The organism is Pseudomonas germanica (genome assembly GCF_019614655.1).
Taxonomy (GTDB): domain Bacteria; phylum Pseudomonadota; class Gammaproteobacteria; order Pseudomonadales; family Pseudomonadaceae; genus Aquipseudomonas; species Aquipseudomonas neuropathica.
In genome coordinates this window covers 6092076-6149121 of record NZ_CP071586.1, presented here as the reverse complement: position 1 = coordinate 6149121, position 57046 = coordinate 6092076, and the positions used below count along the sequence as shown (strand labels likewise).

The window sequence follows — 57046 nt, the reverse complement described above, 5'->3', positions numbered from 1 at the left end:
ACACAATTCTCCGTGACGGCGCAGACCGAGCCTGCGCCGGGATTGTCGGCACTCAGTGCAAGGCTTGCTCAGCCTTCTGGATCGCCGCGAATTCTTCTTCCGGCGTGCCTGCTACCAAGTGATGTCGACTGTAGAACGCAAAGTAAGCAATTAACACTCCATAGATGACGGCGGCACCGATTACCACCCGTGGATCGACCAGGAAACCCGCGACCACGGCGATGCACGCCAGCACCAAGGCCACGCCGGAGGTGAAGATGCCGCCCGGTGTGCGGTACGGCCGATCCATTTTGGGGCGGCGAATCCGCAAGGTGATGTGCGCGGCCATCATCAGCACGTAGGAAATGGTTGCGCCGAACACCGCCACCAGAATCAGCAGATCGCCCTGGCCGGTCAGCGACAGGCCGAAACCGATGATGCCGGGAATCACCAGCGCCAGGACCGGTGCCTTGCTTTTATTGGTTTCGGAAAGTTTGCGTGGCAGGTAGCCGGCCCGGGACAGCGCGAAAATTTGCCGCGAGTACGCGTAGATGATCGAGAAGAAACTCGCGATCAGTCCGGCCAGCCCCACGAGGTTGACGAAACTGCCCATCCAGGTCGAGCCGCCATAGGCTTTGCTCAACGCTTCGACCAACGGGTTACCGGAGGTCAGCAGCGAGTTGGCGCCCGCACCGCCGGGGCCAACGATCAGAATCAACAGGGCAAACATGAGCAGCACCAACATGGCGCCGATCAAGCCGCGCGGCAGATCACGTTTGGGGTTCTTGGTTTCCTCGGCAGCCAGCGGCACGCCTTCAACGGCAAGGAAGAACCAGATCGCATAGGGAATCGCCGCCCAGACGCCGACATAGCCGAATGGCAGAAACGGACTGGCACCCGCGGCGGCAGTCACAGGAATGTCGAGCAGGTTGGCGACGTCGAAGTGCGGCACCATGGCCACCAGAAACACCCCCAGTGCCAACGCGGCGACGGCGGTGATGACAAACATCAGCTTGAGCGCTTCGCCGACCCCGAATATGTGGATGGCAATGAAAATGATGTAGAAGGCCAGATAGATCATCCAGCCGCCGATGCCGAACAGCGATTCGCAGTAGGCTCCGATGAACACCGCGATAGCCGCAGGGGCAATGGCGTATTCGATGAGAATTGCGGTGCCGGTGAGAAACCCGCCCCACGGCCCGAATGCACTGCGGGCAAAACCGTAGCCACCGCCGGCGGTGGGGATCATCGAAGACAACTCGGCCAGAGAAAAGCACATGCACAGGTACATGGTGGCCATCAGCAGCGTCGCCAGGAACATGCCGCCCCAGCCACCCTGAGCGAGGCCGAAGTTCCAGCCGGCATAGTCACCGGAAATCACGTAGGCAACGCCCAGACCCACTAGCAGTACCCAGCCGGCGGCACCTTTTTTCAGTTCGCGTTGTTGAAAGTAATCCGATCCGACTTTTTCATAGTCGACAGAGGTGCCGGTCGCCGGAGCGCCAGCCGGGGATTCGCTAGGCATAGGTTTCACCGTTCTTATTGTTTTATTGGCCCGGCTTTTTTTGCCGGTGGGTAGCATGATCGTCCCCACGCTCTGCGTGGGGATGCCTCAACGGACGCTCTGCGTTCGGCTTTGGTGGGACGCGGAGCGTCCCGGGCGGCATTCCCACGCAGAGCGTGGGAACGATCAGTGCTGCAGGTTTAGAAGAAGCCCAACGGATTGATGTCGTAGCTCACCAGCAGGTTTTTGGTCTGCTGATAGTGATCGAGCATCATCTTGTGGGTTTCACGGCCGACGCCGGACTTCTTGTACCCGCCGAACGCGGCATGCGCCGGGTACAGGTGGTAGCAGTTGGTCCATACGCGACCGGCCTTGATCGCGCGGCCCATACGGTAGGCGCGGTTGATGTCGCGGGTCCACAGCCCGGCGCCGAGGCCGAACTCGGTGTCGTTGGCGATGGCCAGGGCTTCGGCTTCGTCCTTGAAGGTGGTGATGCTCACCACCGGGCCGAAGATTTCTTCCTGGAACACGCGCATTTTGTTGGTGCCCTTGAGCAGGGTCGGTTGGATGTAATAGCCGGTCGCGAGACTGCCCTCGAGTTTTTCCACCTTGCCGCCGGTCAGCAGCTCGGCACCTTCGCCCTTGGCGATTTCCAGGTACGAGAGGATCTTGTCGAATTGCTGCTCGGACGCCTGCGCGCCGACCATGGTGTCGGTGTCCAGCGGATCGCCACGTTTGATCTGGCTGACTTTCTTCATCACCGCTTGCATGAATTCGTCGTAGATCGACTCTTGCACGAGTGCGCGCGACGGGCAGGTGCACACTTCGCCTTGGTTGAAGAACGCCAGCACCAGACCTTCAGCGGCTTTTTCGATGAAGCTCGGTTCGGCCTGCATGATGTCTTCGAAGAAGATGTTCGGCGATTTGCCGCCCAGTTCCACGGTGGACGGAATGATGTTCTCGGCAGCGCACTTCATGATGTGCGAACCGACCGGGGTCGAGCCGGTGAACGCGATCTTGGCGATGCGTTTGCTGGTGGCCAGGGCTTCGCCGGCCTCTTTGCCGAACCCTTGCACCACGTTGAGCACGCCCGGCGGTAACAGATCGCCGATCAACTCCATTAGTACACAGATGCCCAGCGGGGTTTGCTCGGCCGGTTTCAGGACGACGCAGTTACCAGCGGCCAGCGCCGGGGCGAGTTTCCACGCGGCCATCAGCAGCGGGAAGTTCCACGGGATGATCTGGCCGACCACGCCCAGCGGTTCATGAATGTGATAAGCCACAGTGTTGCCGTCAATTTCGGCAGCGCTGCCTTCCTGGGCCCGCAGGCAACCGGCGAAGTAGCGGAAATGATCGGCGGCCAGCGGGATGTCGGCGTTGAGGGTTTCGCGGATGGCTTTGCCGTTGTCCCAGGTTTCGGTGATCGCCAGCAGTTCGAGGTTCTGTTCGATGCGGTCGGCGATTTTCAGCAGGATCAGCGAGCGCGCCTGCACGGAGGTCGCGCCCCACGCGTCGGCAGCGGCGTGGGCGGCGTCCAGTGCCTTGTCGATGTCTTCGGCAGTGGAGCGCGGGAATTCGGCAATCGGTTGGCCATTCACTGGCGAAGTGTTGGTGAAGTACTGACCTTTGACAGGCGCGACGAACTCGCCGCCGATGTAGTTACCGTACTTGCTCTTGAACGAGACTTTGGCGCCTTCAGTACCGGGGTGAGCGTAACGCATGATGATGTTCTCCTTGGCTTTGTACTTATTAGAGAAACGCGCAAGTGCGCTTGCTATAAGCGTAGAGCAAAGGTCGGGCCACCGCCGTGCAGGGCCGGTAAATCAAGGGCTTGGCCGGTTTTTGTCGGACGGGTGGATGGCGCCTGTGACGGTTTCGGTACAGATGGGGTGACAGTTTGTATCGCTTTTGGCACAGCCAGTGACTGGGCAGTCTTGCCAGCATTGCAATACACATTTACCTGGAGGATCCTCAGCCAACAGCAACCCTGTAGGAGCTGCCGGAGGCTGCGATCTTTTGATCTTGATCTTCAAAAGGCAAGATCAAAAGATCGCAGCCTCCGGCAGCTCCTACACGACGTTTGCGTCGACCTTTCGGGGAGAACAATAAGAAATGCACGACAATCATTTGAGTCGCCATGCCCAACAGGTTCTCACCGTTACCCAGGGCAAACCGCACCTGCACGGGCCCGGTGCCGATCCGTCGATTGCCCGTTCATGGCTGCGCTGTCTTGAGGACTATCACCTCGACCCGGCGCTGAGCATGGCGCCGACCGTGCTTGAACACGGGCGCGTACTGGAAAGCCGCGAACGCCTGCAACAAGTGCTGCAGATCGCCGGCAATGAAATGAGCAGCCTGCATCAACAACTCTCCGGCGCTGGCCATGCGGTGCTGCTGACCGACGCGCGCGGGGTGATCCTCAACTGCGTCACCGCGCCGGCCGAACGTAAAATTTTCGAGCGTGCCGGCCTCTGGCTGGGCGCCGACTGGAGTGAAGCCTGCGAAGGCACCAACGGCATCGGCACCTGCCTGGTCGAGCGTCAGGCCCTGACCATCCATCAGGACGAACACTTTCGCGGCCGTCACACCGGCCTGACCTGTTCGGCGAGCCCGGTGTTCGACCCGCATGGAGAACTGCTCGCGGTGCTCGACGTGTCTTCGGCGCGCCACGATGTCTCGCGGCAAAGCCAGTTCCACACCATGGCGCTGGTCAATCTGTCGGCGAAGATGATCGAGAGTTGCTACTTCCTGCGCTGTTTCGATAACCAATGGTTGTTGCGTTTTCATTTGCAGGCCGAATCGGTCGGGCTGTTCAGCGAAGGCTTGTTGGCGTTTGACGGCGAAGGGCGGATCAGTGCAGTCAACCAGAGCGCGTTGAACTTGCTCGGGCATATTCGCGGCGGCTTGCTGGGTAAACCGGTCGAGGCGTTTTTCGATTGTTCACTGAATGAGTTGCTTGGCCGCGCGAGTGCCCATGCCAGCGCCAGTTGGCCTCTGCGCACTCGTGACGGCCGACATCTGTTTGCCGTACTGCGCGGCGAATCGCGCAAGCCCTTGCCGATCGTGCCGTCCACGGTTGTGGCCGAGGCCCCGCGTCTGTCGGGTATCTGTCTCGGTGATGAAGCGTTGCAGGCTGACTTCCGAAAAGCCTTGCGCGTCTTCGAGCGCGACGTACCTCTTTTGATCAACGGCGAAACCGGCTCCGGCAAAGAAGCCTTCGCCAAGGCCGTGCATCAGGCCAGTCAACGCTCGAGCAAAGCTTTCGTTGCCCTTAATTGTGCGGCCATCCCCGAGAGCCTGATCGAGAGCGAACTGTTCGGCTATCGCGGCGGCAGCTTCACCGGTGCGCGCAAGGACGGTATGCGTGGCAAGTTGCAGCAGGCCGATGGCGGCACGTTATTCCTCGATGAAATCGGCGATATGCCACTGGCCTTGCAGACTCGGTTGTTGCGGGTGCTGGAGGATCGGCAGGTGGTGCCGATTGGCGGCGAGCCGGAAGCGGTCAACGTGCGTATCATCAGCGCTACCCACCGCAATCTGCTGGATCGGGTTGCGGACGGCAGCTTCCGCGAGGATTTGTATTATCGACTCAACGGCCTGGAAGTGGCGTTGCCGGCTTTGCGCGAGCGCAGTGATAAATCGCAGTTGCTGGATTTTCTGCTGGCCGAGGAGGCGGGCGGTGAAACGATAGTCATCGAGGAACCGGCGCGTCAGGCTTTGCTTGCATTTAATTGGCCGGGCAATGTGCGGCAGTTGCGCAATGTGCTGCGCACGTTGGCGGCGTTGTGTGATGAAGGGCGGGTCGGGGTTGAGGATTTGCCGGTGATGATTCGGCAGGGGAGTCCGGCAGTATTAGCGGTTAAGGAGTCCGATCATCCGCTGGAAGACGCCGAACGGTTGGCTCTGCTCAATACGCTGGAGCAAACCCGCTGGCACATGACCCAAACGGCGCAGCAACTGGGTGTCAGCCGCAACACTCTTTACAGGAAGCTGCGTAAGCATGGGATTGAGCGGCGAGTCAGTTAGAAGGCCCTCACCCTAGCCCTCTCCCAGAGGGAGAGGGGACTGACCGAGTCGGTCTACTGATCTACGCCGACCTGAAATATCGAGCCGGACTCAGGATTTGAAAGCAACCGAGGTCGGCTCCCTGTCCCAGAGGGAGAGGGGACTGACTGAGTCGTTCTGGCGATTTAAGCCGACCTGAAATATGGAGTCGGACTCAGGATTTGAAAGCAACCGAGGTCGGCTCCCTGTCCCAGAGGGAGAGGGGACTGACTGAGTCGTTCTGGCGATTTAAGCCGACCTGAAATATCGAGCCGGACTCAGGATTTGAAAGCAACCGAGGTCGGCTCCCTGTCCCAGAGGGAGAGGGGACTGACTGAGTCGTTCTGGCGATTTACACCGACCTGAAATATTGAGCCGAACTCAGGATTTGCAGGCAACCAAGATCGGCTCCCTCTCCTTAGGGGAAAGGGGACTGATCGAGGTGTTCTGGCGATTTACACCGACCTGAAATATTGAGCCGAACTCAGGATTTGAAAGCGACCGAGATCGGCTCCCTCTCCCTCGGGAGAGGGCTGGGGTGAGGGGCGACAATTAGCAGCCGAACCGAGATGCTGAGGTCAACCAGTCCTGCCCCTCACCTAAAGAGTGCGATTTCCCCCTCCCTACGCTAACCTGCGGCCATGTTTTACGAGGTCGACTATGCACATTCATATTCTGGGTATCTGCGGGACTTTCATGGGCTCAATGGCAGTCTTGGCCAAAGAGCTGGGCCACCACGTGACCGGTTCCGACGCCAACGTCTATCCACCGATGAGCACACAGCTGGAAGCCCAGGGCATTCAACTGACGCAGGGCTACGACCCGGCGCAACTTGATCCGGCACCGGATCTGGTGGTGATCGGCAACGCCATGTCCCGCGGCAACCCGGCGGTGGAATATGTGCTGAATAAAGGCCTGCCTTACGTGTCCGGCCCGCAATGGCTGGCTGACCATGTGCTGCAAGGTCGCTGGGTATTGGCGGTTGCCGGTACGCATGGCAAGACCACCACCAGCAGCATGCTCGCCTGGGTCCTGGAACACGCCGGCATGAGCCCGGGCTTCCTGATCGGTGGCGTGCCGCAGAACTTCTCGGTGTCGGCGCGTTTAGGCGGTACGCCGTTTTTCGTGATCGAGGCCGACGAGTACGACAGCGCCTTCTTCGACAAGCGCTCGAAATTCGTCCACTACCGTCCGCGCACAGCGATCCTCAATAACCTTGAGTTCGATCACGCTGACATCTTCCCGGATCTGCCGGCGATCGAGCGGCAATTCCACCACTTGGTGCGGACCATCCCAAGCGAAGGTCTGGTCATCCATCCGACCACCGAGCCAGCCTTGCAACGTGTGATCGAAATGGGCTGCTGGACCCCGGTGCAGACCACCGGTGCCGGCGGCCAATGGCAGGTCAAACTGCTGAGCGAAGACGGCTCGACGTTCGAAGTGATGTTCGAAGGCGTGTCGCAAGGCACCGTCGAATGGGAGCTGACCGGTCAGCACAACGTCGCCAACGCCTTGGCTGCTTTGGCGGCTGCGCGTCATGTGGGCGTGGTGCCGTCGATGGGCATCGCTGGCCTGAGTGCGTTCAAGAACGTCAAACGCCGCATGGAGAAAGTCGCTGAAGTACGCGGCATTACCATCTATGACGACTTCGCCCACCACCCGACTGCCATTGCCACCACCCTCGATGGCTTGCGCAAGCGCATCGGCGACGCGCCTCTTATCGCGATCATCGAACCGCGCTCCAACTCGATGAAACTCGGCGCGCACCGTGACGGTTTGCCGGACAGCGTGGTCGATGCCGATCAGGTGATCTGGTACGCCCCGGCTAACCTCGGCTGGGACCTGGCCGGCACTGCCGCGTTGTGCACGGTGCCATCGATTGTCAGCGATTCGCTGGAAGGCATCATCGAGCGCGTGAAGAGCCAGGCGCAGCCGGGCACGCATGTGGTGATCATGAGTAACGGCGGCTTCGGCGGCCTGCACGGCAAACTCGCCGAGGCGCTGCAATGAACACTCGTTTTGAGAGCAATGGCCCCGAACGCATCACGCTGGCGATGACCGGCGCGTCTGGCGCGCAATACGGCTTGCGCCTGCTCGATTGCCTGGTGCGGGAAGATCGTGAGGTGCACTTCCTGATCTCCAAGGCTGCGCAACTGGTGATGGCCACCGAGACCGATGTGACGTTGCCGCCCAAGCCGCAGATGATGCAGGCCTTCCTGACCGAATACACCGGGGCTGCCGCCGGGCAGATCCGCGTGTACGGCAAGGAAGACTGGATGTCGCCGGTAGCTTCGGGCTCCGGCGCACCGGCAGCGATGGTTGTGGTGCCATGTTCCACCGGGACGTTGTCGGCGATTGCCACCGGCGCCTGCAACAACCTGATCGAACGCGCCGCCGACGTCACTTTGAAAGAGCGTCGCCAATTGATTCTGGTGCCGCGCGAAGCGCCCTATTCGAGTATTCATCTGGAGCACATGCTCAAGCTGTCGAACATGGGTGTGACAATTCTGCCGGCCTCACCGGGTTTCTATCATCAGCCGCAGACCATTGATGACCTGATCGATTTCGTTGTGGCGCGGATTCTCAATCTGCTCGGCATTCCCCAGGACATGCTGCCACGTTGGGGTGAGCATCATCTGAGCAGCGATGAATAAGCTGCTCGCGATCGGCCTGGTGTTGTTGCTGACCGGGTGTGCGACGGCGCGCACGCTGGATGCAGCGAAACCGGGGGCGCCGGTGGTGTACTCCGGGACGCGGCTGGATTTGTATGCGCTGAATGGCGGGTGCTGCGCGATGGACCGGTTCGGGGCTGAGGCGCCGAGTTATCCGGGGGTGGATCTGCCGGCGAGTGCGCTGCTTGATACGCTGTTGTTGCCGCTGTCACTGCTCACGGTGATAGGCGTGAGTTTTCAGGCAACGGGCGGATTGTAGTTAGACAGATCGTTCCCACGCAGAGCGTGGGAACGATCATGCGGCGGAAGATTATTTGCCCAGCTTGCGCAGCTCATCCGACTCGATCACCCGCACCCCATCTTGCTCTTCCAGCGCCAACCGCCACATCGCTCGCGCCAATTGGCACGCTTCGATGCCCCGGTATTTACCCGGAATCAGCTTTGACAACGGCGCGGCCAGTTGCTCGGCCAGACGTGGTTCGGTCCGTTCACCCAACAACAGTGAAGGCCGGCAAATGGTCAATTGCGGCCAGTCCTGTGCACGCAAGGCCTGCTCCATTTCGCCTTTGACCCGATTGTAGAAAACCGACGACTTCGGATCGGCGCCTATCGCACTGATCACGATCAGATGCCGCGCGCCCATCTCCCGCGCGCGTTTGGCGAACGCCACCACCATGTCCAGATCCACCGCGCGAAACGCCGCTTCAGAGCCGGCCTGTTTGATGGTGGTGCCGAGGCAGCAATAGGCGATGTCGACGCGGCCACTGAGTTGCGGCAGAAACGCCTGCGGATCGCCCACCGGGTTTTCAAGATGCGGATGTTCGGCCAAGGGGCGACGGGAAGGGGCGAGCACGCGAGAAATCGTCGGCTCGTTGAGCAAACGGTCGAGTAGATGTTCACCGGTCAAACCGGTGGCTCCGGCAAGCAATACGTGCTGAGGCGTCAAGTACATAGTGTCTCTCCCTTGATACTGTTCAGCTTAGTTGCTCTTTATCGCTCCGTCGTTCAATGCAGCACTTTGCAAAGCTTTTCTGGCTTGCTGTTTGCGCAACAGTTGCCAGTGCGACAACACGGTTTTCGGCGCCCAGATCTGCGGCTCCGAGGCTTCGAAATTGTCCGCCAGTTCCCGTTCGGCGACGGTGGCCTTGGCCAGTTTGAAGGCTTGCTCCAGATCATCGGTCTGGTTCAGCGCCTGGGCGAACAGGGCGTCGCCGAAATAGGTGAAGTTGGCTTCTTCCGAACAGCCGAAGGACACCCGATCGGCGCGCGAGGCGGTCATGATCAGCGTGCGTTCGTCTTTCAGCGCCGGGATAAAGCCGCCGGAGTAGCACGACGAAATCACGATGATTTTGTCGCGGTTTTTCAGCGGTGCCAGTACAGCGGCGAGTTCATCGGCGGGCAGGTCGGCCAGTTCCATACGCGGCTGGTCGAGCACCAGCTCATGTTCGGCGGTGCCGTGACTGGTCAGGTAGATGAACAGCAGGTCTTCCGGGCCGCTGCGTTCGGCCAGCGTTTGCGCGGCACGACGCAGGTTCTCGCGGGTGGCCATCGGCCGGTCGCCGAGGTGGTCACGGTGGTTGACCAGGCGGACCTGGCCATAAGCGCCAAAGCGCGTGTTGAGCATGTTAGCGACGTAGTCGGATTCGCGCAGGAACACGCTTTGTTTGCCGTCGCCGCCGAGGGTCAACGTGTATAACTCGACCGCCGGGGTCGACGCGGGAATGGCGGCCAACGCGTCATCAAGCAGGCGGCCCTGAGCGAGCAAGCCGAGTTCGAGCGTATCGGGCAATAACTTGCCGTCGGCGTCGCGCACGCGCTGCCCATTGACCCAGGTGCCGCTCATCACGCTGCCATCGGTGAGCACCAGGGTGCCGCGTCCGGAGTAGCTGTCGTTGTCGAAGCCGCCGATGTAAAAGCTGCCATCGGACAGGTTCAAACGGCCCTGACCGCTGAAGCGCCAGTCGCTGAACGTGCCGATGTAATGGCTACCGTCGGCGCCGATCAGTTCGCCCTTGCCGGTCAGCGCGCCTTCCTTGAACTGGCCGAGCCAGACATCGCCGTCGGCGTTTTCGTAGCGACCTTTGCCGTGCAGTTGATTGTTCTTGAAGCCGCCGACGTAGATATCGCCGTCCGCGCTGTTGAAGGTGCCTTTGCCTTCCAGCTGACCGTTGACGAAATGCCCGCTGAACGAGTTACCGCTGGCATCGCCGCGTTGGCCTTCGCCGTTGGGCTTGCCGTGGGCGAACTGGCCTTGATAGGAGCTGCCGTCGTCCATTTCCAGACGGCCGAGCCCGGAGTATTGGTCAGCCTTGAACTCGCCACGGTAGGTCATGGCGTTTTCTTTCAGGGTGCCTTCGCCTTCGCGGCGTCCCTGTTTGAAGCCGCCGGTGTAACTACTGGCGTTGGTGGTCAGGCTGCCTTGGCCGTCGAACAGGCCTTGCTGAAACTGTCCGCGATAGACCTCGCCGTTGCTGCCATGCCATTCGCCCTGACCATGCCACTGACCCTTATCGAACTGCCCGGCATACCAGCTGCCGTTGGGGTAGTCGACGCGGCCCTGACCTTGCAGCAAGCCATCGACCAGTTCACCACGATAGCGTCCACCGTCGGGCAGGCGCGCATCCGGGGGCAGCAGCGATTCGCCGTCGCCGCACGCGGTGAGCATCAGGGTCAAGGCAAGGGGTGCAAGACGAGCGAGTGAGCGCATAGCGGGATCCGGGCAATTAGGCGACCGAGTATGCCGCAGCTATGTGACCTAATGCAGCCGGTAAAAACAGTGTTGACGCGAAACAGCGTGCGCTGCTTCGCATCCAGAACCATCAGACGAAGCAGAGCGACAGTGGCTCGGCGATATAGGCCGGTTTGTCCGAGCCTTCTATCTCCAGTGTCGCGGTGGCTTTGAGCAGCCACTGGCCCGGTTTTTTCTCGGTCACTTCGCCCAGATCGACCTTGAGGCGGACCTTGGAATTGACCTTCACTGGCTGGATGAAACGCACGCTGTCCAGGCCGTAATTGACCACCATCTTCACGCCTTGCGGCAGGATCAGGATGTCTTCCATCAATTTCGGGATCAGCGACAACGACAGGAAACCGTGGGCAATGGTGCTGCCAAATGGCGTTTGCGCGGCTTTGACCGGGTCGACGTGAATGAACTGATAATCACCGGTGGCTTCGGCGAACAGGTTGATGCGTTCCTGATCGATGGTGAGCCATTCGGAACGTCCGAGTTCCTTGCCGACATAATCTTTGAGCTCTGCAACGGGAACATAGGGCATTGAGACTCTCCTTGGGTTCATCGGTTTTATAGTTTTTCAGGTGGGGGATTTGACCGCCCTGCGAACCACTGTAGATCATCATGGCGATTTGCTCCGGTCAACCGACCATGCTTTTGGCGAATGCCGATCCATAGCGCAGGCGTGCTTATAATGCCGAGCCCCTGCTGGGTGAAAAGTAAGACGGAGATGTCGGATGTTGCTACGTGGCCTGACCCTGCTGGTGCTGTTCCAATTGCTCGGCACGGCGCTCAATCATTTGCTCTTGCCAGTGCTGCCGGGGCCGATCATCGGTCTGCTGCTGTTGCTGGTCTTCCTGATCGTTCGCGGTGAAGTGGGTGAGCCGCTGAACCTCGCGGCTGGCAGCCTGCTGCGCTATCTGCCATTGCTGCTGGTGCCCCCGGCCGTGGGCGTGATGGTTTATGCGAGCGACATTGCTGCGGATTTCTGGGCGATTGTCGGTGCGTTGGTGCTGTCGTTGATCCTGTCGATGGCCTTCACCGGGGTGCTGATGCAACGCCTGGTCAAACGGCATGCCCGCACATCGGAGGAGTCCTGATGCTCTTTGACTGGCAGGGCGCCTGGGCCTCCGTTATCCATCATCCGCTGTTCGGCATCGGCATCACCCTCGGCGCCTATCAACTGGTGCTGGCGGCGTTCGAGAAAACCCGCTGGATCTTTCTGCAACCGGTGCTGGTCTCCATGCTGTTGGTGATCGGTGTGCTGGTCGGCTGTGGCCTGACCTATGCCGAATATCGCAAGAGCACCGAGATCCTCAGCATTCTGCTCGGCCCTGCGACCGTGGCACTGGCGGTGCCGCTGTATCTCAACCTGCGGCGTATTCGCCAATTGTTCTGGCCGATTTTTACTACGCTGGTGATAGGCGGCGTAGTCGCCACCGGCATGGGGGTGGCGCTGGGCTGGTGGTTCGGTGCCGAGCACATGATTCTGATGACCATGGCGCCGAAGTCGGTGACCTCGCCGATCGCAATGCTGGTGGCTGAGCAGATTGGTGGCGTTGCGGCGCTGGCGGCGGTATTCGTGTTGATCACCGGGGTGATCGGTGCGATCTTCGGCCCGGCGCTACTGACTCGCCTCGGCGTGCACAGTCCCGAGGCGCGTGGCATGGCGCTGGGCATGACCGCGCATGCGGTCGGCACGTCGGTGGCGTTGCAGGAAAGTGATGAGTGCGGCGCGTTTGCGGCGCTGGCGATGAGTCTGATGGGCGTGGCCACGGCAGTCTTCCTGCCGCTGGCGGTGTCGATGGTGGTGTAAGGAAATATCTATGAGTCTGCCGCTTTTCCCGCTGAACACCGTGTTGTTTCCCGGCTGCAACCTCGATTTGCAGATCTTCGAGGCGCGCTATCTCGACATGATCGGCCGCTGCATGAAGCAGGGTGGCGGTTTCGGTGTGGTGTGCATCCTTGATGGCCACGAAGTCGGCGTCGCGCCAGAAGGTTTTGCTCGGGTCGGCTGCGAAGCGCGCATCACCGACTTTCAGCAGCAGGACAACGGCTTGCTCGGCATTCGTGTGCAGGGCGGGCGGCGGTTCACGGTGTTGAGTACCGAGGTGCAGCGCGATCAGTTGATCCTCGCCGATGTCGACTGGCTGGATGACGAACCCGAGCAACCGTTACAGGATGAGGATGCTGATCTGGTGGCGCTGCTCAAGGCACTGGCCGAGCACCCGATGGTGGAAGCGCTGGACATGGGCACTGAAGCGCTGGGTCAGCAATCGCTGGCCAATCAGTTGGCCTATCTGCTGCCCTTCGCCGAAGAAGACAAGATCGATCTGTTACAACTCGATGATCCCCAGCAGCGGCTGGATGCAATCCAGGCGCTGCTCGACGAACTACAAGGTGAGTTGTTCGCCTAGTTGCACTTTGAATTAACTGATGGCGCCTGCCAGCATTGTTTTGCTTTTGTCTTTGTCTTAATTTCAAGTTGTCCGCAGGAAGCGGATAACTTGAATAAAAATAAGGATGAGAGCATGACTGTCTATGAAGATGAATGGGCGTTTTGGGATGATATTGCTGGCAAGTATATTTTGAAACATGCCGGGGCGGATCATAACGTTAGCCACGTAATTGAGGCGGCATCCACTTATGCGGACCGGATGGTAATAGCCCGGCGTAAACGAAAATCTGAAAAAGTCCCTGGCGGCGAAGTGCCACGGATGTCGGCGTCCGCCACCGCCGTAGTGACTGCGACTGCGGTTTGATTATTTACTTTTTCAGCATTGCCTGTCGTCGTGGCTAATTGACGGCGGGGTGTTTACAGGTGGGCAATCCCATGGCTTTAGCAAAAACAAACAACCAGACATTCACTGCGCATCTTTATCTTGATGGCCGGCCAGTGGTACTTAATCAACTACGTTTGCAACAGGCTTTGCGTGACCTTCGCATAACCAAGGCAGAAAAACTGGATGCCGAAGTGGGGTTGGCGGATTCGCGCGTGTCCAGCTTCATAACGCTGGCTGACCATGATGACGACACTCCACTGTTGTTGAAGTTCGTCCCAAAGGGTGACGAATATGCCATCAGCCTTGTGCTCGCGGGAACATTCGATGGTGCGCGGTTATTCATAGAGGACAAGACTCATAATCTGTTGGCCAGTATCCGTGCGCCAGAGCAATACTTTTCAATCAGCAAGTCTGGTGCTTCAAAGGCCTCCTTCAGTCATATCGAGTCCGGCCCTGCCTATCTAGAGTTGATCCACGAACCTGATGACAAGCCCTTGTATCGCCATATAAGCAGCGGAATGAGCACATTCCTCGACGTCGATCCTAACAGGACGGGGCATAACGCCTTCAATCACAAACCGGCAATATTTGTGATCAAGGTTATCAAATAGAGCCCAGCCGCTACTCCATAAAAAGGCGCCATTCATGTCTGGGTGAATGGCGCCTTTTTTCAGGTTCGGTAATGCTCGGGCACAGGCCAGACGATGTCGTCGGCGAACGTCTTGTCGCCTTTGGGCAGATCCAGTATCACGCCGCCAGAACCGGCGATTTCATCGATAAGGCTGTCATAGGCGTTGGCGCCAAAATACCCGGCAGCTCGACTGTCGGTTCCCGCCCAGGTGGCCTGCTCGATGGCCACGACCCGGTCACCCGCCTGTGTCAGCACATCCTTGACCCGGGCGGCTTGCGTCAGGTCGGAACGCACCAGCCAGATCCGCTCGGCACTGATGCCGCGTGTGGGCGTGGAGATATGCCCTTCCAGGTCGTCGAAGAGGAATGTGCCGTTAGCGGGGTTGAATGCCTTGTTTTCTGCCCCCGGCACCACTTCCAGGCCTCGGGTATCAATGGCGTAGACGAATGACGTGGTTTGCTGGCGGCGCGTGGATACATAATCTTTCGAATCATCGAAAACGAACGAGCTGTCAGAGTCGGTCTCGTCGCCGGTTCGTTTACCCTCCGACACCGAACTGCTGCCCGAGTCGGAGGATTCGCCGGTTCGTGTTTTCGAGCTTTGAGGATTCACCCCGGGAAAACGATTGGCCTGCGAGTTGTAATGCAACTCGTGATAGAAGCCGCCCTTGGTCGCCGCGTAAGCGGTGGCGTCATGCAGTCCGAACGTTGCACTCAATGCGCGCTTGTTCGTGGTGCCCTTGGGATTGCCTTTACGGTGCATCATTCGATCATCCCGCGCCAACTCGAAGGGTAATCGGGTTTCGCCGCGGAACATTGCCGGAATGTCGGTGCGATACAACATGCCGTGGCGGGTTCGCTGGTAGCCGAGGTGGGTCGCGTAATCGGCCAAAAAGGCGTCGCTGTAGCGGGTGGCGGGCCAATGGTGGGCGAGGGCCAGCCCTTGACTCCGTAATTCCTCAACGTAGTTTTCCAGCTCTTCGCCGATCAGCTTGAAGCGCTGCTCATTGGTCGCATCGAGCGTCAGGCGTTTGTGCTGTTCAGCCCATTGCGGTATCTGGCCGTCGCCCGACTCTGTGCGCAGCCGACACAGTTGCTCCTGGGTCAGGTTATAGCTGCGCTGCAATTGCAGGCGCTGGGCAAGGGTCATGTGTGGATGCAGCCACTTCAAAGAATCAGCGACAAACAGATGGTCTTCGGTGTTCTGCGCGCGAAGTGCCCAGCCCGGCGCCTTGCCGGTCGCTTGTGCTTCTGCGCGGAAGGCGGCAATCCCGGTGTCATCCAGAATGTACATGCGCTGGATGTCCTGATCCGACCATTGCGCAAGTGGCGCATCGGCCATCCTGTTGCGTTTTGCCTGCGCAGGATCGATGGCAATCCAGTGATGCTCCGGATCCTTGATGGCATAGCCGAGGATGGCGTCATCGCCGCTCGTACCGAGAGCGCGAAAGGTGTAGTAACCGTCAGCATTCGGTGTTGCGGAAAACGCGTAGTCATCAACGTTGAGGAGGGTGAGGTGCCGATCCAGGCTCCACAGATGGCCTTGCGTGGTCCGGTAAATGGGTGGGCCTGGTGCCAGGCGCCAGGAGGACATTGCCCGATAGGCCCTGAGGTCGGCATCGTATTGAACACAAACGTGGTGTCGGCCTTCTGAGCCTGGCAGTCGCACGTCCACCCAGTCCTTGGCGAGATAACGCCGGATGCCGGATTCATTCGGCCCTGGCAGATCGCCGAAATACGGATGGGCGAAATCTTCCAGCGACGTCATCGAAAAGTCTGGCCTGTCTGTGGCGGATCTCGATGTGACGCTCACTTGGATGGGGGAGGTTTTTGCTTGGGAGGTCCCGGGTTCCTCCAGACGAGGTCGTTTGGGTGAGGAGGGCGCCTCGACGGGTATAGGCCCCGGAATGTTTTCAGGGTTTGCAAATATCGCTCTGCTCGGCGAATGATCTGCGGAGGCCAGTGTAGAGGTGACGGGCGTTTCGACTAAAGGTGATTTAGGCAGTAGCCCGGGTTTTTGGCGCATGAATAAACTCCGTTTTTGGCGAGTCAGCCTGTCCGTAGGCTGAGGTGAACGGGTGCCCGTGTGGACGTCTGATCCAGACGGGCACGTGGTGAGGGTCAGGTCTTGTCGTTGGAAAAGACCAGGTCTTGCTGGTTGATTCGCACCTGTGGATCGCTGGCCAGCGCCCAGTGTTTCCTTACTGCGTTGTAAACCACCGTACCGATCGTTCCTGCGTCGATTCCGACGTGGGTTACATGAACCCTTGCTGCCAGTTCGTTTCGCTGTTGATGGGCATTGACCTCGGCCAACAGAGCTTCGATATCGGCGTAGCCACGTGCATCAATGACGTAAAGCTGCAGCACTTCAAACAACAGCGACACTTCATAAATATGGCCGGCCGAAGTGGCCACGCTGATGGATTCCACCGGGATGTCGTCTTCGATATCGGGCAATTCGACGGTGACGCTAGCGATGTGCAGACGATTGCCGTCCAGTTGGATGTCGTCGCGGGTGACCGTTTCTTTCATTTTGTCGGTGTACAGCGTCCAGGTCGATGCATCGGCGGTTTTCGCTGCAGCGCCTGGCGTCGAAAGGCGAATGATGGTGTTGCTGGCCAGATGGACATCGTACGTCGAACTCTGGCCATCGAGTACATAGATGCCGGTGTGCGAACCGGTGTCGATGGTGATGCGACTGGGTTCTGCCGTTATCAGCGGTTTCACGCTGGCCAATGGTCTGACAAAGCGATAGTTGCCATTGCGTTGCTTGAGGCAACTTCGGGTGCTGCGTACGCGGGTGCCGGGGTTTTTTACATCGTCTTCATAATCCAGTGCGGGAACTTGCAGGCGGTAGGAAACCTGGTCCTGCAGAACCAGCACAACGTTCTGCTGCAGGCGTGGGGTGGTGACTTTCAGGCTGTTTCTGCCGCTGTAACCGGTGGCCGCCGCGATGGGCTGGACCACACCTTTGAACATAACCAATTTCGACGGCAGGGAGACCGTCAGGGTGAAGTCTGTGTAGTACAAGTGGGTCGTGCCAGAGACGCCTTTGCGCACCTGCACTTCATAACTGACCTGCACATCGATGATTTCAGCGTTGTCGAATTCCAGATAAACAGTGCGGGACGTTTCGGCGGTATTGCGCTGGGCAACGAATTCCACCGGACGCTCGGTGCGAGCAACAAAGTGCTGCTTCAAGCCCTGTTCGGCGATCTCGATCATGCCGCCGTTAACGATTTGCGGTGCAGCGGCGGGTTGGCCGATGACGACAACGACGGGGGTTATATCCTGCTGCAGCGCCTCATCTGGCTGCTGGGGTAGCTGGACCAGCAGCTCATAGCCATCCTCGGTCTTGAAACGGAATCGGTCATTGTTCAACAGGCGTTTGCCATCGACCCACTGGTAGACATTTTCGAGTGTCAGTACATGTTCCGGGTCGTTACCATCCTTGCCGCGCAATGAGCTGATCACCAGCGCAGTGCCGACGATCTGCCAACGCTGGATGACCTCCGCCGGCCAGCCGAACTCGATCAGACTCGACGCTTCAGCGTCCTCGTTAAGGGTCGTGCGGGTGTTGCTGCTGGCGATGTAAAAACGATCTGCGCCGCTGCCGCCGTCCACCCGACAGTCCGCTCCGTAGACGGCAATCGTGTCATCGCCTGCGCCGGCGCTGATGCGGTCGTAGCCATTGGCGGAAATCCGGTTGGCCGCGTCGTTTCCGCTGACGCGGCTGGTGCCTCTGCGCAGGGTCGAGACGTTTTCGATCGACGTGAGCTGCGCGACGTCAACGGCATTTTCCTCAGGATCAAGACCGCGCAGCGCCACCCTGCCACTGTGCAGGTTGATGTCGTGACCGATATGGCGGGTGTCGCTGAGCGGGCGGCTGCCTTCGAAGGCCAGGGTGTCGGCACCTGCGCCACCGTCCAGCACATTGAGGTGGGCCGGTTTGCTGGTGAGGTTCAATTGCTGCTCGGTAATCTCCTGATAGAACGCATCGTCCCTGTCGCCTCCGGTCAGAGCCTTGTGATCCGCGCGATAAGTGAACAGATTGGGCTTGTCCCGGACCCCGATAACCCGGTCATTGCCGTCACCCAAGCGCCAGAAAATGCCTTTGTCGTCACCGGCACTGCCCGACACTTTGCCTTTGAGGTTGGCGGGCAGGCCTTTGCCGGCATCGATCACGTCATCGCCGTCGACAACCACGGCCTGGTTGTCGAGCTTGAACGGTTGTTGGCCAGCGCTTTCGTCCCACTGGTAGCGCCAGATTTCAACGGGCTTCAATTCAACCTGAAAGGCACCGTTGATCACGTGTTCGATGGCGTGTTTGTAGGCGTTCTCCAGCATGTCCTTGGCCGACAACTCCAGTTTTCGCTGGTGGTCCCGATAGCCCTTGGCGAGCTTGAAGCGATCCAGTACGTCCTGGTCCAGTTCCTTGTTGGTGAAGGCGAACCAGCCGGAGCGCATGCGTTCTTCAAGCGTCAGTTCGATGTAGTCATCGATGTCGTCCACCACTCGGGCGGCCTGGTAGATCATCGAGGCGGCGATAAGCAGTCCGGCGGCGACCAGCCCGACCGGCCCGGCGACGCTGCCAAACCCGGCCAGTGCGGCGACGCCCAGCACCAGGCTGATACTCGCCCCGGCGACGCTAAGACCGCCGCTGACGTAATGATCCTGGGCCTCTTTGCCCTGCGCTGCGGCGGCGGCATTGAACGACTTGATGGCATCGAGAATGTCGAAGGGCAAGGTGATGGCGCTGGCGAACATCCCGGCACCGCGGCTCATGTATTTGCCCACCGAGGTCAGCGGGAAATACTTCAGCGCGTTGCCGCCGTTTCTGAGCATGGCCTCACCGGTCTTGGTCAGCCCGCGTTCGATGATCAGCGAGCCGAACTCGGCGGCGATCGAGCCACCCTGGAAAACCGCTTCCAGCGTGTCTCCGTGCTTGATCGCATCAATCATCGCCTTGTAGCCGCTGTAGATGCCGAACGCCTGCATGCCGACCCCGGCGCCGCTCATCAAATAGCTTTTGTTTTTGCTGATCCAGCCCGGGGCATTTTCCAGTGCGTCGGCGCGATGAATATCCAGTTTTTGCGCAGCCTTGCCCAACTGGTTCAGGCGGTCCACCGCGCTGCCGGTGGCAATGGTTATATCGGCGACGAACAGCGCCCCGGCATCGACTGAGCGCTTGCAGGCGATTTCATAAAACAGCATCGCCGCTACATTGCTGTCCGGATTGTCGACGGACAGCAGACGCGGCTGTACCCGGTCTGCATCGAAATTGAGTCCGTCGAGAAAGTGTTGATCCACGCGCTGCATGCCGGCATTCGCCGGGCTGATGGGTTGGCCGTGCACGGTCGCGCCCAAGGCCAGGAGTTCGACACGGCTGGTGAGTATTTCGCCGATGCGCAAGGGGCCGAAATGTTTGTCGAGGGATTTGAGTGTGCGTCGATAAGGGGCGTCAGCGTCGTCTGGCAACACTGCGTTGAGCGTGCCCGCCGGCGGCGCATGGGGGTTGGCCGAGGCGCTGACGGGATTGACCTGAACGGCGCTGATATTGGCGATTTGAAGTGGCGGAGCGATAAGTTTTGACATGTCATTAATCCTTTAATGAAAACGCATGACCGGTGTCCCTACCGGTGTGTCATTGATGTCGAGCCGCCGGCGTTGTCGACTCGGGCCAGTGGATGGCGTAGGCGAATTCGTCGCCGTTGCCCGACAGACTGAGCACAGGTTTGCCGGCGGCTTCGGCGTTGTCGATCAACTGGTCGTAGGCGAATTTGTTCTCGTGTCCGGCATGGGTGGCGGCTTCGATGCGCTCAGCGTTCGCGCCTGCCTGTTCCTTGAGGTCATCGACCCTCACGGCTTTGCTCAGGTCCGAATTCAGCAGCCAGATACGCTCGGCATCCAGTCCTCTGCGGCTGACTGATATCAGCCCTTCGAAGTCATCGGAGGGAAACCAGGTGGGGGGTGTGTCGCGGGCCGCTGAATTGAAACTCATGTTTTCTTCATGAGGCACCACTTCCAGGTCGCGGGTGTCGAGCACATACAGAAACATTTCCCGCTGACGTGTGCGTGTTGATTCATAGTGGCGATCGCGATCCCACGGCACCGGGCTTGTGGCGTCGGACCATTCGGACGATGAGCTGCTCTCGGTATCACTGACATCGCTGCCCGAGGCGCTATCGTCAGCATCCCGCCCCGGGTATTTGCTCGTCTGGCTGTTGAACCGCAAGTACTCGGGGTCAGGCTCCCTTGCGTACATCAGGCCTTCTTTGAGGCTGAAGGTTGCGCTCATCGGCTTATGCGTGGTGGCGCCCGGTTTGTGCTGGTATCGCGGTAGCATGAAGCCGTCATTGGCGAGCTCGAACGGTGTGCGTTCATCGCCACGGAACAGCGCCGGCACGTCGGTGCGGTACAGGCAATTGTTCTTGTTGCGCAGATAGCCGAGTTTGCCCAGCAGCGCTTCGCGCACCGGCGCGGTCATACTGGTTTCCGGGCTGTACCAGTCATGCCGGGCATCACGCTTGAGGTTAAGTTCCTCGACAGCCTCGCGGCTCAGTTGCTCGAGACGCTGCGGATGGTCGAGGTCGTCGATCAGGTGTTTGTGTGCCTGCGCCCATTGCGGCATTTGCAGTTCGGTCTTCAGGTCCTGTTGCAAGCGGGCCAGTTGGCTGGGCAGCAGGTTATAGGACTGCAGAAATGCTTCGCGCTGTGCAGGATTCATGCTTGGGTGCAGCCAGCGCAGGGTGTCGCGCAGCAAGTCGCGGTGCGGGTTCGTGACTTTGGGAATCGCCCATTGCGGACTCTTGCCGCTGGCTTGGGCTTCGGTGCGAAAACGCACGAGATCCTGGCCATGGATGTTGTACACCTGCCAGATCTCATGGTCTGTCCAATGCTTCAAGAGCGTGGGCTCGGCACCGAATCCGCCTGCGGGCGGATCGACCGGGATCCAGTGACCAAAAGCGTCCATAAAGGCAAATTGCGTGATCACGTTGTTCGCCCCGAATGCAGGGGCCAGTTCGTAATAGCCTTGGGCATCCGGTGAACGCAGCGATGCCTTGTACAGATTCGAATCGAGGTGGGCGGGTCGAGGCCGTTTCGCGACGGGGTCGATCCCCGGTTGATCGCCCGGTAGCGGCGCAGGTCGTTTTGTCGAGGCCATGGCGGGTGCCGGATGCTCCGTCAGGCGCCAGGTCAACCGGCCTTCATTCCGGTACAGCGCCGGTCCGGACGCGGACCGCTCGGTGACCATCTTGCAGCGATAAACCCCATCGGCATCCTGGCCAACATGGGTGGTGCGCAAGTCGCCTTCATATTCGACGTCGACAAACTGTCGTCCGACGATCCAGCGAAAACCGTCATCCTCCGCCGGTTTCATTCCACGCAGGAAGTCGTCACGCAGCCAGTAGGTGTCGGGGGAATTATCGCTTGCGAGGCGGGCAGGGTTCGTCGCCTGCATCGGTTGGATGACCACGGCAGGCGGGGTTGCATCCGCGACCGGCCAGCCGCCAGCGGTGTGAACGGGATACTGGCCACTCGGCAAACCCGGTAACCGGAAAATCGAAGGGCCACCTGGAGTGAACGGTGTGTCGGTACGCAGGGGCGGGAATGTGCTCGCTTCAGGTTGTTGCGTTGAGCTCTGGGGTGGTTTGCGCGGTGTCTTTGGACTCATGGCGTACTCGAAATCAGTTGATGTATTGAAACCCTCGCTTCGTCAGTTGAATTGATTGTTGGGCAGGCAAGTGCAGGCGGTCTCACTTTAATGGGTGAGAATATGCCTAAGGGTTTCAAATATGTGGATTTAATCTAACTGGTTTTTCAAGTTATGGAAGGCGCTGGCGTGAGGGTTCGTAATTGATATGTAACTTCGGTTGTTTTTAGTTTGAAGTGTGCGAAGTTGCGGTTTGGTAAATAAGGATTTTTACCGTGGGCGAGTAAGTTTGAATAAGAGAACAGCGCTGCTCTTGTCGGAGAATTCCTAAAAGAGCAGCGCAGAAGGATTAAGGCTTGTGTATCGCCAGATTCAATAGGCGTAACGCAACAAGGTATGAGGTAAGTGCCGCAGGACGAAAAACCCGAACAGCGCCAACATTGCCGGCAGGATCAACCACCAGATCTTGAACGGCATAGGATTGAGTGGGGTTTTACGCTGGCTCAGCCACAGGGCGGCAGCGCAGACACAGGCGGCGAGCATGGCGCCGGCCAGCACGTCGGTTGGCCAATGAGCGCCCAGATAGACCCGCGACAGGGCGATGGAAAGGGCCGGAATACAGGCGATCAGCAACCAGGTCAGGCGCATGCGTGGCGGCTGGCCACGGCCGGCGAGTACCGCCAGGGTCAGAAACAGTGCAAACGAACCTGAGGCATGGCCACTGGGCATGCTGTAAGTGGTCAGTGGGTCGGTCAGCACTTCCGGACGCACCCGGGCGAAGAAGTATTTGGTCCCGGTGTTGGCCAATGCGGTCACCAGCAGCGTACCGCCAACGAAGATCGCATGGCGCCATTGCCGGCACAGCAGCAACAGGCCGGTCAGCAGGACGCTGAACAGCAGCATGTTGCGGAACTCACCGATCAGGGTCAGTGTGACCGCAATTTCATCCAGCATTGGCTGGCGATGTTCCTGCACCAGCGTCATCACCCCTTGATCGAGTGCTGTCAGGTACGGATAGCCGATGAACAGGCCAATCAGAATCAACAGGCTCATGCTGCTGATCCAGATGGTCGCGCGACGGTGGCGACGCAGGCTGCTGTTCACGCTGAGGCCGACCATTGCGGCGATGCTGCCAGCGACAATGCCGGCCTCCAGCCAGAACCCTTCAGGCAATGGCAGACGGAAGGCCGCGCCGGTGGCCCAGCCCGGCAGCAGATAGGCGAGACTCCAGCCGGCGGCCGCCAGCAGGCTGACAGCGGCAAAACGCGGGAAGGGCATGTCGCACATGCCGGCGACCATGGGCAGCATCGGTCGCAATGGCCCGATGAAGCGGCCGACCAGCAGACTGGCAATGCCGTAGCGCTGGAAATACGACTCGGCGCCGGCCATCCATTCCGGATGATGCCGTAGCCCCGGCAGGCGCCGAATGTTCTGGTGGAAATGGCGACCGAGGAAGTACGAAACGGCATCGCCGAGAATCCCGCCAAGGAAGCCCAGCAACAAGGTCTCGCTCAGTGACAGGGCGCCGCTGCCGGCCAGCACGGCGACGGCAAACAGCAGCACGGTGCCCGGCACGATCAAACCGGCAATCGCCAGGCATTCCACAAAGGCCACAATGAAAACTGCAGCCGCCAGCCATTGTGGATTGGCGGCCAGCCACCCGGTCACGCTATCGAGCCATGGGCCCATACAGAAAAACTCCAAATCATTAATGGCCTTCTGTAGGAGCTGCCGAAGGCTGCGATCTTTTGATCTTGATCCTGAAAGCAAGATCAAAAGATCGCAGCCTTCGGCAGCTCCTACATGAGTGTGTGTTTACAGCAGAAAATAATCTCGGCCTTCGACCTGACCGCGTCGCAGCGGGTTCCGCGTGCACCATTGCGCGTAAGTCGCATCGACGAAGCGGTACATCAATTGTTCGTCCCGGCCGAGGGGGATGCCCAGGCGTGTTGTCTGGATAATGTGCGAAGGTGCCGGCCCGGTGTCTTCTACCAGAAGGACTTCATGATCAAAACGCTTGGCGTCCCACACCGGCACTTTCAGTCCCAGCGCTTTGCACAGCAGGGTTTGCCCGGCGCAAAGCTTTTGCGAAGGCCGCGCACGTCCCTGCGCGTCGGGATTGTTCAGCAGCATCTGCGCCAGACTCGCCGGACCGCTGATTTCATCGACCCACGGATAGGCGGATTTGATCAGTACCGCATTGCCCAGCCCCTGCGCGCTGAAGTTCAGCGAATCACCGCCACGGGCGTAATACATATAGATGTGGCCGCCATCCAGAAACAAAGCCTTACGCTTTTCTGTGTAGCCCAACGAGGCGTGGCTGCCTTTTTCTGCGCAGTAATAGGCTTCGGTTTCGATGATTCGCGCGCTCAGCCACAGATCGCCGACCCGGTGACGAATGACTTTGCCGAGCAGATCCTGCGCCAGCACTTGCGCATCACGGTCGAAAAAGGCGTCCGGCAGCCCTAGCGGCAGGCGTTCGACGCGGTTGCGAACGGTCAGGTTGGACATGGCAGGCAATGTTTATCCAGGCTCAGGAGGTCGTGATGATAACAACGCGCGGCTTAATTGGGCCTGAACGCCGGCGAATCCGCGTTCATTTCGACCATCCGCCCGTCACCGCTGTTAGTCCCGGGACGCGGCAGCTATAATCTGCCGCTTTCCTCTTTGCCAAGACCCCAGCAGACCATGACTGAGTCCGTTCTTGACTACATGACCCGATTGGGTCGCGCCGCCCGCGAAGCCTCCCGGGTCATCGGCCGTGCCAGCACCGCGCAGAAAAACCGCGCCTTGCAGGCTGCTGCCAATGCCTTGGACGCCGCGCGCGCCGAGCTTGCCGCCGCCAATGAGCAGGATCTGGCCGCCGGTCGCGCCAATGGTCTGGAACCGGCACTGCTGGAGCGTCTGGAACTGACCCCGGCGCGCATCGACGGCATGATCGTCGGTTTGCGTCAGGTCGCTGCACTGCCGGATCCGGTCGGTGCGATCCGCGACATGAGCTTCCGTCCGTCGGGCATTCAGGTCGGCAAGATGCGCGTGCCGTTGGGCGTGATCGGGATCATCTACGAGTCCCGTCCCAACGTGACCATCGATGCTGCCAGCCTGTGCCTGAAGTCCGGCAATGCGACCATTCTGCGCGGTGGCTCTGAAGCGATTCATTCCAACCGTGCGATTGCCGCATGCATTCAGCGCGGTCTGGCCGAGGCCGAATTGCCTGCCGCTGTGGTGCAAGTGGTCGAAACCACTGACCGTGCCGCTGTTGGCGCGATGATCACCATGCCCGAGTACGTCGACGTGATCGTGCCGCGCGGTGGCCGTGGCCTGATCGAACGTATCAGCCGTGATGCCCGCGTACCAGTGATCAAGCATCTGGACGGTATCTGCCACGTTTACGTCAGTGCCCACGCCGATCTGCCCAAGGCCCAGCGCATCGCGTTCAATGCCAAGACTTATCGCTACGGTATTTGCGGTGCGATGGAGACCTTGCTGGTCGATCAAACTGTTGCTAAGGATTTCCTGCCGTCGATGGCCGCCCAGTTCCGCGAAAAAGGCGTCGAACTGCGTGGTTGCGAACGTACGCGGGCGATCATCGAAGCCGTTGCTGCCAGCGAAGACGACTGGAGCACCGAGTATCTGGCGCCGATCCTGTCGATTCGCGTGGTCGACGGTCTGGATCAGGCGATCGAACACATCAACCATTACGGCTCCCATCACACCGACTCGATCGTCAGCGAAAACCTCGCTGACACCCGTCGTTTTGTGGCGGAAGTCGACTCGGCGTCGGTGATGATCAACACGCCGACGTGCTTTGCCGATGGATTTGAATACGGATTGGGTGCCGAGATCGGTATTTCTACTGATAAGCTGCACGCCCGCGGCCCGGTGGGTCTCGAAGGACTGACCTGCGAGAAGTACGTCGTGGTCGGTGATGGCCAGTTGCGCGGCCAGGCGACGGTCTGACTTGACCGACCTCGACCTGACAGCGCCGCAAGCCGGCAACGAGTACCGCCCCCGGCGCATTGGCGTCCTGGGCGGCACGTTCGACCCGGTGCACATCGGCCATTTGCGCGGTGGGCTGGAAGTCGCCGAAGCGCTGGCGCTCGATGAGTTGCGCCTGATGCCGAACGCGCGGCCGCCTCATCGCGGTACGCCGCAGGTGTCGGCGCAGGATCGGCTGGCGATGGTCGAATGTGCGGTGGCCGGATTGCCGCCGCTGGTGGTGGACGCCCGCGAATTGCAGCGGGACAAACCGTCTTGGACCATTGATACCCTGGAGTCGATGCGCGCGGAAATGCCCGCCGAGACCCAGGTTTTTCTGCTTTTGGGCTGGGACGCATTTTGCGGCCTGCCCACTTGGCACCGCTGGGAAGAGTTGCTCCAGCATTGCCATATCCTGGTGCTACAGCGCCCGGACGCCGACAGCGAACCGCCGGATGCCTTGCGCAACCTGCTGGCAGCGCGTTCGGTGAGCGACCCGCTGGCCCTGAAAGGGCCGAGCGGACAGATTGCATTCGTCTGGCAGACACCGCTCGCGGTTTCCGCCACCCAGATCCGTCAACTGCTGGCCAGCGGTAAGTCGGTACGTTTCCTGGTGCCCGACGCGGTCCTGGCCTACATCGATGCGCACGGTCTGTACCGTGCGTCGAACTGAACAAGGCGTGCTTCACTGATACGAATCCACGTGTCGCCAAGCCGCCGAATATACGAGCAAAACGAGTTTTATATGACTGACAAAGACCAAACCAAAGTAAAGCGCAAAGGCACATTCAAGAGCGCCCCGCTGCCAGAGCCGGTCAACACCAATGAGCCGCTGAAAGGCGACGAGCTGGTCAAGCTGGCCGTGGCTGCCCTGGAAGACGTCAAGGCACAAGACATCCAGATCATCGATGTTCGCGACAAGCAGAGCATCACTGACTACATGATCATCGCCACCGGTACTTCCAACCGCCAGATCAACGCGATGCTCGACAAGGTTCGCGAAGAAGTCAAAAAGCAGGGCGCCAAGCCGCTGGGCGAAGAAGGCAAGGGCGACAGTGACTGGGTGCTGCTCGACCTGGACCTGGTGATCGTGCACATGATGACCGCCTCGGCACGTCAGTTCTACGACCTGGAACGCCTGTGGGCCGGTGCCGAGCAGAGCCGTGCGGCCGATGCCAAGCACCACAGCCCGGAAAACACCCACGAGCATTTCACCAAGCTCAACAAAGACCAGCTGTAAGGGATTGCTGTGCGACTGCGCCTGATCGCCGTCGGTTCACGCATGCCCAAGTGGGTGGAAGAAGGCTGGCATGAATATGCCAAGCGTCTTCCGTCCGAGCTGGCGCTGGAACTGGTGGAAATACCGCTCAATACCCGTGGCAAGAATGCCGACGTGGCCCGATTCATCCGCCAGGAAGGCGAAGCCATGCTGGCCAAGGTCGGGCCGAACGAGCGGATCGTCACGCTGGAAGTCCACGGCAAACCCTGGAGTACCGAGCAGCTGGCGGTCGAACTCGACCGTTGGCGGCTGGATTCGCGCACGGTCAATTTCATGGTCGGTGGCCCGGAAGGGCTGGCGCCTGAAGTCTGCGCCCGTGCCGATCAGCGCTGGTCGTTGTCGCCGCTTACGTTGCCGCACCCGTTGGTGCGGATCCTGATCGGCGAACAGTTGTATCGTGCCTGGACCGTGCTGTCCGGTCACCCTTACCACAAGTAATCCAGCCCTCATGTCTCAGCCGATCCGCATCAAGGACCACGAAAAGGACGCACGCCTGGTGCGTAGCCGCGTCGTGTTCGGGGCCATTGCGATCATGCTGCTGATCGGCGTGTTGATCGCGCGGCTGTATTACTTGCAGGTGATCCAGTACGAGTACCACTCGACGCTCTCGGAAAACAACCGTGTCCATGTGCAGCCAATTCCACCAACCCGTGGGTTGATTTTCGACCGCAACGGCGTGGTGGTGGCGGACAACCGTCCAAGCTTCAGCCTGAGCATGACCCGCGAGCGCTCCGGCGACTGGCAGCAGGTGCTCGACGTCATCGTCGAAGTGCTGGAGCTGACGCCTGAAGACCGGGTGATCTTCGAGAAGCGCATGCGTCAGGGGCGCCGACCGTTCGAGCCGGTGCCGATCCTGTTCGAGCTGACCGAGGAGCAGATCGCCCGGATTGCGGTGAACCAGTTCCGGCTGCCCGGCGTAGAAGTGGTGGCGCAGCTGGTTCGTCACTATCCGCAGGGCGCGCACTTTGCGCACTCGGTCGGCTACATGGGGCGGATCAACGAGAAAGAGCTGAAGACCCTCGATCCGGTCAATTACAGCGGCACCCACCACATTGGCAAGACCGGCATCGAGCGTTTCTACGAGCCGGAATTGCACGGTCAGGTCGGTTACGAAGAAGTCGAAACCAACGCCCGCGGCCGCGTCTTGCGCGTGCTCAAGCGCACCGATCCGATTCCCGGCAAGGACATTGTTCTGAGCCTGGACATCAAGTTGCAGGAAGCCGCGGAGGCTGCACTCGGCGGACGTCGTGGTGCGGTAGTTGCGCTCGATCCGAAGACCGGCGAAGTGCTGGCGATGGTCAGTCAGCCGAGCTTCGACCCGAACCTGTTCGTCACCGGGATCAGCTTCAAGGCCTATGCCGAGTTGCGTGATTCCATTGACCGGCCGCTGTTCAACCGCGTGTTGCGCGGTCTGTATCCGCCAGGCTCGACGATCAAACCGGCGGTGGCGATTGCCGGCCTCGATTCCGGTGTAGTGACTGCGTCGAGCCGGGTATTCGACCCGGGCTACTACATGCTGCCCAACTACGATCACAAATACCGTAACTGGAACCGCACCGGTGACGGCTTCGTCGACCTCGACACGGCGATCATGCGTTCCAACGACACCTACTTCTATGACCTGGCGCACAAGCTCGGTATCGATCGGTTGTCGGCCTACATGAACAAGTTCGGCATCGGCCAGAAGGTCTCGCTGGACATGTTCGAAGAATCCCCCGGTCTGATGCCGTCCCGCGAGTGGAAGCGGGCGACGCGTAAGCAGGCGTGGTTCCCCGGCGAAACCCTGATCCTCGGGATCGGCCAGGGCTATATGCAATCGACCCCGCTGCAACTGGCCCAGGCCACCGCGCTGGTGGCCAACAAAGGCGTTTGGAACCGTCCGCACCTGGCCAAATCCCTCGAAGGGGTGAAACCGGTGGACGAGAATCCGATGCCGGACATCATCCTGCGTGATCCGTCGGACTGGACCAAGGTCAACCACGGCATGCAGCAGGTAATGCACGGTGCGCGCGGTACCGCGCGCAAAGCGGCGATCGGCGCGCAATACCGCATCGCTGGCAAGTCGGGTACCGCGCAGGTCGTGGCGATCAAACAGGGCGAGAAGTACGACCGCTCCAAGGTTCAGGAGCGCCACCGCGACCACGCCCTGTTCGTCGGTTTTGCTCCGGCCGATGACCCGAAAATCGTCGTTTCGGTGATGGTCGAGAACGGTGAGTCCGGTTCCGGCGTTGCCGCGCCTGTGGTGCGCCAGGTCATGGATGCCTGGCTGCTCGATCAGGACGGACGTTTGAAGGCCGAATACGCCAGCCCAATCAGTGCGGAGGCTACGGCCCGTGATGAATAACTTTGATCGCATGCTCTCCAGTGAGGATGTGATGCGTCGCCGCGCGACGTTGCTGCAAAGACTGCATATCGATGGCCCGTTGTTGATCCTGCTGCTGATACTCGCCGCCGGCAGCCTGTTCGTGCTGTATTCGGCCAGTGGCAAAAGCTGGGATCTGCTGGCCAAGCAGGCCACTTCATTCGGCATCGGTCTGGTGTCGATGATCATCATCGCCCAGTTCGAGCCGCGTTTCATGGCGCGTTGGGTGCCGCTCGGCTATGTGATCGGCGTGGTGCTGCTGTTGGTGGTGGACATCATGGGGCACAACGCCATGGGCGCGACACGCTGGATCAATATCCCCGGGGTGATCCGCTTCCAGCCTTCGGAGTTCATGAAGATCCTGATGCCGGCGACCATCGCCTGGTATCTGTCCAAGCGCACGCTGCCGCCGCAACTCAAGCATGTCGGCATCAGTCTGATGCTGATCGGCGTGCCGTTCGTGTTGATCGTGCGCCAGCCTGACCTGGGAACTTCGCTGCTGATCCTTGCCGGTGGCGCGTTCGTACTGTTCATGGGCGGGCTGCGCTGGCGCTGGATTCTCAGCGTGCTGGCGGCGGCGATCCCGGTGTCGGTGGCTATGTGGTTTTTCATCATGCACGACTACCAGAAGCAGCGAATCCTGACCTTCCTCGACCCGGAAAGCGATCCGCTCGGCACCGGCTGGAACATCATTCAGTCGAAAGCGGCGATTGGTTCCGGCGGCGTGTTCGGCAAGGGCTGGCTGCTCGGCACCCAGTCGCACTTGGACTTCCTCCCGGAAAGCCACACCGACTTCATCATTGCCGTACTCGGCGAAGAGTTCGGTCTGGTCGGTATCTGCGCGCTGTTGCTGATCTATCTGTTGCTGATTGGACGGGGGCTGGTGATTACCGCTCAAGCCCAGACGCTGTTCGGCAAATTGCTCGCCGGCGCGTTGACTATGACGTTTTTTGTTTACGTTTTCGTCAACATCGGTATGGTCAGTGGCCTGTTGCCGGTTGTAGGGGTGCCGTTGCCGTTCATTAGCTACGGAGGAACTTCGCTGGTGACGCTGCTGTCAGCGTTTGGGGTTTTGATGTCGATCCATACCCATCGCAAGTGGATCGCACAGGTTTGAATAAGGTGAAGAGTTCAATGCAAGTTATGCGTGGCTGGGCGACTCGATGCGCGCCATTGGTAGGCCTGATCGGCCTGCTGGGTAGCGTGCAGGAAGCGCTGGCCGGCGAATACGAAGGGTCGCCGCAGGTGGCCGAGTTCGTCGGTGAAATGACCCGCGACTACGGTTTTGCTGGTGAGCAGCTGATGGCGGTGTTCCGCGAAGCTCAGCGCAAGCAGGCGATTCTCGACGCCATTTCCAGGCCTGCCGAGCGGGTCAAGCAGTGGAAAGAATACCGTCCGATGTTCATCACCGATGCGCGCATTGCACGCGGTGTGGACTTCTGGCGTCAGCACGAGGCGACGCTGGCCCGTGCCGAGCAGGAATACGGCGTGCCGGCACAAGTCATCGTGTCGATCATTGGCGTTGAAACCTTTTTCGGACGTAATACCGGTAATTACCGGGTGATCGATGCCTTGTCCACGCTCGGTTTCGACTATCCTCCCCGTGCCGAATTTTTCCGCAAGGAACTGCGTGAGTTCCTGCTGCTGGCGCGTGAAGAACAGGTCGATCCATTGACCCTCAAAGGCTCGTACGCCGGGGCCATGGGCCTGCCGCAGTTCATGCCGAGCAGCTTTCGCGCTTACGCGGTGGATTTCGACGGTGACGGCCACATCAATATCTGGAACAACCCGGATGATGCGATCGGCAGCGTCGCCAGTTATTTCAAACGTCACGGCTGGGTCGCGGGTGAGCCGGTGGTCAGCCGTGCCGATGTCCGTGGCGAACAGGTCGATGAAGGCCTGACCACCGGCATCGAACCGACGAAAACGGTTGGAGAGTTGCGAGTGCTGGGCTGGTCAAGTCATGATGCGCTGCGCGATGATATGCCGGTTACTGCATTTCGCCTCGAAGGCGACAACGGCCCTGAATACTGGATGGGCCTGAAGAATTTCTACGCGATCACGCGTTATAACCGCAGCGTGATGTACGCCATGGCCGTACATCAACTGTCTGAACAGCTGGTACAAGCACGGGGCGTCAAGTAATGCGGGCATTGCCTAACAATAAACCCCTGAAGCTGGTGGCATTCGCTGCGTTGGCGGTGCTGGTCGCCAGTTGCTCGACCAGCCGTTCGCCGACTCAGAAAACCACCACGACCGCTGTGCGTGCCCAGCCGGGCCTGGACATCAACCGTGCGCATAAAGATGGCGCGCCGTGGTGGGACGTCGACGTATCGCGTATCCCGGATGCCACGCCGACCCTGCACACCGGTCCGTACAAGGCCAACCCGTACACGGTGCTGGGCAAGACCTACTTCCCGCTGCAGGAATCGAAGACCTACGTGGCTTCGGGTACGGCGTCCTGGTACGGCACCAAGTTTCACGGTCAGAACACCGCCAACGGCGAGGTCTACGACCTGTACGGCATGAGTGCCGCCCACAAGACATTGCCACTGCCAAGTTACGTTCGGGTGACCAACCTGGACAATAACAAGAGCGTGATCCTGCGGGTCAACGACCGTGGGCCGTTCTATTCTGACCGTATCATCGACCTGTCCTATGCTGCGGCGAAGAAGCTCGGTTATGCCGAAATCGGCACCGCGCGGGTCAAGGTCGAAGGCATCGATCCTCAGCAGTGGTGGGCCGCCAAGGGCCGTCCGGCGCCTTTGATGCTCAACGAGCCGCAAGTCGCGCAGAGTAGCGCCCCGGTGATCACGGCCTCGGCCGGCACCGTCGAGCAATGGACGCCACCGCCGCAGCAACATGCCTCCGACACCGTCCCCGTGCCGATGAGTGCAAAAAAAAACGCTTCTGCACCAGCGTCTGGCCAGTATCTGCAGGTGGGCGCGTTCGCCAACCCGGACGCTGCAGAACTGCTGAGGTCGAAGCTCAGCGGGATGGTGAGCGCTCCGGTGTTCATCAGCTCGATCGTGCGCAATCAACAGACCCTGCACCGGGTTCGCCTGGGGCCGATCGGCTCGCCGGGTGAAATTGCCCAGGTGCAGAACAGCGTGCGCCTGGCCAACCTTGGTTCGCCAAGTGTGGTCACCGAGTAATACGTAGAACTTGATTGACGGTTCACTTGCGGTATCGGGGGGTGAACCAGGTTGTTGGCTCGTCGAAGAACAAAAGCCCGGCAAGGGTGACTGGAGTGAGCAACTCAACACGCGATGACTCGTTAGAAAGTCATCTGATTAAATTTTGTCCGCAAGGACAGTTTCCATTAGCGATTTCGAGAGACGGATGAACATCACCACCTTTGCCAAACGCCTGTGTCTGCTAGTCCCGCTGCTCCTCTCGCCAGCCGCCTTCGCGGCCGAGATGATGCCGTCGCCACCGCAACTGGCTGCCAAAGCCTACGTTCTGATGGATGCCAGCAGCGGCAACGTGCTGGTCGAGAACAATGGCGACCAGCGTCTGCCACCGGCCAGCCTGACCAAGCTGATGACCGCTTACATCGCGACCCTGGAAATCCGTCGCGGCCAGATCGGTGAAAACGATCCGGTGACCGTCAGCGAAAACGCCTGGCGCACCGGCGGTTCGCGGATGTTCATCAAAGTCGGCTCGCAGGTGACTGTCAGCGACCTGCTGCACGGCATCATCATCCAGTCCGGCAACGACGCCAGCGTGGCGCTGTCCGAGCACATCGCCGGTAGCGAAGACGCGTTCGCCGACCTGATGAACAAGACTGTGACTGATCTGGGCATGACCAATTCCCACTTCATGAACCCGACCGGTCTGCCAAACCCTGAGCATTACTCGTCGGCTCACGACATGGCGATCCTGGCCCGTGCGATCATCCACGAAGACCCGGCTCACTACGCGATCTACTCGCAGAAAGAGTTCTTCTGGAATGGCATCAAGCAGCCTAACCGCAACCTGCTGCTGTGGCGCGACAAGACCGTTGACGGTCTGAAAACCGGTCACACCGACGAAGCCGGCTACTGCATGGTGTCCTCGGCTGTACGTGACGGCCAGCGTCTGATCGCCGTGGTGTTCGGCACCAACAGCGAAGTGGCTCGCGCCGCTGAGACCCAGAAGCTGCTGACTTACGGCTTCCGCTTCTTCGAAACCCAGACCTTCTATCAGAAGGGCACCGAATTGGCTCAGGCCCCGGTGTGGAAAGGCACCACCAATCAAGTCAAGGCCGGCCTGGCTGAAGACCTGACCATGACCCTGCCAAAAGGCCAGCTGAAGAAGCTTGCTGCGAGCATGACCATGAACCCGCAACTGACCGCGCCAATCGCCAAGGGCGACGTGATCGGTAAAGTCGAAGTCAAACTGGAAGACAAGGTCGTGCACAGCGCTGACCTGATCGCTCTGGATGGCGTCGAGGAGGGTGGTATCTTCCGCCGCATGTGGGATAGCATCCGTCTATTCTTCTACGGCTTGTTCAACTGATTTGTGTTGACCTGCATGGCCCCGCCCCGATCTGGTGCGGGGCCATGCGCGTTATCACGGCTTGCGCTCAAGAGGCCGTTACGCCATGACCGATACCGAAGTAAAGGCGCCAAAGATCGAATTTCCCCAGGTTGATTATCCGGTTAAGGTGATCAGCGACACGGGGGTTGGCCACAAAGACAAGATCATCGAAATCGTGAAGAAATTCGCGAAGATCAATGATGAGCGTGTCGACGAGCGTTCGAGCAGCAACGGCAAATACACCACCATTCAGTTACACATCGTCGCGACCGATCAGGATCAGCTGTACAACATCAACAGCGAACTGCGGGCGACCGGCTTCGTGCACATGGTGTTGTGATGCCGGGCACGCTGGGCTTTCGTGAACTCGGCCAGATGGCTTACGAGCCGGTCTGGCATGCCATGCAGCGCTTCACCAACGAACGCGGCAGCGATGCCGCCGACGAAATCTGGCTCGTCGAGCACCCACCGGTGTTCACTCAAGGCCAGGCCGGCAAGGCCGAACACTTGTTGCTGCCGGGAGATATTCCGGTGGTGCAGGTCGATCGCGGCGGGCAGGTGACTTATCATGGCCCCGGCCAGTTGGTCGCCTACCTGTTGCTGGATGTACGCAAGCTGGGTTTCGGCGTGCGTGATCTGGTCAGCCGCATGGAGCTTTGCCTGATCGAACTGCTGGCCAGCTACGGCGTGACCGCGGCGGCCAAGCCAGACGCTCCCGGCGTGTACGTCGATGGAGCGAAAATCGCTTCTCTGGGTTTGCGGATTCGCCACGGTTGTTCCTTTCATGGCCTGGCCCTGAACGTGGATATGAACCTGGAACCGTTTCGACGGATTAATCCCTGCGGCTATGCCGGGCTGGCGATGACCCAGCTGAGCGACCACGCAGGATCGATTGAATTTGCCGAGGTAAGTGCCCGGCTGCGCGCGCAGCTCGTCAAACACCTCGACTATGCTGAGCAGACGACCCTGACGGGCGGAATCGACTGATATGACTACTGATGCAGTGCAAACCATGATCCCGACGCTCGACGTGACCGAGCGCCCGGCCCCGCGTCCCAAGGTAGAAGCCGGCGTCAAGCTGCGCGGCGCCGAGAAGGTTGCACGCATCCCGGTAAAGATCATTCCGACCACCGAACTGCCGAAGAAACCTGACTGGATTCGTGTGCGTATCCCGGTTTCGCCGGAAGTCGACCGGATCAAGAGCCTGCTGCGCAAGCACAAGCTGCACAGCGTCTGCGAAGAAGCATCCTGCCCGAACCTTGGCGAGTGCTTCTCCGGCGGCACCGCGACCTTCATGATCATGGGCGACATCTGCACCCGTCGCTGCCCGTTCTGCGACGTCGGCCACGGTCGTCCGAAGCCACTGGACGTCAATGAGCCGCAAAGCCTGGCCATCGCCATTGCCGACCTCAAGCTCAAGTACGTGGTGATCACCTCGGTTGACCGCGACGACCTGCGTGACGGCGGTGCCCAGCACTTTGCCGACTGCATCCGCGAAATCCGCAAACTGTCGCCGAACGTGCAGCTGGAAACCCTGGTTCCGGACTACCGTGGCCGCATGGACGTCGCGCTGGAAATCACCGCGGCCGAGCCGCCGGATGTGTTCAACCACAACCTGGAAACCGTGCCACGCCTCTACAAGGCAGCGCGCCCGGGTTCGGATTACCAGTGGTCGCTGACCTTGCTGCAACGCTTCAAGCAGATGATGCCGCATATTCCGACCAAATCCGGCTTGATGCTGGGTCTGGGTGAGACCGACGAGGAAGTCATCGAAGTCATGAAGCGCATGCGCGAACATGACATCGACATGCTGACCCTCGGCCAGTACCTGCAACCGTCCCGTAGTCACTTGCCGGTGCAGCGCTTTGTGCACCCGGACACCTTCGCCTGGTTCGCCGAGGAAGGTTACAAGATGGGCTTCAAAAACGTTGCCTCGGGGCCGCTGGTGCGTTCTTCATACCACGCCGACGAGCAAGCGAAGCTGGTCAAGGCTGAGCTGCTGGGTTCCTGATCCGGCGCTGAATGAAAAAATGCCCGCCGAGGTTTTAACGCCCGGCGGGCATTTTTTTGCCCGTCTTACATTCGATGCTGATTTTTCCTGCAACCTGCGGCGTGGCCGACCCTCTTCTGTTTGCCCCCGTTCCTGACTACTGTGTGTGCATGACTCACAGGGAGATCCAAGGATGACCGTTCGACCGACCCATACTCTTTGCCCACACAGAGCCGTGCCTGCACTGCCCTCGGAAGGGTTGATCGGCGTCATTGCGCCTGCCGGCCCTGGTGCTCTGGACACCGATGAGGCGGTGCGATGGATGCGAGCCCGCGGTTATGGGCTGAAGGTGTTTCCCGGTGTTTATGAAAAAGACGGCTATCTGGCTGGCAGTGACGACGTGCGTTTGCGTGATCTGCATGCGGCATTCGCTGATCCCGAGGTCGATGCCATCATTTGCCTGCGCGGCGGCTACGGCACGCCGCGCTTGCTCGACCGGATCGATTACGACCTGCTGAGCCGTCATGCCAAGCCATTCGTTGGCTACAGCGATATCACCGCGCTGCACCTGGCCATCAGTCGTTACGCAGGATTCGTGACCTTCCACGGGCCGCTGCTCAACGCTGACTTGTTGGGCGACAAGGAGCCGCCGACGGTCACTTCATTCTTCGCCATGCTGCGCGGGCAATTGAAGGCGGGGAGTGTGCTGAGCCATCCGGTGGCTTATCCGTTGACTACCGTCGAACCTGGCATTGCGCACGGACGCTTGCTCGGCGGTAATCTGGCGATGATCGCCGCAACCTTGGGCACGCCTTACGAGATTGATGTCGAAGGGGTGATTCTGCTCATCGAGGACATCAACGAGCCGCTGTATCGCATTGATCGCTTGCTGACACAGATGCGCCTGGCCGGCAAACTGGCAAAATTGCGAGGTGTGCTGGTCGGGGACGTGGCGGGGGTGGAAGTCGCGGCACTGAACCGATTGCTCAAGCAGACTTTCGAGCCGTTGCGGATTCCGGTGTTATCGGGGTGGCGTAGCGGGCATTGCGATCCGAACCTGACGCTGCCGATGGGGGCGCTGGTGCGGCTGGATGCCGGGAAGCAGGAATTGATGCTGGAGCAGGATGTGGTGATCAAGGCCTGAAGGTTTATTGCCTGATAGTCAGTCTCCGCGAGCAGGCTCCCACATTTGGAATGCATTTCAATGTGGGAGCGAGCCTGCTCGCGAAAGCGATATCAGCCATACGGCATTCGTTCTATTGGCTACGCAGGCTTTCCAGCAACTTGTGCGTCGGATACCCGTCCGCCGGCCAGCCAAATGACTGCTGGGCACTGCGAATCGCCTTGCGCGTGTTGGCGCCGATGATCCCGTCCGCCGTGCCGGCATCGTAATTGCGCGCACTCAGCAGGGTCTGCAATTCCATACGCTCGGTGCGGCTCAGCGGCAGGTCATCTTTTGGCCAACTGCCGTTGATCAAGCCGCCACCGCTGAAACGCTCGGACAACAGGCTCACTGCCAGCGCGTACGACGAGGAGTTGTTGTACTTGAGGATCGCGCGGAAGTTGTCGAGGATCAGGAATGCCGGCCCACGATAACCAGCCGGCAGCAGCAGGGCGGCAGACAGCTGTTCAGAGCCTGCTGGCACCTGACCGCCATTCGGCAGGGTCACGCCCAACTGACGCCATTCGGCGACACTCTTGCGAATCGCGCCATCAGCCAGGGTGTAGTTGAAGCTGCTCGGCAGCTGCACTTCAAACCCCCACGGCTGGCCACGCTGCCAGCCGGAGCTTTGCAGGTAATGCGCAGTTGAGGCCAGCGCATCGGCAGGACTGCCCCAGATATCGCGGCGACCGTCACCGTCGAAGTCCACTGCGTGAGTGTTGTAAGTGGTCGGAATGAACTGGGTCTGCCCCATGGCGCCAGCCCACGAGCCGAGCATCTTCTCTGGCGTGATGTCACCCTGTTGCAGGATCTGCAGCGCAGCGATCAATTGCGCATGAGCAAAGCCTGGCCGACGGCCTTCGTAAGCGAGGGTGGCCAGCGAGTTGATCACCGACTTACTGCCCTGAAACTGACCGAAATTGCTTTCCATGCCCCACACCGACACCAGCGCCTGACGGTCAACGCCATAACGCTGTTCGATGCTTTGCAGAATATCGGCGTACTGGCTGATCAGTGCCTGACCTTTACGCACTCGTAGTGGCGAGAGCGCGCCATCAAGGTATTCCCACACCGGACGGGAAAATTCCGGCTGACTGCGGTCGGCGCGAATCACGCTAGCGTCGAAGCTGATATTGGCAAAGGCGCGATCGAACAGGTCAGGGCGGATCCCGGCGGCGAGGGCGTCCTTGCGGAAACCGGCCTGCCATTCGGCAAAGGTCTGGGTCGGCTGAAGATCAAGAGGGTCGGCGGACGGCACTACCGGCGGGATGATCGCTGGGGCCGTGGCGACGGGCGCGGCTTGAAGGGGTTGCGCATCGGCGGCGGTCGGTTTTTCCGCGCAGGCGACAAGCAGAATGAAGCTGGAGGCAGCGATCAATTGGCGAACAGGCCAGCGACGGGAAAGACTTAGGGGCATGCACAGTTCCAGGAAAACGAATCAGGTGCAGACCTTAACATGAGCGGGGGGTACTGCGCTTTAAGCGGCCAGAAAGTAAGAAGCCTCCCAGCTGTCAGACTGGAAGGCTTCGCGGCGGTAGCTGCCTTTACCCTTGGCTGGTCGTTCCTGGCGACTGCGGAACAGGGGTTGGGCGACGATGGATTTGGCCTTGTTGGGGCCATGCTTTGCTGGCTTTTTGCTCATTAGGGTTCTCTCGAGTGAGTGAGGTTTTGCGCAGCAGATAATCTGCTCATGCTATAGGAAAGTCAAAAGATCGCAGCCTTCGGCAGCTCCTACAGGGATCGGTGTAGGAGCTGCCGAAGGCTGCGATCTTTTGATCTTACTCGGCAGGCAATGACAGGCGTTGGCCAGCCATCAATAATGCCAAGCGACTCAGGCTCATCCACGGCGAACCGGCAGCCTGGCCCTTGATCTGCGCATCGATGCGCTGGGCTTCGAGCAACAACTGCGCCCAGCGTTGCGCCGAGTAGCGTTGCAGGGCTTTGCTCATCAAAGGTTTGCGCTTGTCCCAGACCGGCGGCTTCGCCTGGCTGAAACACTTGTCCAGCGGCGTACCCTGGCTGTATTGCAACGAAATATTAGCCAGCAAGCGCAGCTCCCGCGCCAGCGCCCAGAGAATCACCGGCGGTTCGACACCTTCACCGCGCAAGCCTTCAAGCATGCGCAGCGCGTGGGCCGGCTCGCCGTTGAGCACGGCGTCGGTCAAACCAAACACGTCAAACCGCGCACTGTCGGCCACGGCGGCCTGCACGGTTTCAACGGTGATCTGCCCACCTTCGGCCATCAATTTGAGCTTTTCGATTTCCTGCGCGGCAGCGAGCAAGTTGCCTTCGACGCGTGCAGCAATCAGTTCGACCGCGTCCTGGCTGGCCGACAAACCAGCCTGAGACAAGCGCTGACGAATCCAGCTCGGCAACTGATTGGCGTCCACCGGCCAGATCTGGATGAACTGGGTCTGCTGGCCTTCCACCAGTGCCTTGCCCCACTTGGTTTTCTGCGCGCTGCCATCCATCTTCGGCAGGCTGATCAGCAGCACCGTGTCTTCAGCGGGACGCGAGCAGTATTCGATGAATGCAGCGGCGCCTTTGTCACCGGGTTTGCCCGAGGGCAGGCGCAGTTCCAGCAGGCGCTTTTCGGCGAACAACGACATGCTGGCGCCGGCCTGCAACAACGTGCCCCAATCGAAATTGGCGTCGGCGGCGAAGACCTGGCGTTCATCAAAACCTTGCTGACGCGCAGCGCTGCGGATGGCGTCGGCGGCTTCCTGGCACAGTAGCGGGTCATCGCCGCTGATGATGTAGACAGGCGCCAAAGCACCTTGCAGGTGTTTACCGAGTTGGGCGGGAGCGAGCTTCATAAGAAATGCCGAACGGGGCGCCTGAGCGCCCCGAACGTCTTACTGCTGCGGTACTTCGAGCGGCGACTGGCGCGGGGTTTCCGCTTCAGCCTTTTGTGCCGCTTGCAGCGCATCGGCTTCTGCCTTGGCGCGGTCATTGGCGGCTTGCTGCAGCTGCTGCAGTTGACCGGGGGTCAGTTGCTGCAGACGCAACATCATGCGTTGGACCAGTTCGCGAGTGGTTTCGCGACGGGCGTCGTTGGCTTCCTGATCGGAGCCCACGAGGTTGTTACCGTCGTGGATAAACACTTTCTGAACTTCAAGTTTGTCGCTGAGCAGTTGCAGGTTCTTGTCGCCACGGATCTCGTAGTTCAGAACAGTACTGACTTGATACTCGCCCGTACGACCGGCACCGGCGTAGCTGAGGATGCGCTGGCTCTCCTGCTGGTCAGCCAGGAAAAGTTTGTACGGAGCACCGCTGTAAACCTTGACGCCGCTCGACTCCAGCACCTGACGCAGTTGCGTGACCGTCTCGCCGTAGGCATTACGGGCGCTCAGGTCGAGTTCCTTGATCGACAGTTCGTTAGTGCCGGTACCGCGCAGCTGGAAACCGCAGGCGCTCAACAGAACGGCGAGGCCCATCACCAGCAGATTGCGTTTGATCATTGTGTTGCTCCCCTTGAAACCACGTGGGCCGATTGTACGGCCCGAAAGGTTTTACTTGGCGCCAGGCGAGCCTGGCGCCCGATCCAATTAGCTGGCGACGATGTTGACCAGTTTCCCCGGCACAACGATCACTTTACGAATAGTCAGGCCGTCGACGAAACGCAGTACGTTTTCGTTGGCGCGGGCTGCTGCTTCAACTTCTTCGCGGGTCGCGCTGGCCGGCATTTCGATCTGGCCGCGCAGTTTGCCGTTGACCTGGATGACCAGGGTCAGGCTGTCCTGCACCAAAGCGCTTTCATCCACTGCCGGCCACCCGGCGTCGATGACTGCATCGGCGTGACCCAGCTGGTTCCACAGTTCGTGGCTGATGTGCGGCGTGATTGGTGCCAGCAACAGCGTCACGGCTTCCAGACCTTCGTGAATCAGCGCGCGATCCTGCTCGGTGCTTTGCGCGGCTTTTTCCAGCACGTTCATCAGCGTCATTACCTGGGCGATGGCGGTGTTGAATTTGTGGTTCTGGCCGACGTCGTGGCTGGCCTGCTTGATGGCCACGTGAATGGCGCGGCGCACGGCCTTCTGCTCATCGTTCAGGCTGGCGATGTCCAGCTTGCCCGGCAAGCCCTGAGTGACGTGGGCTTGCGCCAGACGCCAGACGCGCTTGAGGAAACGGTGCGAACCTTCGACGCCGGAGTCGGACCACTCAGCGCTCATGTCAGGTGGCGAAGCGAACATCATGAACAGGCGGCAGGTGTCGGCGCCGAACTGATCGATCATCGACTGTGGGTCAACGCCGTTGTTCTTCGACTTGGCCATCTTCTCGGTGCCGCCGATTTCTACCGGCAGACCGTCGGATTTCAGCTTGGCACTGATGACCTTGGCTTTGCTGTCGCGCTCGAGTTCTACGTCCGCCGGGTTGAACCAGGTGTAAGCACCATTGGCTTCGCGACGGTAGTAGGTTTCGGCGATCACCATGCCTTGGGTCAGCAGGTTCTTGAACGGCTCGTTGGAGCTGACCAGGCCTTCGTCACGCATCAGCTTGTGGAAGAAGCGCGCGTAGAGCAGGTGAAGAATGGCGTGTTCGATACCACCGATGTACTGATCGACTGGCAACCAGTGGTCGGCTGCGGATTTTTCCACCAGACCGCCTTCAAAGTGCGGCGAGGCGTAACGGGCGTAGTACCACGACGACTCGACGAACGTGTCCATGGTGTCGGTTTCACGCTTGGCAGGCTGACCGCATTTCGGGCAGCTGCACTCGTAGAATTCCGGCATGCGCGCCAGCGGCGAACCAGCACCGTCCGGCACCACGTCTTCCGGCAGGACCACAGGCAGTTGATCTTCCGGTACCGGCACGTCACCGCATGCATCGCAGTGGATGATCGGGATCGGGCAGCCCCAGTAGCGCTGACGGCTGATGCCCCAGTCGCGCAGGCGGAACTGAGTGCGCGAGGCGCCCAGTTCTTTCTTGATCAGGGCCACTTCGATGGCGTCGAACGCACCCGCGAAGTCGAGACCGTCGAATTCGCCGGAGTTGATCAGTGTGCCGTGCTCGCCGTAGGCGTCTTGCCACGGGGCCGGGTTGCTGTCGCCGGAACTGGTACGCACCACCGATTTCACTGGCAGGTTGTACTTGTGAGCGAATTCGAAATCGCGCTCGTCGTGCGCCGGTACGGCCATTACAGCGCCGTCGCCGTAGTGCATCAGCACGTAGTTGGCGACCCAAACAGGCAGTTTCTCACCGGTCAGCGGGTGCTCGACGAACAGGCCGGTCGGCAGGCCTTTTTTCTCTTGTGTGGCGACGTCGGCTTCAGCAACGCTGCCGCCCTTGCATTCAGCGATGAACGCTTGCAGCTCAGGGTTGTTCTGCGCTGCCTGGGTCGCCAGCGGATGCTCGGCAGCCACGGCGACATAGGTCGCGCCCATCAGGGTGTCCGGACGGGTAGTGAAGACTTTCAGGGTGCCGGCTACGCCAATCGAGTCGACGTTGTACGGGAACTGCACTTCCATGCCGCGGGATTTGCCGATCCAGTTGCGCTGCATGGTCTTGACCTGTTCAGGCCAGCCAGTCAGTTCGTCGAGGCTCTCCAGCAGCTCATCCGCGTAGGCGGTGATCTTGAAGTAGTACATCGGGATTTCGCGCTTTTCGATCAGCGCCCCGGAACGCCAGCCGCGACCGTCGATCACCTGTTCGTTAGCGAGAACGGTCTGGTCGATCGGGTCCCAGTTCACGGTGCCGTTTTTACGGTAGATCACGCCTTTTTCGAACAGGCGAGTGAACAGCCATTGTTCCCAGCGGTAGTAATCCGGCTTGCAGGTGGTGACTTCGCGTGACCAGTCGACCGCCAGACCCAGGCTGCGCAGCTGGGTTTTCATGTAGGCGATGTTTTCGTAGGTCCACTTGGCCGGCGCGACGTTGTTCTTCATCGCGGCGTTTTCCGCCGGCATGCCGAATGCGTCCCAACCCATAGGTTGCAGAACGTTCTTGCCGAGCATGCGCTGGTAGCGGGAGATCACGTCGCCGATGGTGTAGTTGCGCACGTGCCCCATGTGTAGCTTGCCGCTGGGGTAAGGGAACATCGACAGGCAGTAGTAGGTTTCCTTGCCTGGCTGTTCACTGACTTCAAAGGACTTTTGCTCGTCCCAGAACGACTGGGCGGCGGCTTCGATTTCACGGGGCTGATATTGTTCGTGCATGGCTACTTTTGTACTGGATAGGGGTGGCCTAATCCTCTTCAACGCAGGTGCCGGGGTTGGCCCGGACGAGCTGGAAGTGGAATTACAGGAAGCGCCGTAGCATACATGACCGCGCTCGGCCTAGGGAAACCCTGATTACAGCTGTTTGTCCCGGCAAATCCGTGGCGAGGGCCGTTGGTCGCGGCGTGCAGCCGGTTTGTGCAGCGAAGCTAAGCTCTAACTGGGGAGTGAGTCTTATCTTCAATGAGGTGAGGGATGGTGGAGCAACGGCAAAAAAACGTGACGAAACCCGAGTTGTACGAAAGATTGATCGATCGTCTTGGTATGGCCCTGGACGCATTAAAAACCGCTGACCGGCTGCGCGACGAGCGCCCCCTGGAACTGGAATTGCGTGGCTTGAGTCCCGCCGAGTTCAAACTGGTCAAGGCCTATCTGGATCGCAGTGAACGTGAAACGCATGGATGCTTGTCACAGGCAGTGAAGCAGCTCGATGCAGCACATTCGGCCAAGGTCATCTGGCTCAAGGACAAGGCGCCCGGCAGAGACACCGTCAAGGTTCGCTCTGTACAGGCCAAGTAAGCGCATGGCAGGTCAAGAACCGGAACTTTTTCAACGGGATCCCACCTATTGGTTGTAACGCTTTATTAACACTCTTAGGCTTCGGGCATCTGTGGAGATGCTCGATGCCTTTTCGTTATTTCATCAAACAACTTTTGTTACCACCCGGCATTCTTTTGCTGCTGTTGCTGGCCGCTTGGTGGCTGCGCCGCTCACGGCCGCGCCTGGCTGGATTGTGTTTTGCCATTGGCTTTGGCGGAATGTGGCTGATGAGCCTGCCGGTGGTCGTGCAGTGGGGCGCGAAAGCTCTGGAACGCGAGCCACCGTTGGCCCGTGAAGAGTGGGCGACGCTGGCGCAGCGGGCCGACGCGATTGTGGTGTTGGGCTCAGGTCGTGAGCGCGGCGATCTGGCCTGGGGTGAGGATCAGCCGACCGGTGTGGGCCTTGAGCGTCAGCGGTATGCGGCTCGACTGGCGAAGGCATCCGGTTTGCCGATTTTGACCACTGGTGGCCTGCATTACGGTACGCCGCCGACCGAGGCGAAGTTGATGGCGGATTCGTTGCGCGACGATTTTGGCGTGACCGTGCGCTGGCAGGAAGGCGAGAGCCGCACTACGTGGGAAAATGCGAAGTTCACGGCCGATATCTTGTTGCCGCAGGGGATCAAGCGCGTGGTCGTGGTGACGCAGGCCTGGCACATGCCGCGATCGGTATGGAGTTTTCAACAGGCGGGTTTTGAAGTGGTTCCGGCCCCGGTCGGATTTCTCGGAACTGATAACGCGAGACCGTTTGGTGGCTGGCTGCCGGAGTTCAAGTCGATCTGGCAGAGCGGGCAGTTGTTGAATGAAGCGGTGGGGCAGGTGGGGTATTCGCTGTTTTACCGGGCTGACTGATCGTTCCCACGCTCTGCGTGGGAATGCATCCGGTGGCGCTCTGCGCCACATCCGAAGCGGAACGCGGAGCGTCCCCGGCGGCATTCCCACGTGGAGCGTGGGAGCGATCATTGTAGGAGGCTTTAAAGGGTTTTCGACATCCGGCTGGCCATCAGTGCCCAGCCAAACAACAGCAAGCAGACAATGATCAATGGCCACGAGCGCCATTGCAGGTACGGCGTCAGGTTGTGCATCGGTACCACTTCACCGTACAAAATCCCTTGTTCGAACTGCGGAATCTGCTCGGTGATCTGTCCGAACGGGTTGATCAGTCCGGTCACACCGTTGTTGGTTGCACGAATCATCCAGCGCCCAGCCTCAAGCGCGCGCATCTGCGCCATCTGCAAATGTTGCAGCGGACCGATCGAGGTACCGAACCAGGTGTCATTGCTGATCGTCAGCAGCAAATCACTGCGCGCCGACAGGCTGGCGGCAAATTCCGGATACACCACTTCGTAGCAGATAAACGGTGCGATCTGATAACCCTTGGCCTGCAACAACGCCTGATCGGCCGGGCCACGGGCAAAGTCGGACATTGGCAGGTCGAAGAAGGCGATCAGCCCGCGCAATACATCCTGCAGTGGCACGTATTCGCCGAAGGGCACCAGTTTCTGTTTCAGATAAGTACCGTCGCCTTCGCCGACCACGGTGATGCCATTGAAGAAGCGTTTTTCGTGACGAACGGTTTCGCGGATCGGTACACCAGTGATCAGCGCCGATTTACGCTCGGCGGCGAAGGTGCCCATCATGGTCAGGTAGCCCTCGGCGGACTCCTTCAATACCGGCACGGCGGTTTCCGGCCAGATCAGCAGGTCCACCGGTTTCGAGCGGAAGCTCAAATCGCGATACAAAGCCAACTGCGCGTTGAGCTCAGCCGGATCCCATTTCATGCTTTGCGCGACGTTACCCTGAATCGCGGCAACACTCAGCGGCGCGCCGGAGGGGCTGGTCCAGGCATGGCCCTTGAGCGCAGTGCCGGCCACCCAAGGGCCAACCAGCAGCACCAAACCTGCGGCAACAAAACCTTTGCGGCCGGTTTGCAGCAGGCGTGGGGCGTTGTAGATCAGTGCAGCGGTCAGTGCCAGAACGAACGACACCAGCCACATGCCACCCACTGGAGCGAGTCCGGCCAATGGGCCATCGAGCTGGCTGTAACCCGAGTACAGCCATGGGAAGCCGGTGAGGAACCAGCCACGAAACGCTTCCTGGCCGACCCACAAGGCAGCGAACGCCAAGGCATCAGCCACAGGTGCTTCGTTACGGCGCAACCAGCGCGCCCATAACCAGGCCGGCAAGGCGAAGAACCAGGCAATCGCCGCCGTAAACAGCAGCATCAGGAACCCGGCCAACAGCACCGAAGCGCCGCCGAAATGGTGGATGCTGTAATAGATCCAGCTGGTGCCGGCACCAAACAGGCCGAAACCGAAGCACCAGCCACGGCCCAGTGCCTGACGCGGACTCAGCTCGCGCAAACCGGCATAGAACAAGCCGACCGCCAGCAAAGCCAGCGGCCAGATGTTGAAAGGTGCTAGAGCGAAGGTGGTGATTGCACCGGCCGCCACGGCCAGCAGGTTACCGGGCCAGCCGGGGCGGGTTGTCCAGCGCATTTCAGTCCTTAGAATTAACGAGCAATTGGCGTCAGTCGCAGCAAATGAATCCGACGGCTGTCGGCGTTCAGGATGCGGAAACGATAGGCGCCGATTTCAGTGATTTCGTTGCGTTTTGGCAAGTGCCCGAACGCGCTCATCACCAGACCGCCGACGGTGTCGAATTCATCGTCGGAGAACTCGCTGTCGAAAAACTCGTTGAAGTTCTCGATCGGCGTCAGCGCCTTGATCAGGAAGTCACCGCTGGGCAGTGGCTTGATGTAGCTGTCTTCTTCGACGTCGTGTTCGTCTTCGATGTCGCCGACGATCTGTTCCAGCACGTCTTCGATGGTCACCAGACCGGCCACTCCGCCGTATTCGTCGATGACGATGGCCATGTGGTTGTGGTTGGCGCGGAATTCACGCAACAACACGTTCAGGCGCTTGGACTCCGGCACGAAGGTGGCCGGGCGCAGCAGATCCTTGATGTTGAAGCTGTCGCCGTTTTCCTTGAGGATCAGCGGCAGCAGATCCTTGGCCAGCAGTACGCCCATCACGTCGTCATGGCTTTCGCCGATCACCGGATAGCGCGAGTGGGCCGAGTCGACCACGGCCGGGAGGAATTCACGGGGTGTCTGGGTCGCCTTGATGCTGATCATCTGCGAACGCGGCACCATGATGTCGCGTACTTGCAGGTCAGCCACCTGAATGGCGCCTTCGACGATGGCCAGCGCTTCGCTGTCCAGCAGTTTGTTCTGATGTGCATCACGCAGCAGCTCGAGAAGCTCCTGACGGTTCTTCGGCTCGTGGGCAAAAGCCTGGGTCAGTTTACCCAGCCATGACTTCTGCCCGTTGCTCGATCGATCTTCGCTCATAGCGATTACTCTGAATCCTTTGTTGTAACGATAGGGGATGTTTCGGGTTCGTCGTCCGCGTACGGATCGGGGTAGCCCAGTTCGGCAAGCAACTCGCGTTCCAGTGCTTCCATTTCTTCGGCTTCTTCGTCATCTATATGGTCGTAACCCAGCAGATGCAAGCAGCCGTGAATGACCAGATGTGCCCAGTGGGCCTTTAGTTCCTTGCCTTGTTCGGCGGCTTCACGCTCGACCACCGCCACGCAGATCACCAGATCGCCTAGCAATGGAATGTCGAGAAACTCGTCGGGTACTTCGGCCGGGAACGACAGGACGTTGGTCGCGTAATCCTTGTGGCGCCAGGTGTGATTGAGCTCGCGGCCTTCTTCCTCATCGACCAGACGAATGGTCATTTCCGAGTCGGCGGTGCGCTGGCGCAGGGCAAGTTCGCACCACAGGCGGAAGTCGGCTTCACTCGGCGCGTTCGCTTCAGTCGCGATTTGCAGGTCTAGCTCAAGCATTTCGCGAGGTGTCCTTGGGTGCTTCGTCACGGTTTTCGAAGCGCTCGTAGGCTTCGACGATCCGCTGGACCAAAGGATGGCGCACGACGTCTTTCGGCTGGAAGTGTGTGAAGCTGATGCCCGGCACGTCTTTGAGCACTTCGATCACATGATGCAGGCCGGACTTGGTGCCACGCGGCAGGTCGACCTGGGTGATGTCACCGGTGATGACTGCGGTGGAGCCGAAGCCGATCCGGGTCAGGAACATCTTCATCTGTTCGACGGTGGTGTTCTGGCTTTCGTCGAGAATGATGAAGCTGTTGTTCAGCGTGCGACCGCGCATGTAGGCCAGCGGCGCAACTTCAATCACCTGGCGTTCGATCAGCTTGGCCACGTATTCAAAGCCGAGCATCTCGTAGAGTGCGTCGTAGAGCGGGCGCAGGTACGGGTCGATCTTCTGCGACAGGTCGCCGGGCAGGAAGCCGAGTTTTTCACCCGCTTCAACCGCCGGACGCACCAGCAGGATGCGGCGGATCTGCTCGCGTTCCAGAGCATCGACAGCGCAGGCCACGGCCAGATAGGTCTTGCCGGTACCGGCCGGACCGATGCCGAAGTTGATGTCGTTACCGAGGATTTCCTTCACATAGCGCAGTTGATTCAAGCCGCGTGGGCGAATCATGCCTTTCTTGGTGCGCAGGGCGACAGAGGCTTCGGCGGGGGCGTGATTGTCCAGCTCGACCACGGCCGATTCCTGGAGGAACAGGTGCACGAGGTCCGGCGACAGCTCAGTACCTTTGGTTTCCCGATACAGGCGGCGCAGCAGGTTTTCCGCAGACGTGGTGTGCTTGGGGTCGCCGATCAACTCGAACTGGTTTCCGCGGTTGCGGATCTCGATGGTCAGGCGCTGTTCGATCAAGCGCAAATGCTCGTCGAATTGCCCGCACAGATTGGCGAAGCGGCGAGCCTCAAAAGGCTCGAGGATAAAACGATGTGGTTCTATGGGTGCGTTCAAGGTCGTATTTAGCCGCCCTGGGGCAATTAAGATGAAATCAAGGATAACGCCAGAGGCCTGGGTGCGAAAGCTCTTAAATATTCTTGGCGTCGAGACCGCCAAGATCGCAGCCTCCGGCAGCTCCTACAGGGGAATGTAATCCATGTAGGAGCTGCCGAAGGCTGCGATCTTTTGCATTTATTGGATCAGCGAGCCACGCAGCGAGTGCGGTTGCGCCGCGTCGATGTGCACATCGGCGAACTGGCCGATTAGAGTCGGATTGTCGCAGCGGAAGTTGACGATTCGATTATTCTCGGTGCGCCCTTGCAGCTCGCCCGGGTCTTTCTTCGAATAGTCGGTGACCAGAATGCGCTGGATCGAGCCGACCATTTGTCGGCTGATCTCAAAGCCTTGCTGATTCAGGCGATGTTGCAGGGCGTTCAGGCGTTCCTTTTTCAACTCTTCCGGGGTCTCGTCGGCCAGATCGGCCGCCGGGGTACCCGGGCGCTGGCTGTAAACGAACGAGTAGGAGAAGTCGAAACCGACATCGGCAATCAGCTTCATCGTCTGTTCGAAGTCTTTCTCGGTCTCGCCGGGGAAGCCGACGATGAAGTCCGAACTGATGCAGATGCCCGGTACCGCCGCACGCAGTTTGCGCAGCTTGGATTTGTACTCCAGCGCCGTGTGGTTGCGCTTCATCGCCGCGAGAATCCGGTCGGAACCCGATTGCACCGGCAAGTGCAGATGCTTGACCAGTTCCGGGACGTCGGCGTGGGCCTGGATCAGGCTGTCGGAGAATTCCAACGGGTGCGAAGTGGTGTAGCGAATGCGGTCGATGCCGTCGATGGCGGCGACAACACGGATCAATTCGGCGAGATCAGCCAGACGTCCGTCATGGGTCGTACCGCGATAGCCATTGACGTTCTGCCCCAGCAGCGTCACTTCACGCACGCCGTTTTCGGCGAGGTGAATGACTTCGGCGACCACGTCATCGAATGGCCGGCTGACTTCTTCGCCACGGGTGTAAGGCACCACGCAGAACGTGCAGTACTTGCTGCAACCTTCCATCACCGACACATAAGCGCTCGGGCCATCAATACGCGGCTCGGGCAAATGGTCGAATTTTTCGATTTCCGGGAACGAAACGTCGACTTGCGGCAGCTTGGTGATACGCGCGGCGTCGATCATTTCCGGCAGGCGGTGCAGGGTCTGCGGGCCGAAGACCACGTCGACGTACGGCGCGCGATCACGAATCGCCGCGCCTTCCTGGCTGGCCACACAACCGCCAACGGCGATCACCATCTCTGGGTTGGCCAGTTTCAGTTCGCGCCAGCGGCCGAGCTGCGAATACACGCGATCCTGGGCGCGCTCGCGGATCGAGCAGGTGTTGAGCAGAATCACGTCGGCGTCTTCAGCACGCGCGGTGACTTCCAGGGCCTGATGTTCACCCAGCAGATCGACCATGCGCGAGCTGTCGTACTCGTTCATCTGGCAACCGTGGGTTTCGATGTAAAGCTTCTTGGCCATGGATTAGGGTCATCACGTGATTCAAAGAACCGCGCATTATAGGGAACAAGCCTTCAGGTTCCTACCGCTGCGCGTCCGGTGGCTATGCTATAGTTTGCGCCCTCATTTTTATCCCCGATGTTATCCCCCCGCCATGACCAAACGCGAAGCTCCAATCTATAAGGTGATTTTCCTCAACCAGGGCCAGGTGTTCGAAATGTACGCCAAGCAGATCTATCAAAGTGATCTGTGGGGCTTTCTGGAAGTGGAAGAGTTCGTCTTTGGCGAGCGCACGCAAGTGGTCGTCGATCCGAGCGAAGAAAAGCTCAAGGCGCAGTTCGAAGGCGTGGTGCGCAGCTTTGTGCCGATGCATTCGATTGTGCGCATCGATGAAGTGGAACGTCTGGGCACGCCGAAAATCAGCGAAGCCCGCGGCGCGGTCGGCAATGTGATGCCGTTTCCGATGCCGATGCCTGAGAAGTAAGCTTCAAGACCGCGTCGCTCCATTCGACCTGCTCGCGAAGAGGCCAGAAAAATCTATAGAGAAATCAGGGAAGAGGCGAAAACGGCGTACGCCCATCGGCGCTCTGCAGTTCCATCAGGTATTTACGGAAAATTTGCCCGAGCACCTGGGTCGCGGTTTCAAGGTCTTCGCGGGACATTTTTTCGGAGACTTCGTCGGCCGTGTCCAGCGCGTCTTCAGCGCCGTTGACCGCGGCCATCTTCAGCACGATGTACGCCTGAATATTGTTGGCCTGCACGCCTTCACCGTGGAAGAACATGGTGCCAAGTTTGAATTGCGCCTGAGCGTGGCCTTGCAACGAGGCTTTTTCGAAATAGCTCAAGGCTTGATTGAGGTCGCGCGGGGCATTCTTGCCGTCGTAGTAGAACTCACCCAACTCGTATTGCGCTTGCGCATCCCCTTCGTCCGCGGCTTTCTGGCAAGCAGCCAGTGCCTGCGTGACGTCTTGCGGCTGAGTATTGAGGGTGCAACGACCCATCGCCGGGATCAACAACGAGTTGCCGCCTGCTTGTGCATGCGCGAGCAGGGGCTGAAGGAGCAACAGGCAGCCCAAGGCAAGGGTGCGGCCGGTGCGGTTCATGGGAATCGACTTACCTCTGAAGGGCACGCGGACCCATCGAGGGATCCAATAAGCGCGCATTATGAAATAAGCAGGGCCAACCTTACAAAGTCTTTACTCGTTTTTCTGCTGCGCGGGGAATATATCGACCACTTTAGGGGAGATTTTTAGCAGGGGCATCGGAAAAACAGCGTCGATGTAGGTGAATGCTGACGCTGGTGATAGCCAACGTCAGCGGTAGTGCGGTTATTTTAGTGCGGCGAAGGCGCGCTCGGCAGCGTCCAGTGTCAGTTTCAACTCGGCTTCGCCGTGGGCGATCGAGGTAAACCCGGCTTCGAAGGCGCTCGGCGCCAGGTACACGCCACCTTCCAGCATCAGGTGGAAGAAGCGACCGAACAGGGCAGCGTCGCTGGCCATCACATCTTCAAAGGTTACGATGTCGTCGGCGCCGCTGAAGTACAGACCGAACATGCCGCCAGCCTGCGTGGTCACGAACGGAATGCCAGCAGCATCGGCGCGTTGTTGCAGGCCATCGAGCAGGCGCGTGGTGTAGTCGGTCAGCTCGGCGTGGAAACCCGGACGGCTGATCAAACGCAGCGTGGTCAAACCGGCGGCCATCGCTAGTGGGTTACCCGACAGCGTGCCGGCCTGATACACCGGGCCCAGCGGCGCAATACGCTGCATGATTTCACGCTTGCCGCCGAAGCAGCCGACCGGCATGCCGCCACCGATGATCTTGCCGAAGGTGGTCAGGTCTGGATTGACGCCGTAATACGCCTGAGCACCGCCGAGGGCAACGCGGAAACCGGTCATCACTTCGTCGAAAATCAGCACCACGCCATGCTTGTCGCACAGCGTGCGCAGGCCTTCTAGGAAGCCCGGCGCTGGTGGTACGCAGTTCATGTTGCCGGCCACTGGCTCAACGATAATGCAGGCCACTTCCTGGCCGACTTCAGTGAGCATCTTCTCAACCGCGTCGATGTCGTTGAACGGCAGGGTCAGGGTGTGTTTGGCGAACGCCGCCGGCACACCGGCCGAGCTCGGTACGCCCTGGGTCAGTGCGCCGGAACCGGCCTTGACCAGCAGGCTGTCGGAGTGGCCGTGATAGCAGCCCTCGAACTTGATGATGCTGTCACGGCCGGTGTAACCACGGGCCAGACGGATCGCGCTCATGGTCGCTTCGGTGCCGGAGCTGACCATGCGCACCATGTCCATCGATGGCACCAGCGAGCAGACCAGATCGGCCATCTCGGTTTCCATCGCGGTCGGCGCACCGTACGACAAGCCGTGTTGCAGCTGATTGCGCACTGCGTCCAGCACGTCCGGGTGGCTGTGGCCGAGGATCATCGGACCCCACGAACCAACGTAATCGACATAACGCTTGTCGTCTTCGTCGGTAACGTAAGCACCTTCAGCGTGCTTGAAGAACAGCGGCGTGCCGCCAACGCTCTTGAACGCACGAACGGGCGAGTTCACGCCACCGGGGATGTGTTTCTGGGCATTGGCAAACAGCGTTTCGGAACGAGACATGATCGGGCTCTCAAATCAGACTTTCAGTAATTCATTGAACGCGCGGGCGCGGCGGGTCACTTCGGCGGTGCTCTCGGCACCAAACAGACCGTGGACTACGGCGAGCAGGTCGACCCCATGGGCCACCAGCGGCGCGGCGTTGTCGAGGGTGATGCCGCCAATCGCGCAGATTGGCAGGTGCAGCGTGCGCTTGGCTTCGTCGAGCAGATCGAGGCTGCATGTCGGCGCGCCGGGCTTGGTGTTGGAGTTGAAGAAGCGACCGAAGGCGACATAACTCGCACCTTCTTTGGCCGCTTGTTCGGCCAGCGCGATTTGCGCGTGGCAGGTCGAACCGATGATCGCTTTCGAGCCGAGCAGGGCGCGGGTCGGCGACAGCGGGCCGTCGGTCTGGCCGAGGTGCACGCCAACGTTAAGGCGCGCCGCCAGTTCAGCATCATCATTGATGATCAACTGCGTCTTGTAGCGCTCGCACAGATCGCGCAGCGCTTCGGCCTCGCGCAGACGGCGGGCCTCATCGTTGCTCTTGTCGCGGTATTGCAGCAGGGTGACGCCGCCTTCCAGCGCCGCCTCCACGTAAGACAGAAACTTGCCGGCCAGCAACTGGCTGTCGGTAATGGCATACAGGCCACGTAGTTTCATCAGGCAGACCTCACGACGTTACGAGCAGAAATCCAGCGGCAGGCGACGCGGGACGAACTGGCCTTTGCCCAGTTGTTCGGCATCGCGCAGGGTGCGCCAGGTGTAATCCAAAGCACTGCGCACAGCGCTGGCCAGGTGTTCGCCCTGGGCCAGACGTCCGGCGAGGGCGCTGGCCAGTGTGCAACCGGAACCGTGATAGCTGCCCGGCAGACGCTGGCAGATAAAGGTTTCACGCAGGCCGTCGCGGCTGTAAACGCGGTTGTGGATTTCAGTTTCGTCGCCATGGCCGCCGGTGATCAGCAGGTTTTTGACGAACGGCAGGAGTTTTTCAGCGCACTCGTCCGCAGTGCCTTCGGGCAGTTCGGCGAGGATTCGCGCTTCAGGAAGGTTAGGGGTGGCAATGATCGACAGCGGCAGCAGACGCTCACGCATCGCGTAACCCACCTCGTCCTTGCCCAGGCGTCCGCCGCCGCCGGCGCGCAGCACCGGGTCGCAGACCACCGGCAAGTGCGGGTGCGCGGAAAGCAGTTCGACAACGGTGTCGACCATTTCCAGCGAACCGAGCATGCCCAGTTTGACTGCCGCGACTTCGGAGTCGTTGAGTACGGCATTGGCTTGAGCCAACACCCACTCACGGTCGAGGACGCGGAAGTCAGTGACGTTGACGGTGTCTTGCACGGTCAGGGCGGTGACGGCCGGAGCCGCATGGCAACCCTGCGCGAGCAGGGCTTCGATATCTGCCTGCAAGCCGGCGCCACCACTTGGGTCGTGGCCGGAGAGACAGAGGACAACGGGGCGGGAGCTGTAGATATTCATGGTGCGCGAGCTTACCACCAAAGCTGATTTTCGGGTTCAGTGCTGTTGTGGCGGGTCGATAACCCGGCAAGAGATTGCGACCATGCTGTCACAAGTTGACCAACTCAACAGCTCTAGCCCGCTGCTTTGCTCTGGAACGCCCGTTCTAGAGCCTTTGTAGGAAAAATTTCAATGGTGCTCAATGGCCATCAACGGCTATGCTAGTCTGGATCCAAACCAATAACAGGTAATACCGGTTTTACGTCTACTCAAAGGGAATGGGGGGCCTCCTGACACAACCGGACGAGCCACGCTGGGGCTTCAATGCGCTATTTGCTGATGTTGTTGTTCTGCTTGCCCCTCATGGCGAGCGCCGTCGAATTCGACGAATTTACCCAGAGCCTCCCTCTGGGCCGGTCGCTGCAAGTGTTCGAAGACCCGAGCGGTCAGGCGAGCATTGCCGATGTTCGCGCGCAGGCTGCCGCCGGCAATTTCAAACCCCACGATAAAGCCACGCTTAATGCCGGTTACTCGCGTTCGGCGTTCTGGCTGAAAATTGACCTGCATTACCGTCCGAGCAATCCCGCCGCCCAGCGCACCTGGCTGCTGGAACTGGCTTATCCACCGCTTGACCATCTCGACCTCTATACGGCCGACGCCAATGGCGACTACCGCCTCGTCCGACAAACCGGCGACGCCTTGCCGTTCGCCAGTCGCGAGATCCGCCAGAACAACTATTTGTTCGACCTCGCTTTCGCACCGGGTCAACAACAAACCGTGTACCTGCGACTGGCCAGTGAAGGCTCGATTCAGGCGCCGGTGACGTTGTGGTCGAGCACGGCGTACCTCGAAGATCAGCCGGTGCGCCTGTATGTGCTGGGGATCATTTATGGCGTGCTGTTGGGGATGCTGGTCTACAACCTGTTCATCTACCTGAGTGTGCGCGACACCAGTTACCTCTATTACATCTTCTATATCGCCTCGTTTGGCCTTTATCAGCTGTCGGTGAACGGTGCGGCGGTGGAGTATTTCTGGCCGGACAATCCGTGGTGGGCCAACGCGGCCACGCCATTTTTCATCGGCTGTGCGGGGCTGTTCGGCAGTCAGTTCGCCCGCAGTTTCCTGCAGACCAAAAACCATAGTCGCTGGCTTGATCACTTGCTGATTGCACTGATCGCGTTCGGTGCGCTGGTGGTCGGTTTGTCGCTGATGACCAGTTACGCACTGTCGCTGCGTCTGGCGACGATATTGGCACTGACCTTCACTGTGGTGATTTTTGCCGCCGGGATTCTGGCCTGGTGGCGTGGTTTGCGCGTGGCGCGCTATTTCATCATCGCGTGGTCGGCGTTTCTGCTCGGCGGCATCGTCAACACGCTGATGGTGCTCGGCCTGCTGCCGAACGTATTCCTGACCATGTATGCCAGCCAGATCGGCTCAGCTATCGAAGTGGCGCTGCTGTCGCTGGCACTGGCCGACCGGATCAATGCGATGCGCGAGCAACAGGCGAAGACCCTGTATGACGCCGGGCAGAAACTCGAAGTGCTCAACCAGCAACTGGCCCACAGCAACAAACTCAAGGACGAATTCCTCGCGACCCTGACCCACGAACTGCGCACACCGATGAACGGCGTGATCGGTTCGCTGGAGCTGATGCAGACCGTCGAGCTGGATCCGGAGCTTGAGCAATACCAGCAGACCGCCGCCGGTTCCGCGCGGGACATGATGCGCATGGTCAACGGCATCCTCACCCTCACGGAATTGCAGGCCGGCAAGCTCAAGGCTGCGCCGGGCAGTTTCAGCCTGCGCGCGGTGGTCGAAGCGTTGCGCGTGCAGTTCGACAGCAACGCGGCGAGCAAGTCGCTGGACTTCAAGGTCGAGGTGCTGCCGACCCTGCCAGATCGCCTGTACGGCGACAGCGCCAAACTCGCGCAATGCCTGGAATGCCTGCTGGACAACGCGATCAAGTTCACCCGCGTCGGCGGGCTGGCGCTGCGGGTGACCGGCAAACCGTCGACGGACAATCGCCTGGCGTTGTCGTTTGCGGTGATCGACACCGGCATCGGTTTTACCGATCTGGGCGAGGCGACGATGTACCAGCGCTTCTTCCAGCTCGACGGTTCGATGACCCGCGAATACGGCGGACTGGGCGTGGGGCTGGCGATCTGCCGACAGTTGGTTGAGCTGCTCGGCGGCAAGCTCACTCATCGCTCGGAGCCCGGACGTGGCAGCCGTTTTCAACTGGACGTTGAGTTTGAACTGCCGGCGGTTGAAGCTGCGCCGATCGTCGCGCCTTCGCACGATTGTGTGCGTGCGCCGCAGGACTGCACGGTGCTGCTGGTGGATGACAACAGTGTCAACCAACTGGTGATGCGTGGCATGTTGCTCAAGCTCGGCTTTCGCGTGCGTACCGCCGACAACGGCGCGGCGGCATTTGATTGCTTGCAACGAGAGACTTTCGACGCAGTGCTGATCGATTGCCAGTTGCCGGCTTACGACGGCGCGTCATTGTGCTGCCAGATTCATGCGTTGCCGGGCTGCGCGAACTTGCCGGTATTCATGCTGGCGCTAACTGCCGACCGAGAGCTTTGCGCAACGGGGGCGCCGGTCGATTACTTGAACAAACCCGTAA

Annotated in this window: 50 protein-coding genes (1 of these 50 running past the window's edge); 26 read left to right on the top strand and 24 right to left on the bottom strand. The window is 59.9% G+C overall.

The genetic code is table 11. The features are described 5' to 3' along the window. Window positions 1-52 precede the first annotated feature (52 nt). On the bottom strand, window positions 53-1504 hold the full coding sequence (gene eat, locus J0G10_RS27255) for an ethanolamine permease (protein ID WP_095125501.1): 1452 nt from the start codon (window positions 1502-1504) through the stop codon (window positions 53-55). 179 nt (window positions 1505-1683) lie between these two features. Further along, entirely contained in the window at window positions 1684-3204 is a 1521-nt protein-coding gene (exaC, locus tag J0G10_RS27250) for an acetaldehyde dehydrogenase ExaC (RefSeq protein WP_095048794.1), read from the bottom strand. 391 nt (window positions 3205-3595) lie between these two features. Here exaC and J0G10_RS27245 point away from each other — a divergent pair, with 391 nt between their 5' ends. The 4 genes from J0G10_RS27245 to J0G10_RS27230 all read left to right on the top strand — a co-directional run bounded on the left by J0G10_RS27245 (window position 3596) and on the right by J0G10_RS27230 (window position 8458). Beyond that, a complete protein-coding gene (locus J0G10_RS27245; RefSeq protein ID WP_095125500.1) occupies window positions 3596-5509 on the top strand; it encodes a sigma-54-dependent Fis family transcriptional regulator in 1914 nt (637 codons plus the stop codon). Window positions 5510-6187: 678 nt separating this feature from the next. After that, window positions 6188-7537 carry a UDP-N-acetylmuramate:L-alanyl-gamma-D-glutamyl-meso-diaminopimelate ligase gene (gene mpl / locus J0G10_RS27240; protein ID WP_220557049.1) on the top strand — a complete coding sequence of 450 codons (1350 nt, stop codon included), beginning with the start codon at window positions 6188-6190 and terminating at the stop codon, window positions 7535-7537. Further along, on the top strand, window positions 7534-8181 hold the full coding sequence (gene ubiX, locus J0G10_RS27235) for a flavin prenyltransferase UbiX (RefSeq protein ID WP_007909567.1): 648 nt from the start codon (window positions 7534-7536) through the stop codon (window positions 8179-8181). Before mpl ends, ubiX begins: the two co-directional genes overlap by 4 nt. Next, window positions 8174-8458, top strand: a complete 285-nt coding sequence (locus J0G10_RS27230) for a YceK/YidQ family lipoprotein (RefSeq protein ID WP_095048791.1) — start codon at window positions 8174-8176, stop codon at window positions 8456-8458. Before ubiX ends, J0G10_RS27230 begins: the two co-directional genes overlap by 8 nt. A 51-nt stretch (window positions 8459-8509) precedes the next feature. On the opposite strand, the gene J0G10_RS27225 is transcribed toward J0G10_RS27230, so the two are convergent. The 3 genes from J0G10_RS27225 to J0G10_RS27215 form a co-directional block, all read right to left on the bottom strand. Continuing rightward, complete coding sequence (locus J0G10_RS27225; protein ID WP_095048790.1) at window positions 8510-9151, bottom strand: oxidoreductase; 642 nt, start codon at window positions 9149-9151, stop codon at window positions 8510-8512. Between the two features lie 27 nt (window positions 9152-9178). After that, complete coding sequence (locus tag J0G10_RS27220; RefSeq protein WP_095125498.1) at window positions 9179-10906, bottom strand: C13 family peptidase; 1728 nt, start codon at window positions 10904-10906, stop codon at window positions 9179-9181. A 112-nt stretch (window positions 10907-11018) separates the two neighbouring features. After that, on the bottom strand, window positions 11019-11474 hold the full coding sequence (locus J0G10_RS27215; RefSeq protein WP_007909575.1) for a MaoC family dehydratase: 456 nt from the start codon (window positions 11472-11474) through the stop codon (window positions 11019-11021). Between the two features lie 193 nt (window positions 11475-11667). Between J0G10_RS27215 and J0G10_RS27210 the strand changes: the two genes are divergently transcribed. The 5 genes from J0G10_RS27210 to J0G10_RS27190 all read left to right on the top strand — a co-directional run bounded on the left by J0G10_RS27210 (window position 11668) and on the right by J0G10_RS27190 (window position 14324). Next, entirely contained in the window at window positions 11668-12030 is a 363-nt protein-coding gene (locus tag J0G10_RS27210) for a CidA/LrgA family protein (protein WP_095048788.1), read from the top strand. Beyond that, window positions 12030-12746, top strand: a complete 717-nt coding sequence (locus J0G10_RS27205; protein ID WP_095048787.1) for an LrgB family protein — start codon at window positions 12030-12032, stop codon at window positions 12744-12746. The genes J0G10_RS27210 and J0G10_RS27205 overlap by 1 nt, the downstream gene beginning before the upstream one ends. A gap of 10 nt (window positions 12747-12756) precedes the next feature. Beyond that, on the top strand, window positions 12757-13347 hold the full coding sequence (locus J0G10_RS27200; RefSeq protein ID WP_095048786.1) for an LON peptidase substrate-binding domain-containing protein: 591 nt from the start codon (window positions 12757-12759) through the stop codon (window positions 13345-13347). A 114-nt stretch (window positions 13348-13461) separates the two neighbouring features. Next, entirely contained in the window at window positions 13462-13692 is a 231-nt protein-coding gene (locus J0G10_RS27195; protein ID WP_095048785.1) for a hypothetical protein, read from the top strand. A 71-nt stretch (window positions 13693-13763) separates the two neighbouring features. After that, complete coding sequence (locus J0G10_RS27190) at window positions 13764-14324, top strand: hypothetical protein (protein WP_095048784.1); 561 nt, start codon at window positions 13764-13766, stop codon at window positions 14322-14324. A gap of 59 nt (window positions 14325-14383) precedes the next feature. Here the strand turns inward: J0G10_RS27190 and J0G10_RS27185 are convergent, their stop codons facing one another. From J0G10_RS27185 to J0G10_RS27165, 5 genes are all read right to left on the bottom strand, one after another. Further along, the gene (locus tag J0G10_RS27185; protein ID WP_245398006.1) at window positions 14384-16111 is read right to left on the bottom strand and encodes a hypothetical protein; all 1728 of its coding nucleotides are present in this window, start codon (window positions 16109-16111) and stop codon (window positions 14384-14386) included. Between the two features lie 353 nt (window positions 16112-16464). Then, window positions 16465-19938: a calcium-binding protein gene (locus J0G10_RS27180; RefSeq protein WP_220557047.1), complete on the bottom strand. Its 3474-nt coding sequence runs from the start codon at window positions 19936-19938 to the stop codon at window positions 16465-16467. Window positions 19939-19987: 49 nt separating this feature from the next. After that, the gene (locus tag J0G10_RS27175; RefSeq protein WP_220557046.1) at window positions 19988-22018 is read right to left on the bottom strand and encodes a hypothetical protein; all 2031 of its coding nucleotides are present in this window, start codon (window positions 22016-22018) and stop codon (window positions 19988-19990) included. Window positions 22019-22369: 351 nt separating this feature from the next. After that, entirely contained in the window at window positions 22370-23686 is a 1317-nt protein-coding gene (locus J0G10_RS27170; RefSeq protein ID WP_095048781.1) for a bifunctional DedA family/phosphatase PAP2 family protein, read from the bottom strand. A gap of 126 nt (window positions 23687-23812) precedes the next feature. Then, complete coding sequence (locus J0G10_RS27165; protein ID WP_220557045.1) at window positions 23813-24508, bottom strand: DNA-3-methyladenine glycosylase; 696 nt, start codon at window positions 24506-24508, stop codon at window positions 23813-23815. Window positions 24509-24685: 177 nt separating this feature from the next. Here J0G10_RS27165 and J0G10_RS27160 point away from each other — a divergent pair, with 177 nt between their 5' ends. From J0G10_RS27160 to J0G10_RS27100, 13 genes are all read left to right on the top strand, one after another. Then, the gene (locus J0G10_RS27160; RefSeq protein WP_220557044.1) at window positions 24686-25957 is read left to right on the top strand and encodes a glutamate-5-semialdehyde dehydrogenase; all 1272 of its coding nucleotides are present in this window, start codon (window positions 24686-24688) and stop codon (window positions 25955-25957) included. Then, the gene (nadD, locus tag J0G10_RS27155; RefSeq protein WP_095048779.1) at window positions 25926-26648 is read left to right on the top strand and encodes a nicotinate-nucleotide adenylyltransferase; all 723 of its coding nucleotides are present in this window, start codon (window positions 25926-25928) and stop codon (window positions 26646-26648) included. Before J0G10_RS27160 ends, nadD begins: the two co-directional genes overlap by 32 nt. 72 nt (window positions 26649-26720) lie before the next feature. Then, complete coding sequence (gene rsfS, locus J0G10_RS27150) at window positions 26721-27215, top strand: ribosome silencing factor (protein WP_016986117.1); 495 nt, start codon at window positions 26721-26723, stop codon at window positions 27213-27215. Window positions 27216-27224: 9 nt separating this feature from the next. Continuing rightward, entirely contained in the window at window positions 27225-27692 is a 468-nt protein-coding gene (rlmH, locus tag J0G10_RS27145; protein WP_003185785.1) for a 23S rRNA (pseudouridine(1915)-N(3))-methyltransferase RlmH, read from the top strand. 10 nt (window positions 27693-27702) lie between these two features. Continuing rightward, window positions 27703-29598 (top strand): penicillin-binding protein 2, encoded by a 1896-nt coding sequence (gene mrdA, locus J0G10_RS27140; protein ID WP_095048778.1) that lies wholly within the window; start codon window positions 27703-27705, stop codon window positions 29596-29598. A gap of 31 nt (window positions 29599-29629) precedes the next feature. After that, window positions 29630-30733, top strand: coding sequence for a rod shape-determining protein RodA (gene rodA, locus J0G10_RS27135; RefSeq protein ID WP_095048844.1), 1104 nt, complete (start codon window positions 29630-29632; stop codon window positions 30731-30733). A 17-nt stretch (window positions 30734-30750) separates the two neighbouring features. Beyond that, complete coding sequence (mltB, locus tag J0G10_RS27130; protein WP_095048777.1) at window positions 30751-31761, top strand: lytic murein transglycosylase B; 1011 nt, start codon at window positions 30751-30753, stop codon at window positions 31759-31761. Further along, window positions 31761-32771 carry a septal ring lytic transglycosylase RlpA family protein gene (locus tag J0G10_RS27125; protein ID WP_095048776.1) on the top strand — a complete coding sequence of 337 codons (1011 nt, stop codon included), beginning with the start codon at window positions 31761-31763 and terminating at the stop codon, window positions 32769-32771. The genes mltB and J0G10_RS27125 overlap by 1 nt, the downstream gene beginning before the upstream one ends. Before the next feature lie 187 nt (window positions 32772-32958). Continuing rightward, entirely contained in the window at window positions 32959-34116 is a 1158-nt protein-coding gene (locus tag J0G10_RS27120; RefSeq protein ID WP_038361911.1) for a D-alanyl-D-alanine carboxypeptidase family protein, read from the top strand. Window positions 34117-34201: 85 nt separating this feature from the next. Then, window positions 34202-34477, top strand: a complete 276-nt coding sequence (locus tag J0G10_RS27115; protein ID WP_008087908.1) for a DUF493 domain-containing protein — start codon at window positions 34202-34204, stop codon at window positions 34475-34477. Then, window positions 34477-35124 (top strand): lipoyl(octanoyl) transferase LipB, encoded by a 648-nt coding sequence (gene lipB / locus J0G10_RS27110; RefSeq protein ID WP_008087909.1) that lies wholly within the window; start codon window positions 34477-34479, stop codon window positions 35122-35124. The genes J0G10_RS27115 and lipB overlap by 1 nt, the downstream gene beginning before the upstream one ends. A gap of 25 nt (window positions 35125-35149) precedes the next feature. Beyond that, a complete protein-coding gene (lipA, locus tag J0G10_RS27105; RefSeq protein ID WP_167394918.1) occupies window positions 35150-36148 on the top strand; it encodes a lipoyl synthase in 999 nt (332 codons plus the stop codon). A 172-nt stretch (window positions 36149-36320) separates the two neighbouring features. After that, entirely contained in the window at window positions 36321-37271 is a 951-nt protein-coding gene (locus J0G10_RS27100; protein WP_095125493.1) for a S66 peptidase family protein, read from the top strand. Between the two features lie 112 nt (window positions 37272-37383). Here J0G10_RS27100 and J0G10_RS27095 read toward each other — a convergent pair whose 3' ends face one another. The 5 genes from J0G10_RS27095 to leuS all read right to left on the bottom strand — a co-directional run bounded on the left by J0G10_RS27095 (window position 37384) and on the right by leuS (window position 43444). Beyond that, window positions 37384-38706, bottom strand: coding sequence for a lytic murein transglycosylase (locus J0G10_RS27095; RefSeq protein ID WP_095048772.1), 1323 nt, complete (start codon window positions 38704-38706; stop codon window positions 37384-37386). Window positions 38707-38766: 60 nt separating this feature from the next. Further along, window positions 38767-38931 carry an alternative ribosome rescue factor ArfA gene (arfA, locus tag J0G10_RS27090; RefSeq protein WP_095048771.1) on the bottom strand — a complete coding sequence of 55 codons (165 nt, stop codon included), beginning with the start codon at window positions 38929-38931 and terminating at the stop codon, window positions 38767-38769. Window positions 38932-39067: 136 nt separating this feature from the next. Beyond that, a complete protein-coding gene (gene holA / locus J0G10_RS27085; RefSeq protein ID WP_095048770.1) occupies window positions 39068-40105 on the bottom strand; it encodes a DNA polymerase III subunit delta in 1038 nt (345 codons plus the stop codon). A 39-nt stretch (window positions 40106-40144) separates the two neighbouring features. Continuing rightward, window positions 40145-40750, bottom strand: coding sequence for an LPS-assembly lipoprotein LptE (locus tag J0G10_RS27080; RefSeq protein ID WP_095048769.1), 606 nt, complete (start codon window positions 40748-40750; stop codon window positions 40145-40147). An 87-nt stretch (window positions 40751-40837) separates the two neighbouring features. Further along, the gene (gene leuS / locus J0G10_RS27075) at window positions 40838-43444 is read right to left on the bottom strand and encodes a leucine--tRNA ligase (RefSeq protein ID WP_095048768.1); all 2607 of its coding nucleotides are present in this window, start codon (window positions 43442-43444) and stop codon (window positions 40838-40840) included. Between the two features lie 255 nt (window positions 43445-43699). On the opposite strand from leuS, the gene J0G10_RS27070 reads away from it, so the two are divergent. Together J0G10_RS27070 and J0G10_RS27065 are read left to right on the top strand one after the other, a co-directional pair. Continuing rightward, window positions 43700-44023, top strand: a complete 324-nt coding sequence (locus J0G10_RS27070; protein ID WP_095048767.1) for a hypothetical protein — start codon at window positions 43700-43702, stop codon at window positions 44021-44023. 104 nt (window positions 44024-44127) lie between these two features. Then, window positions 44128-44895, top strand: a complete 768-nt coding sequence (locus tag J0G10_RS27065; RefSeq protein ID WP_095048766.1) for a YdcF family protein — start codon at window positions 44128-44130, stop codon at window positions 44893-44895. A 122-nt stretch (window positions 44896-45017) separates the two neighbouring features. Here the strand turns inward: J0G10_RS27065 and lnt are convergent, their stop codons facing one another. The 5 genes from lnt to miaB form a co-directional block, all read right to left on the bottom strand. After that, entirely contained in the window at window positions 45018-46541 is a 1524-nt protein-coding gene (lnt, locus tag J0G10_RS27060; protein WP_095048765.1) for an apolipoprotein N-acyltransferase, read from the bottom strand. A gap of 14 nt (window positions 46542-46555) precedes the next feature. Next, on the bottom strand, window positions 46556-47395 hold the full coding sequence (locus J0G10_RS27055) for an HlyC/CorC family transporter (RefSeq protein ID WP_007909641.1): 840 nt from the start codon (window positions 47393-47395) through the stop codon (window positions 46556-46558). A 5-nt stretch (window positions 47396-47400) separates the two neighbouring features. Beyond that, window positions 47401-47895, bottom strand: coding sequence for an rRNA maturation RNase YbeY (ybeY, locus tag J0G10_RS27050; protein ID WP_064390733.1), 495 nt, complete (start codon window positions 47893-47895; stop codon window positions 47401-47403). After that, window positions 47888-48886 carry a PhoH family protein gene (locus J0G10_RS27045; protein WP_095048764.1) on the bottom strand — a complete coding sequence of 333 codons (999 nt, stop codon included), beginning with the start codon at window positions 48884-48886 and terminating at the stop codon, window positions 47888-47890. Before J0G10_RS27045 ends, ybeY begins: the two co-directional genes overlap by 8 nt. Before the next feature lie 177 nt (window positions 48887-49063). Then, a complete protein-coding gene (miaB, locus tag J0G10_RS27040; protein WP_095048763.1) occupies window positions 49064-50392 on the bottom strand; it encodes a tRNA (N6-isopentenyl adenosine(37)-C2)-methylthiotransferase MiaB in 1329 nt (442 codons plus the stop codon). Window positions 50393-50525: 133 nt separating this feature from the next. Here miaB and J0G10_RS27035 point away from each other — a divergent pair, with 133 nt between their 5' ends. Next, on the top strand, window positions 50526-50855 hold the full coding sequence (locus J0G10_RS27035; RefSeq protein ID WP_003185742.1) for a DUF1820 family protein: 330 nt from the start codon (window positions 50526-50528) through the stop codon (window positions 50853-50855). A 64-nt stretch (window positions 50856-50919) separates the two neighbouring features. Here J0G10_RS27035 and J0G10_RS27030 read toward each other — a convergent pair whose 3' ends face one another. The 4 genes from J0G10_RS27030 to J0G10_RS27015 form a co-directional block, all read right to left on the bottom strand. Beyond that, window positions 50920-51474 (bottom strand): tetratricopeptide repeat protein, encoded by a 555-nt coding sequence (locus J0G10_RS27030; protein WP_003228518.1) that lies wholly within the window; start codon window positions 51472-51474, stop codon window positions 50920-50922. A 225-nt stretch (window positions 51475-51699) separates the two neighbouring features. Beyond that, entirely contained in the window at window positions 51700-52983 is a 1284-nt protein-coding gene (gene hemL, locus J0G10_RS27025; RefSeq protein ID WP_093434628.1) for a glutamate-1-semialdehyde 2,1-aminomutase, read from the bottom strand. Window positions 52984-52998: 15 nt separating this feature from the next. Further along, window positions 52999-53622: a thiamine phosphate synthase gene (thiE, locus tag J0G10_RS27020; protein ID WP_095125490.1), complete on the bottom strand. Its 624-nt coding sequence runs from the start codon at window positions 53620-53622 to the stop codon at window positions 52999-53001. An 18-nt stretch (window positions 53623-53640) separates the two neighbouring features. Continuing rightward, complete coding sequence (locus J0G10_RS27015) at window positions 53641-54438, bottom strand: hydroxymethylpyrimidine/phosphomethylpyrimidine kinase (protein ID WP_007909650.1); 798 nt, start codon at window positions 54436-54438, stop codon at window positions 53641-53643. Between the two features lie 303 nt (window positions 54439-54741). On the opposite strand from J0G10_RS27015, the gene J0G10_RS27010 reads away from it, so the two are divergent. Next, window positions 54742-57046: the 5' portion of a hybrid sensor histidine kinase/response regulator gene (locus J0G10_RS27010; RefSeq protein WP_220557043.1), read on the top strand. Its footprint extends 50 nt past the window's final position; only the first 2305 of its 2355 coding nucleotides appear in the window; the start codon lies at window positions 54742-54744; the stop codon falls past the right edge of the window.

What these genes read in the sequence shown, in the direction of transcription:
- J0G10_RS27100 (WP_095125493.1), top strand. Translation starts at nt 36,321, where the DNA reads ATGACCGTTCGACCGACCCATACTCTTTGCCCACACAGAGCCGTGCCT.
- mrdA (WP_095048778.1), top strand. Translation starts at nt 27,703, where the DNA reads ATGTCTCAGCCGATCCGCATCAAGGACCACGAAAAGGACGCACGCCTG.
- hemL (WP_093434628.1), bottom strand. Translation starts at nt 52,983, where the DNA reads ATGTCTCGTTCCGAAACGCTGTTTGCCAATGCCCAGAAACACATCCCC.
- eat (WP_095125501.1), bottom strand. Translation starts at nt 1,504, where the DNA reads ATGCCTAGCGAATCCCCGGCTGGCGCTCCGGCGACCGGCACCTCTGTC.
- J0G10_RS27200 (WP_095048786.1), top strand. Translation starts at nt 12,757, where the DNA reads ATGAGTCTGCCGCTTTTCCCGCTGAACACCGTGTTGTTTCCCGGCTGC.
- leuS (WP_095048768.1), bottom strand. Translation starts at nt 43,444, where the DNA reads ATGCACGAACAATATCAGCCCCGTGAAATCGAAGCCGCCGCCCAGTCG.
- J0G10_RS27185 (WP_245398006.1), bottom strand. Translation starts at nt 16,111, where the DNA reads ATGACGTCGCTGGAAGATTTCGCCCATCCGTATTTCGGCGATCTGCCA.
- J0G10_RS27190 (WP_095048784.1), top strand. Translation starts at nt 13,764, where the DNA reads ATGGCTTTAGCAAAAACAAACAACCAGACATTCACTGCGCATCTTTAT.
- J0G10_RS27160 (WP_220557044.1), top strand. Translation starts at nt 24,686, where the DNA reads ATGACTGAGTCCGTTCTTGACTACATGACCCGATTGGGTCGCGCCGCC.
- nadD (WP_095048779.1), top strand. Translation starts at nt 25,926, where the DNA reads ATGGCCAGTTGCGCGGCCAGGCGACGGTCTGACTTGACCGACCTCGAC.
- J0G10_RS27165 (WP_220557045.1), bottom strand. Translation starts at nt 24,508, where the DNA reads ATGTCCAACCTGACCGTTCGCAACCGCGTCGAACGCCTGCCGCTAGGG.
- J0G10_RS27055 (WP_007909641.1), bottom strand. Translation starts at nt 47,395, where the DNA reads ATGAGCGAAGATCGATCGAGCAACGGGCAGAAGTCATGGCTGGGTAAA.
- J0G10_RS27205 (WP_095048787.1), top strand. Translation starts at nt 12,030, where the DNA reads ATGCTCTTTGACTGGCAGGGCGCCTGGGCCTCCGTTATCCATCATCCG.
- J0G10_RS27095 (WP_095048772.1), bottom strand. Translation starts at nt 38,706, where the DNA reads ATGCCCCTAAGTCTTTCCCGTCGCTGGCCTGTTCGCCAATTGATCGCT.
- J0G10_RS27180 (WP_220557047.1), bottom strand. Translation starts at nt 19,938, where the DNA reads ATGTCAAAACTTATCGCTCCGCCACTTCAAATCGCCAATATCAGCGCC.
- J0G10_RS27070 (WP_095048767.1), top strand. Translation starts at nt 43,700, where the DNA reads ATGGTGGAGCAACGGCAAAAAAACGTGACGAAACCCGAGTTGTACGAA.
- mpl (WP_220557049.1), top strand. Translation starts at nt 6,188, where the DNA reads ATGCACATTCATATTCTGGGTATCTGCGGGACTTTCATGGGCTCAATG.
- lnt (WP_095048765.1), bottom strand. Translation starts at nt 46,541, where the DNA reads ATGCGCTGGACAACCCGCCCCGGCTGGCCCGGTAACCTGCTGGCCGTG.
- J0G10_RS27225 (WP_095048790.1), bottom strand. Translation starts at nt 9,151, where the DNA reads ATGTACTTGACGCCTCAGCACGTATTGCTTGCCGGAGCCACCGGTTTG.
- J0G10_RS27115 (WP_008087908.1), top strand. Translation starts at nt 34,202, where the DNA reads ATGACCGATACCGAAGTAAAGGCGCCAAAGATCGAATTTCCCCAGGTT.
- ubiX (WP_007909567.1), top strand. Translation starts at nt 7,534, where the DNA reads ATGAACACTCGTTTTGAGAGCAATGGCCCCGAACGCATCACGCTGGCG.
- J0G10_RS27120 (WP_038361911.1), top strand. Translation starts at nt 32,959, where the DNA reads ATGAACATCACCACCTTTGCCAAACGCCTGTGTCTGCTAGTCCCGCTG.
- arfA (WP_095048771.1), bottom strand. Translation starts at nt 38,931, where the DNA reads ATGAGCAAAAAGCCAGCAAAGCATGGCCCCAACAAGGCCAAATCCATC.
- J0G10_RS27170 (WP_095048781.1), bottom strand. Translation starts at nt 23,686, where the DNA reads ATGGGCCCATGGCTCGATAGCGTGACCGGGTGGCTGGCCGCCAATCCA.
- J0G10_RS27195 (WP_095048785.1), top strand. Translation starts at nt 13,462, where the DNA reads ATGACTGTCTATGAAGATGAATGGGCGTTTTGGGATGATATTGCTGGC.
- ybeY (WP_064390733.1), bottom strand. Translation starts at nt 47,895, where the DNA reads ATGCTTGAGCTAGACCTGCAAATCGCGACTGAAGCGAACGCGCCGAGT.
- J0G10_RS27030 (WP_003228518.1), bottom strand. Translation starts at nt 51,474, where the DNA reads ATGAACCGCACCGGCCGCACCCTTGCCTTGGGCTGCCTGTTGCTCCTT.
- J0G10_RS27245 (WP_095125500.1), top strand. Translation starts at nt 3,596, where the DNA reads ATGCACGACAATCATTTGAGTCGCCATGCCCAACAGGTTCTCACCGTT.
- J0G10_RS27065 (WP_095048766.1), top strand. Translation starts at nt 44,128, where the DNA reads ATGCCTTTTCGTTATTTCATCAAACAACTTTTGTTACCACCCGGCATT.
- J0G10_RS27220 (WP_095125498.1), bottom strand. Translation starts at nt 10,906, where the DNA reads ATGCGCTCACTCGCTCGTCTTGCACCCCTTGCCTTGACCCTGATGCTC.
- exaC (WP_095048794.1), bottom strand. Translation starts at nt 3,204, where the DNA reads ATGCGTTACGCTCACCCCGGTACTGAAGGCGCCAAAGTCTCGTTCAAG.
- J0G10_RS27230 (WP_095048791.1), top strand. Translation starts at nt 8,174, where the DNA reads ATGAATAAGCTGCTCGCGATCGGCCTGGTGTTGTTGCTGACCGGGTGT.
- lipB (WP_008087909.1), top strand. Translation starts at nt 34,477, where the DNA reads ATGCCGGGCACGCTGGGCTTTCGTGAACTCGGCCAGATGGCTTACGAG.
- J0G10_RS27035 (WP_003185742.1), top strand. Translation starts at nt 50,526, where the DNA reads ATGACCAAACGCGAAGCTCCAATCTATAAGGTGATTTTCCTCAACCAG.
- holA (WP_095048770.1), bottom strand. Translation starts at nt 40,105, where the DNA reads ATGAAGCTCGCTCCCGCCCAACTCGGTAAACACCTGCAAGGTGCTTTG.
- J0G10_RS27015 (WP_007909650.1), bottom strand. Translation starts at nt 54,438, where the DNA reads ATGAATATCTACAGCTCCCGCCCCGTTGTCCTCTGTCTCTCCGGCCAC.
- mltB (WP_095048777.1), top strand. Translation starts at nt 30,751, where the DNA reads ATGCAAGTTATGCGTGGCTGGGCGACTCGATGCGCGCCATTGGTAGGC.
- miaB (WP_095048763.1), bottom strand. Translation starts at nt 50,392, where the DNA reads ATGGCCAAGAAGCTTTACATCGAAACCCACGGTTGCCAGATGAACGAG.
- lipA (WP_167394918.1), top strand. Translation starts at nt 35,150, where the DNA reads ATGATCCCGACGCTCGACGTGACCGAGCGCCCGGCCCCGCGTCCCAAG.
- J0G10_RS27080 (WP_095048769.1), bottom strand. Translation starts at nt 40,750, where the DNA reads ATGATCAAACGCAATCTGCTGGTGATGGGCCTCGCCGTTCTGTTGAGC.
- J0G10_RS27175 (WP_220557046.1), bottom strand. Translation starts at nt 22,018, where the DNA reads ATGAGTCCAAAGACACCGCGCAAACCACCCCAGAGCTCAACGCAACAA.
- thiE (WP_095125490.1), bottom strand. Translation starts at nt 53,622, where the DNA reads ATGAAACTACGTGGCCTGTATGCCATTACCGACAGCCAGTTGCTGGCC.
- J0G10_RS27125 (WP_095048776.1), top strand. Translation starts at nt 31,761, where the DNA reads ATGCGGGCATTGCCTAACAATAAACCCCTGAAGCTGGTGGCATTCGCT.
- rodA (WP_095048844.1), top strand. Translation starts at nt 29,630, where the DNA reads ATGCGTCGCCGCGCGACGTTGCTGCAAAGACTGCATATCGATGGCCCG.
- J0G10_RS27210 (WP_095048788.1), top strand. Translation starts at nt 11,668, where the DNA reads ATGTTGCTACGTGGCCTGACCCTGCTGGTGCTGTTCCAATTGCTCGGC.
- J0G10_RS27215 (WP_007909575.1), bottom strand. Translation starts at nt 11,474, where the DNA reads ATGCCCTATGTTCCCGTTGCAGAGCTCAAAGATTATGTCGGCAAGGAA.
- rsfS (WP_016986117.1), top strand. Translation starts at nt 26,721, where the DNA reads ATGACTGACAAAGACCAAACCAAAGTAAAGCGCAAAGGCACATTCAAG.